At 69.8% G+C, this 56511-nt stretch carries 54 protein-coding genes and 5 pseudogenes (1 of these 59 running past the window's edge); 35 read left to right on the top strand and 24 right to left on the bottom strand.

Features of this window, described 5'->3' with window-relative positions; translation table 11 throughout:
• The first annotated feature begins 253 nt into the window (after positions 1-253).
• A complete protein-coding gene (locus tag ACZ4XJ_RS02935) occupies positions 254-847 on the top strand; it encodes a TetR/AcrR family transcriptional regulator (protein WP_468495073.1) in 594 nt (197 codons plus the stop codon).
• Positions 844-1671: pseudogene (locus ACZ4XJ_RS02930) on the top strand (alpha/beta fold hydrolase). The gene ACZ4XJ_RS02935 and the pseudogene ACZ4XJ_RS02930 overlap by 4 nt, the downstream one beginning before the upstream one ends.
• A 170-nt stretch (positions 1672-1841) precedes the next feature.
• Here the strand turns inward: ACZ4XJ_RS02930 and ACZ4XJ_RS02925 are convergent.
• From ACZ4XJ_RS02925 to ACZ4XJ_RS02910, 4 genes and pseudogenes are all read right to left on the bottom strand, one after another.
• Positions 1842-2532, bottom strand: a pseudogene (locus ACZ4XJ_RS02925) (transposase); the annotation flags it as partial.
• 75 nt (positions 2533-2607) lie between these two features.
• The gene (locus ACZ4XJ_RS02920) at positions 2608-3642 is read right to left on the bottom strand and encodes a hypothetical protein (protein ID WP_468495072.1); all 1035 of its coding nucleotides are present in this window, start codon (positions 3640-3642) and stop codon (positions 2608-2610) included.
• Entirely contained in the window at positions 3639-4763 is a 1125-nt protein-coding gene (locus ACZ4XJ_RS02915; protein WP_468495071.1) for a TRAFAC clade GTPase domain-containing protein, read from the bottom strand. The genes ACZ4XJ_RS02920 and ACZ4XJ_RS02915 overlap by 4 nt, the downstream gene beginning before the upstream one ends.
• Before the next feature lie 623 nt (positions 4764-5386).
• A complete protein-coding gene (locus ACZ4XJ_RS02910) occupies positions 5387-6451 on the bottom strand; it encodes an IS110 family RNA-guided transposase (RefSeq protein WP_468495070.1) in 1065 nt (354 codons plus the stop codon).
• Between the two features lie 782 nt (positions 6452-7233).
• On the opposite strand from ACZ4XJ_RS02910, the gene ACZ4XJ_RS02905 reads away from it, so the two are divergent.
• From ACZ4XJ_RS02905 to ACZ4XJ_RS02895, 3 genes are all read left to right on the top strand, one after another.
• A complete protein-coding gene (locus ACZ4XJ_RS02905) occupies positions 7234-7542 on the top strand; it encodes a hypothetical protein (protein WP_468495069.1) in 309 nt (102 codons plus the stop codon).
• A 312-nt stretch (positions 7543-7854) separates the two neighbouring features.
• Complete coding sequence (locus tag ACZ4XJ_RS02900; RefSeq protein WP_468495068.1) at positions 7855-8019, top strand: hypothetical protein; 165 nt, start codon at positions 7855-7857, stop codon at positions 8017-8019.
• A gap of 554 nt (positions 8020-8573) precedes the next feature.
• Positions 8574-11981 carry a CHAT domain-containing protein gene (locus ACZ4XJ_RS02895; RefSeq protein ID WP_468495067.1) on the top strand — a complete coding sequence of 1136 codons (3408 nt, stop codon included), beginning with the start codon at positions 8574-8576 and terminating at the stop codon, positions 11979-11981.
• A gap of 27 nt (positions 11982-12008) precedes the next feature.
• Here the strand turns inward: ACZ4XJ_RS02895 and ACZ4XJ_RS02890 are convergent, their stop codons facing one another.
• Positions 12009-12308 (bottom strand): hypothetical protein, encoded by a 300-nt coding sequence (locus ACZ4XJ_RS02890; RefSeq protein ID WP_468495066.1) that lies wholly within the window; start codon positions 12306-12308, stop codon positions 12009-12011.
• Complete coding sequence (locus ACZ4XJ_RS02885; RefSeq protein ID WP_468495065.1) at positions 12301-12891, bottom strand: hypothetical protein; 591 nt, start codon at positions 12889-12891, stop codon at positions 12301-12303. The genes ACZ4XJ_RS02890 and ACZ4XJ_RS02885 overlap by 8 nt, the downstream gene beginning before the upstream one ends.
• A gap of 218 nt (positions 12892-13109) precedes the next feature.
• On the opposite strand from ACZ4XJ_RS02885, the pseudogene ACZ4XJ_RS02880 reads away from it, so the two are divergent.
• The 3 genes and pseudogenes from ACZ4XJ_RS02880 to ACZ4XJ_RS02870 all read left to right on the top strand — a co-directional run.
• A pseudogene (locus ACZ4XJ_RS02880) lies at positions 13110-13328 on the top strand (hypothetical protein); the annotation flags it as partial.
• Between the two features lie 179 nt (positions 13329-13507).
• Positions 13508-15418 (top strand): esterase/lipase family protein, encoded by a 1911-nt coding sequence (locus ACZ4XJ_RS02875; protein WP_468495064.1) that lies wholly within the window; start codon positions 13508-13510, stop codon positions 15416-15418.
• Positions 15419-15426: 8 nt separating this feature from the next.
• The gene (locus ACZ4XJ_RS02870) at positions 15427-16782 is read left to right on the top strand and encodes a tetratricopeptide repeat protein (RefSeq protein ID WP_468495063.1); all 1356 of its coding nucleotides are present in this window, start codon (positions 15427-15429) and stop codon (positions 16780-16782) included.
• 8 nt (positions 16783-16790) lie between these two features.
• Here the strand turns inward: ACZ4XJ_RS02870 and ACZ4XJ_RS02865 are convergent.
• A protein-coding gene (locus tag ACZ4XJ_RS02865; RefSeq protein ID WP_468495062.1) for an IS5 family transposase occupies positions 16791-17608 on the bottom strand; the annotation gives its coding sequence in 2 pieces (ribosomal slippage) (positions 16791-17266 and positions 17266-17608; 819 coding nt in all).
• Between the two features lie 18 nt (positions 17609-17626).
• Positions 17627-17968: an STAS domain-containing protein gene (locus ACZ4XJ_RS02860; RefSeq protein WP_468495442.1), complete on the bottom strand. Its 342-nt coding sequence runs from the start codon at positions 17966-17968 to the stop codon at positions 17627-17629.
• A 221-nt stretch (positions 17969-18189) separates the two neighbouring features.
• On the opposite strand from ACZ4XJ_RS02860, the gene ACZ4XJ_RS02855 reads away from it, so the two are divergent.
• Positions 18190-18543, top strand: coding sequence for a hypothetical protein (locus ACZ4XJ_RS02855; RefSeq protein ID WP_362882742.1), 354 nt, complete (start codon positions 18190-18192; stop codon positions 18541-18543).
• Positions 18544-18561: 18 nt separating this feature from the next.
• Here ACZ4XJ_RS02855 and istB read toward each other — a convergent pair whose 3' ends face one another.
• Together istB and ACZ4XJ_RS02845 are read right to left on the bottom strand one after the other, a co-directional pair.
• Positions 18562-19335, bottom strand: coding sequence for an IS21-like element helper ATPase IstB (gene istB / locus ACZ4XJ_RS02850; protein ID WP_306092343.1), 774 nt, complete (start codon positions 19333-19335; stop codon positions 18562-18564).
• Positions 19332-20147: a Mu transposase domain-containing protein gene (locus ACZ4XJ_RS02845; RefSeq protein WP_468495061.1), complete on the bottom strand. Its 816-nt coding sequence runs from the start codon at positions 20145-20147 to the stop codon at positions 19332-19334. The genes istB and ACZ4XJ_RS02845 overlap by 4 nt, the downstream gene beginning before the upstream one ends.
• Before the next feature lie 76 nt (positions 20148-20223).
• Between ACZ4XJ_RS02845 and ACZ4XJ_RS02840 the strand changes: the two genes are divergently transcribed.
• Complete coding sequence (locus ACZ4XJ_RS02840; RefSeq protein ID WP_468495060.1) at positions 20224-20616, top strand: CPCC family cysteine-rich protein; 393 nt, start codon at positions 20224-20226, stop codon at positions 20614-20616.
• 5 nt (positions 20617-20621) lie between these two features.
• Here the strand turns inward: ACZ4XJ_RS02840 and ACZ4XJ_RS02835 are convergent, their stop codons facing one another.
• From ACZ4XJ_RS02835 to ACZ4XJ_RS02820, 4 genes are all read right to left on the bottom strand, one after another.
• A complete protein-coding gene (locus ACZ4XJ_RS02835; RefSeq protein ID WP_468495059.1) occupies positions 20622-22418 on the bottom strand; it encodes a tyrosine-type recombinase/integrase in 1797 nt (598 codons plus the stop codon).
• 32 nt (positions 22419-22450) lie between these two features.
• Positions 22451-23134 (bottom strand): tyrosine-type recombinase/integrase, encoded by a 684-nt coding sequence (locus ACZ4XJ_RS02830; protein ID WP_468495058.1) that lies wholly within the window; start codon positions 23132-23134, stop codon positions 22451-22453.
• Positions 23135-23210: 76 nt separating this feature from the next.
• Positions 23211-23453: a hypothetical protein gene (locus ACZ4XJ_RS02825; RefSeq protein WP_468495057.1), complete on the bottom strand. Its 243-nt coding sequence runs from the start codon at positions 23451-23453 to the stop codon at positions 23211-23213.
• A complete protein-coding gene (locus tag ACZ4XJ_RS02820; protein ID WP_468495056.1) occupies positions 23450-23752 on the bottom strand; it encodes a hypothetical protein in 303 nt (100 codons plus the stop codon). Before ACZ4XJ_RS02820 ends, ACZ4XJ_RS02825 begins: the two co-directional genes overlap by 4 nt.
• 608 nt (positions 23753-24360) lie before the next feature.
• Here ACZ4XJ_RS02820 and ACZ4XJ_RS02815 point away from each other — a divergent pair.
• From ACZ4XJ_RS02815 to ACZ4XJ_RS02795, 5 genes are all read left to right on the top strand, one after another.
• Entirely contained in the window at positions 24361-24645 is a 285-nt protein-coding gene (locus tag ACZ4XJ_RS02815; protein ID WP_468495055.1) for a hypothetical protein, read from the top strand.
• Positions 24614-25141, top strand: coding sequence for a DUF6879 family protein (locus ACZ4XJ_RS02810; RefSeq protein WP_468495054.1), 528 nt, complete (start codon positions 24614-24616; stop codon positions 25139-25141). The genes ACZ4XJ_RS02815 and ACZ4XJ_RS02810 overlap by 32 nt, the downstream gene beginning before the upstream one ends.
• Positions 25142-25168: 27 nt before the next feature.
• Entirely contained in the window at positions 25169-26020 is an 852-nt protein-coding gene (locus tag ACZ4XJ_RS02805; RefSeq protein ID WP_468495053.1) for a helix-turn-helix domain-containing protein, read from the top strand.
• Between the two features lie 99 nt (positions 26021-26119).
• A complete protein-coding gene (locus ACZ4XJ_RS02800; protein ID WP_468495052.1) occupies positions 26120-26293 on the top strand; it encodes a hypothetical protein in 174 nt (57 codons plus the stop codon).
• Positions 26290-26529 carry a hypothetical protein gene (locus tag ACZ4XJ_RS02795; RefSeq protein WP_468495051.1) on the top strand — a complete coding sequence of 80 codons (240 nt, stop codon included), beginning with the start codon at positions 26290-26292 and terminating at the stop codon, positions 26527-26529. The genes ACZ4XJ_RS02800 and ACZ4XJ_RS02795 overlap by 4 nt, the downstream gene beginning before the upstream one ends.
• 134 nt (positions 26530-26663) lie before the next feature.
• On the opposite strand, the gene ACZ4XJ_RS02790 is transcribed toward ACZ4XJ_RS02795, so the two are convergent.
• Complete coding sequence (locus tag ACZ4XJ_RS02790) at positions 26664-27185, bottom strand: hypothetical protein (protein ID WP_468495050.1); 522 nt, start codon at positions 27183-27185, stop codon at positions 26664-26666.
• Positions 27186-27816: 631 nt separating this feature from the next.
• Here ACZ4XJ_RS02790 and ACZ4XJ_RS02785 point away from each other — a divergent pair.
• The 3 genes and pseudogenes from ACZ4XJ_RS02785 (at position 27817) to ACZ4XJ_RS02775 (ending at position 31026) form a co-directional block, all read left to right on the top strand.
• Positions 27817-28152 (top strand): hypothetical protein, encoded by a 336-nt coding sequence (locus ACZ4XJ_RS02785; RefSeq protein ID WP_468495049.1) that lies wholly within the window; start codon positions 27817-27819, stop codon positions 28150-28152.
• Positions 28153-29348: 1196 nt separating this feature from the next.
• Positions 29349-30590 (top strand): IS110 family RNA-guided transposase, encoded by a 1242-nt coding sequence (locus ACZ4XJ_RS02780; protein WP_468495048.1) that lies wholly within the window; start codon positions 29349-29351, stop codon positions 30588-30590.
• 197 nt (positions 30591-30787) lie between these two features.
• Positions 30788-31026: pseudogene (locus ACZ4XJ_RS02775) on the top strand (hypothetical protein).
• Positions 31027-31055: 29 nt separating this feature from the next.
• On the opposite strand, the gene ACZ4XJ_RS02770 reads toward ACZ4XJ_RS02775, so the two are convergent.
• Complete coding sequence (locus ACZ4XJ_RS02770; RefSeq protein ID WP_468495047.1) at positions 31056-31274, bottom strand: hypothetical protein; 219 nt, start codon at positions 31272-31274, stop codon at positions 31056-31058.
• Between the two features lie 219 nt (positions 31275-31493).
• On the opposite strand from ACZ4XJ_RS02770, the gene ACZ4XJ_RS02765 reads away from it, so the two are divergent.
• Together ACZ4XJ_RS02765 and ACZ4XJ_RS02760 are read left to right on the top strand one after the other, a co-directional pair.
• Complete coding sequence (locus ACZ4XJ_RS02765) at positions 31494-32336, top strand: WD40 repeat domain-containing protein (RefSeq protein WP_468495046.1); 843 nt, start codon at positions 31494-31496, stop codon at positions 32334-32336.
• A gap of 1143 nt (positions 32337-33479) precedes the next feature.
• Complete coding sequence (locus ACZ4XJ_RS02760; RefSeq protein WP_468495045.1) at positions 33480-33809, top strand: STAS domain-containing protein; 330 nt, start codon at positions 33480-33482, stop codon at positions 33807-33809.
• A gap of 214 nt (positions 33810-34023) precedes the next feature.
• Here ACZ4XJ_RS02760 and ACZ4XJ_RS02755 read toward each other — a convergent pair whose 3' ends face one another.
• Positions 34024-34299, bottom strand: a complete 276-nt coding sequence (locus tag ACZ4XJ_RS02755) for an isoamylase early set domain-containing protein (RefSeq protein ID WP_384004241.1) — start codon at positions 34297-34299, stop codon at positions 34024-34026.
• A 204-nt stretch (positions 34300-34503) separates the two neighbouring features.
• Here ACZ4XJ_RS02755 and ACZ4XJ_RS02750 point away from each other — a divergent pair, with 204 nt between their 5' ends.
• The 4 genes from ACZ4XJ_RS02750 (at position 34504) to ACZ4XJ_RS02735 (ending at position 37807) form a co-directional block, all read left to right on the top strand.
• The gene (locus tag ACZ4XJ_RS02750) at positions 34504-34626 is read left to right on the top strand and encodes a hypothetical protein (RefSeq protein WP_468495044.1); all 123 of its coding nucleotides are present in this window, start codon (positions 34504-34506) and stop codon (positions 34624-34626) included.
• A gap of 266 nt (positions 34627-34892) precedes the next feature.
• A complete protein-coding gene (locus ACZ4XJ_RS02745; protein WP_468495441.1) occupies positions 34893-35729 on the top strand; it encodes a helix-turn-helix domain-containing protein in 837 nt (278 codons plus the stop codon).
• A gap of 207 nt (positions 35730-35936) precedes the next feature.
• Positions 35937-36371 (top strand): hypothetical protein, encoded by a 435-nt coding sequence (locus ACZ4XJ_RS02740; RefSeq protein WP_468495043.1) that lies wholly within the window; start codon positions 35937-35939, stop codon positions 36369-36371.
• An 842-nt stretch (positions 36372-37213) separates the two neighbouring features.
• Positions 37214-37807 (top strand): excalibur calcium-binding domain-containing protein, encoded by a 594-nt coding sequence (locus ACZ4XJ_RS02735; RefSeq protein ID WP_468495042.1) that lies wholly within the window; start codon positions 37214-37216, stop codon positions 37805-37807.
• A gap of 56 nt (positions 37808-37863) precedes the next feature.
• On the opposite strand, the gene ACZ4XJ_RS02730 is transcribed toward ACZ4XJ_RS02735, so the two are convergent.
• Together ACZ4XJ_RS02730 and ACZ4XJ_RS02725 are read right to left on the bottom strand one after the other, a co-directional pair.
• Positions 37864-38085: a cytochrome P450 gene (locus tag ACZ4XJ_RS02730; RefSeq protein WP_468495440.1), complete on the bottom strand. Its 222-nt coding sequence runs from the start codon at positions 38083-38085 to the stop codon at positions 37864-37866.
• Between the two features lie 46 nt (positions 38086-38131).
• Positions 38132-38764, bottom strand: a complete 633-nt coding sequence (locus tag ACZ4XJ_RS02725; protein ID WP_468495041.1) for a cytochrome P450 family protein — start codon at positions 38762-38764, stop codon at positions 38132-38134.
• A gap of 1030 nt (positions 38765-39794) precedes the next feature.
• Between ACZ4XJ_RS02725 and ACZ4XJ_RS02720 the strand changes: the two genes are divergently transcribed.
• From ACZ4XJ_RS02720 to ACZ4XJ_RS02705, 4 genes and pseudogenes are all read left to right on the top strand, one after another.
• Complete coding sequence (locus ACZ4XJ_RS02720) at positions 39795-40919, top strand: heparin lyase I family protein (RefSeq protein WP_468495040.1); 1125 nt, start codon at positions 39795-39797, stop codon at positions 40917-40919.
• A 474-nt stretch (positions 40920-41393) separates the two neighbouring features.
• Positions 41394-42245: pseudogene (locus ACZ4XJ_RS02715) on the top strand (peptide-N4-asparagine amidase); the annotation flags it as partial.
• A 27-nt stretch (positions 42246-42272) separates the two neighbouring features.
• On the top strand, positions 42273-43982 hold the full coding sequence (locus tag ACZ4XJ_RS02710) for a serine/threonine-protein kinase (RefSeq protein WP_468495039.1): 1710 nt from the start codon (positions 42273-42275) through the stop codon (positions 43980-43982).
• A gap of 158 nt (positions 43983-44140) precedes the next feature.
• Entirely contained in the window at positions 44141-44299 is a 159-nt protein-coding gene (locus ACZ4XJ_RS02705; protein WP_362876208.1) for a hypothetical protein, read from the top strand.
• On the opposite strand, the gene ACZ4XJ_RS02700 is transcribed toward ACZ4XJ_RS02705, so the two are convergent.
• Together ACZ4XJ_RS02700 and ACZ4XJ_RS02695 are read right to left on the bottom strand one after the other, a co-directional pair.
• Positions 44283-45002 carry a transglycosylase SLT domain-containing protein gene (locus tag ACZ4XJ_RS02700; RefSeq protein ID WP_362876209.1) on the bottom strand — a complete coding sequence of 240 codons (720 nt, stop codon included), beginning with the start codon at positions 45000-45002 and terminating at the stop codon, positions 44283-44285. The genes ACZ4XJ_RS02705 and ACZ4XJ_RS02700 overlap by 17 nt on opposite strands.
• A gap of 390 nt (positions 45003-45392) precedes the next feature.
• Positions 45393-46379 carry a dihydrodipicolinate synthase family protein gene (locus ACZ4XJ_RS02695; RefSeq protein WP_468495038.1) on the bottom strand — a complete coding sequence of 329 codons (987 nt, stop codon included), beginning with the start codon at positions 46377-46379 and terminating at the stop codon, positions 45393-45395.
• Between the two features lie 70 nt (positions 46380-46449).
• Between ACZ4XJ_RS02695 and ACZ4XJ_RS02690 the strand changes: the two genes are divergently transcribed.
• The 5 genes from ACZ4XJ_RS02690 to ACZ4XJ_RS02670 all read left to right on the top strand — a co-directional run bounded on the left by ACZ4XJ_RS02690 (position 46450) and on the right by ACZ4XJ_RS02670 (position 52182).
• A complete protein-coding gene (locus ACZ4XJ_RS02690) occupies positions 46450-47442 on the top strand; it encodes a LysR family transcriptional regulator (RefSeq protein ID WP_468495037.1) in 993 nt (330 codons plus the stop codon).
• A 130-nt stretch (positions 47443-47572) separates the two neighbouring features.
• Positions 47573-48658 carry an S-(hydroxymethyl)mycothiol dehydrogenase gene (locus ACZ4XJ_RS02685; RefSeq protein WP_468495036.1) on the top strand — a complete coding sequence of 362 codons (1086 nt, stop codon included), beginning with the start codon at positions 47573-47575 and terminating at the stop codon, positions 48656-48658.
• Between the two features lie 327 nt (positions 48659-48985).
• Positions 48986-50323 (top strand): alpha/beta fold hydrolase, encoded by a 1338-nt coding sequence (locus tag ACZ4XJ_RS02680; protein ID WP_468495035.1) that lies wholly within the window; start codon positions 48986-48988, stop codon positions 50321-50323.
• Positions 50324-50513: 190 nt separating this feature from the next.
• A complete protein-coding gene (locus ACZ4XJ_RS02675) occupies positions 50514-51278 on the top strand; it encodes a PIG-L deacetylase family protein (RefSeq protein ID WP_362876214.1) in 765 nt (254 codons plus the stop codon).
• Between the two features lie 70 nt (positions 51279-51348).
• Complete coding sequence (locus ACZ4XJ_RS02670; RefSeq protein ID WP_468495034.1) at positions 51349-52182, top strand: enoyl-CoA hydratase/isomerase family protein; 834 nt, start codon at positions 51349-51351, stop codon at positions 52180-52182.
• On the opposite strand, the gene ACZ4XJ_RS02665 is transcribed toward ACZ4XJ_RS02670, so the two are convergent.
• The 3 genes from ACZ4XJ_RS02665 to ACZ4XJ_RS02655 form a co-directional block, all read right to left on the bottom strand.
• Positions 52169-52966 carry a hypothetical protein gene (locus tag ACZ4XJ_RS02665; RefSeq protein ID WP_468495033.1) on the bottom strand — a complete coding sequence of 266 codons (798 nt, stop codon included), beginning with the start codon at positions 52964-52966 and terminating at the stop codon, positions 52169-52171. The two genes, ACZ4XJ_RS02670 and ACZ4XJ_RS02665, sit on opposite strands and share 14 nt — an antisense overlap.
• A gap of 169 nt (positions 52967-53135) precedes the next feature.
• A complete protein-coding gene (locus ACZ4XJ_RS02660; protein WP_468495032.1) occupies positions 53136-54032 on the bottom strand; it encodes an SDR family oxidoreductase in 897 nt (298 codons plus the stop codon).
• Between the two features lie 107 nt (positions 54033-54139).
• Complete coding sequence (locus tag ACZ4XJ_RS02655; protein ID WP_468495031.1) at positions 54140-55270, bottom strand: hypothetical protein; 1131 nt, start codon at positions 55268-55270, stop codon at positions 54140-54142.
• 212 nt (positions 55271-55482) lie between these two features.
• Here ACZ4XJ_RS02655 and ACZ4XJ_RS02650 point away from each other — a divergent pair, with 212 nt between their 5' ends.
• Positions 55483-56466: an NADPH:quinone oxidoreductase family protein gene (locus tag ACZ4XJ_RS02650; RefSeq protein WP_468495030.1), complete on the top strand. Its 984-nt coding sequence runs from the start codon at positions 55483-55485 to the stop codon at positions 56464-56466.
• Positions 56463-56511 carry the start of an acyl-CoA dehydrogenase family protein gene (locus ACZ4XJ_RS02645; RefSeq protein ID WP_362876220.1) on the top strand. Its footprint extends 1142 nt past the window's final position, so only the first 49 of its 1191 coding nucleotides appear in the window; the start codon lies at positions 56463-56465; its stop codon lies off the right edge, out of view. Before ACZ4XJ_RS02650 ends, ACZ4XJ_RS02645 begins: the two co-directional genes overlap by 4 nt.

Here is a 56511-nt window from a genome sequence, read left to right as displayed (position 1 = left end):
GGGGGTGCGGATTCCCGCCTGCGCTGTCAGTGGCCATTTCTGATTCCCCGCTGGCGGCCACCTAGCGGGGAGTATCTGGCCGCGATTGTCACAGATGGTGATCCGCATGGAATTCAAGCGGCAAGGCACGTCGAGCGCCAAGCGCACGGCGAACCATCCGCAAGAGCCGTACCGCCGTGAGCGATGCCTCCCACTTACCATTCCTAGGGCTCCTAGGTTAAAACTAGGGTCCCTAGGGTAATGAGTAGGGTGCATGGTGCGGGCAGGGCTGACGGCGGAACGGGTGACGATCGCGGGCGCCGAGTTGGCGGACGAGGTCGGACTCGACCAGGTGACCATGTCGCAGGTGGCGCGGCGGCTGGGCGTCAAGGATGCGAGCCTCTACACGCACGTCCGCGGCCTGGAGGATCTGCGCGGAAGGATCGCGCTGCTGGCGGCGGACGAGAAGACCATCCGTATCGCGGAGGCGACGTCGGGGCGGTCGGGCAAGGACGCGCTGGGCGCGTTCGCCAACGCCTGGCGGGAGTACGCCCATGAGCATCCGGGGCGCTACACGGCGACGCAGACCCCGATCCGGATCGACCCCGAGCTGGCCGCGAAGGCGCCCGGACCGCGGCGCGCGGTCGAGCTGACCTACGGCATGTTGCGCGGCTACGGACTGGCCGAGCCCGACCTGACCGACGCAGTCCGGTTGCTGCGCAGTACGTTCCACGGATTCGTCGCCTTGGAGGCCGCGGGCGCGTTCGCACACGAGCGTTCGCCCCAGCACTCCTGGAACCGCGCACTCGACGCCCTGCACACCCTCCTCGAGCACTGGCCCCCGTCCCGAGAAGGAGACTCCTCATGACCGCCCCGACCATCGGCAGCCTGCACGTGAACGGCGCGACCCTGCACTACGAAGTGCGCGGCCAGGGCCCGCTCCTGCTGCTGATCCCCGGAGGGGCGGGCGGCGCGGCATCCTTCGACGGCATCGCCGACGACCTGGCCGCCGAATACACCGTCGCGACCTACGACCCCCGCGGCATGTCCCGAAGCACGGTGGACGACCCCGACGCCGAGCAACGCGTGGCCGAGCACGCCGACGACGCGTTGCGGATAATGGACCTGCTGTCGCCCGGCCAGCCCGCCCGGGTGTTCGGCTCCAGCTCGGGCGCGATCACCGCCGTGCACCTGCTCACCGCCCACCCCGAGCGCCTCGTGGCGCACGAACCGCCGCTGGTGGAGGTCCTTCCGGACGCACCCGAACACCGCGCGCTCATCGCGCGCGTCCAGGAGATCTTTTGCTCTGAGGGGCTCATACCGGCGATGGCCGTGTTCGCCGCCGGCATGAAGTAGGACGGCGACACCATCGAGCCGGAGGCCGAAGTCAAGCTGCCACCGCAGGCGGCGGCCCGGGCCGAGCAGACGATGGCCAACCTGCCCTACTTCCTCGGGCGCATCGTGCCCAACTTCATGTCCTACGCTCCGGACATCCACCGATTGGAGGCACTGTCGGACCGATTGGTGCTCGCCTGCTGCCAGGAGTCACGTGGCGAGCTGCCCTACCGTCCGGCCGCCTTCCTGGCCGAGCATCTCGGCACGGAACTGCGGCGCTTCCCCGGCGGGCATACCGGTCTGACCACGCACCCCGCCGAGTTCGGCGAGCTCCTGCTGAAGGCATTCCGAGCCTAATCCCGTATCAGCACCCGGGTCGACGCCCACCCGATGGTGATCACGGAACGTCACATCCGCAACTGGCCGTACTTGGGGAGATCCTCGTGGCCGCTGTCACTGCGCCTTGGCAATCAGCACCACGATGATGTCCATCGTCTGCCAGGGCGCCAACTACTGACTTCGGTTTTTTAAGGTGAGGATGGTGCGTCGAGGGTGAGGCCGGTGCCGGATATGAAGCCGTCGAGGGTGTGGGGCTGGTATTGGAGGCGTTTGAGGCGGTTTGCGGACGAGTACTTCGAGACGGTCGAGGCTGCGCTTGACGTGTGCCCACACACCTTCGACAGGGTTCAGGTCGGGCGAGTAGGCGGGCAGCAGGAAGACCGTCAGCCACTCCCGCGCGGCCACGAGTCCCCGCATCGTGCGGGAAACGTGGATCTTCAGGCGGTCCCAGACCAGCACGATCGATGCCCTGACCAGCTGTGGGGCGCCGTCGACAGAGCGATGAAGTCCCACTCGCCCATACTGCGGCGTTGGCCCTTGCCCGCGGGATGGGTCCGCAGGCGATGACACAGCCGAGTCCGGGAACCGGGTCGCATCGCGATCAGGCCAGCCATCGGCAGCCGTCCCGAGCGGCGCCCGCTGACTATCACGACCGGGGTGACCCCTCGCCGCCCCCAAGTTCGTCCCAGGGGCGGCCGTCGGGTGAAGCCGGACTTCGTCCTCGAAGCAGACGTAGCCCCCGCAGGCCGCCCGGGCCCCCACCTCCGCCACACGCTCACGGCCTGCTCGTCGTTCGGCCACCCGCCGCGCGGGCACCCGCGCGGAGAACCCGAGCCAGTGCATCAACCGGATGGCGCCCGAGACGCTGTAGGAGACGTAGCCAACGCGCTGCCGGGCCGCTCCGTCGGGCTGCGCGGAACGGAGTGGAGCAGTCGGATTCCGCGCCTCAGCGGCTCAGTACCGGAGGATGGCCAGGACAACGGCGATCGCCAGGACCAGATTGAGCAGCATTGAGACGGCCAGCACTCGCCCGGTGTGGATGGGACCGTCGCGACCGCGGAAGGCCGACCCGTCTTCCTCGTCCTCACCGCCTTCAGTCAGGCCCCCGGCCTCACTCTCCGCTTGGTCGGTGCCGCCAATCGTGACCGCCGCCCCGCGGAACTGGGGGCCCACCGGATTGTCGTTGCCGAGTCCTGGCCGCCTGCCGCTGTGTGGGACTCCATCCTTCCGTGGCGGGGCCGACGCCCCGGTCGCGGCAATCCCTGGGGAGTCCCGCTCCCTCGACGGGGAGGAAACGCGTTCCACCAGCGAGATCACACGCAGGCGCGGTGTGCCCTCGGGGAAGCTGCCGGGGGTAACGACTGCCGTCGGCACGGGTTTAGGCGTCGAATACCGTTCCCCGTTCAGGTAGTAGTCGCAGATCGCCTCTCGGCACTGAGCATGTACGGCGGCGAAGAGGGCCTCGTCCAACGGGAAGAGCGGTTCGCTCCCGCCGACTATGCCTTCGAAGACCCGGATGGGCCGCCTGAACTTGTCCTTCGCCGAACTACCTGGCGGGACATCGGCCTCCACCTCGCTCCGGTCCAGCCGCGTCTCTCGGAAGACGCACCACAACTCCCGCTCGAGCGCACGAATCCGGGGCGGATTCGTCGGCTCCCGCTTACCGATCGACAGCCCCGCGACCGGCGGTCCGCTCTTGGGCTCGCCGTATCGGGCCTCGTCATCAAGGATTTCGTCGGAGCCGGCGCCACGGGGACGGGTGTCCGGCTCGCTGTCCCCCCTCGATCGTTGTGCGGGAAGCCGAGCCACGTACACCGTACTGGGATCGGCCTCGCACGACGCCCCCTCGCCGGAGAAGCCCGTGACCAGCGCCGCGCATTCGTCGATGGTGAGAAAGGACGGCGCGGCCACCAGAGCCTGGCCGGCGTCGCGGCGAAACCCGCGGGAGACCGCGTACGGCCACCAACCCGGCGGCACGTCGCCGCTCATACGCCCTCCTCGTAGGCCGGCCGGAGCACAGACTCGGGGAACTCCTCCTCGAACCGCCCCAACCGGCGCTCGATTGCGAAGGTGGCCTGCTTGATGGCTTTCCCCTCTCCGGAGAGTCGATCTATCGCCGCGGCCTCGGCGTCCAGTACCTCCTGCTGGGCCTGAAGGTTCCGGCTCGCCTTGTCGGCCATCATGTCGACGACGCTGTCCCCGAATCCGCCGAGGACATCCCGCACGAAGTTCCGGGCCGCTGGGACGGCCCCCGCTATGCGCTGAGCCCAACTGGTCCGGCGCGCCTCGGCGTTGACGTCGTATGCCAGCTCGAGCTCCCGGCGCTCCTTCTCCGCCCTGGCGATCTCGCGTGCGACAAAGTCGTAGACCGTTGCGAAGAGTGGGATCTCGACATTGAACGGCTGCGGTTCAACGCTGGGCTTGCGCTGCATTTCAGGGCTATCGAAGTCGATGTAGTCCATGCCGACGGAGCTGACCGGAATGAGGCGCACCGCTCCTGCCTGCGGGCCTATGCGCAACCGAAGGTTGATGAAGTTACCGAGGTCGGGAATGGCGAGCAGGCGCTGCCGGATCTTCGCCAGTCCGATCCCACGGCTCACTACGTAGTCCCACTTCGAAATGACAAAGTGGACGATGGCGTCCCTGCTCTCCAGTTCACCGAACCAGGGGATGAAGGTGTCCATCAGACCGGAGTCGGTTCCGTCCATATAGTCGACAAGCCGCTCCCCATCAAGGACGAAGAGAATGACCGTAGACTCATTTATCGCGTCCACCAGGCTCTGCCCGGTAGACCCTTGGGCGTTGTTGACCAGCTCACCAGCGTAGTCCACATACGACACGTCGAACAGATCGTAGGAGATGCCGTCCCCCCGAACGCGGACGGTGAACTGCCATTCGGTGAACTCGCTCAGGGCAGTCGCCGGGGGCCACTCGCCACGGACGAGGCGGGAATAGAGGTCGTTGAGCCCTTGTGCGCGCTGGAGCGGGAGGTTGACCGAGAAAGCGGTGCCCGGGCTCGGCTGGAACAGCCTCCGGTAGAGACTGGATACATACACTGTCTTGCCGGATCCGGTGGGTCCGACAAAGGTAACGCTGATCTTGTTTCCCATGACGCTCTCCCCCTCAAAAGTGGAGCAGGACGTTCCATCTGGCAGAGACGCGCTGTTCATCATGAACTCGGGGAGGGCTGGTGCGGCAATTCTGCCATCACGGAGTTCATCGGCACAACGAAAATAGCCGCACCCAGGACTTCGGCAAGGCGACAGGTCGTCCGGTTAGTCCCGTTCTGTGCGTGACATGCCGACCCAAACATGAAGCAGACGCGGGTTTCCAAGGTCATTAGCCTTGACGTCCCGTAACCTCGCTGGAAGACCGTTCCTGCCCACGCATCATCACCGATCCCGCCCACCCTTGACCAGTTCCGTGATCAGCCGAACGAATGTCCCGGCCTGCTGGATTCGATTCGTCAGCGGCTGGAGCGCGGCGATCGCCTCGGCGTTCGCCCGGAATGTCTTCGCTGTCGGCGAGGCGGGCCGTCGCGTGACGCTGCGGGTGCGCCGGATGCCACGGGCCCGAACTGCTGTCCTTCCTGGTCCACGGCGTCTCCGACTCCATTGACCGGGTCCGGGCCGCGTGACGGATGCTCAGATCGGCGTCAGCCGATGGTCAGCAGGCCAGCGAAGCGGGGAGCATCCAGGCATCGCGAGCTGGACTCTGAAGCTTCTATAGATCGTCAAGCTGTAGGAGACGGCCGGATCGCGTCGCTGAAACCGCTGGTGAGATGGCGGTAGACCTCTCGCGCGACGAAGCGCTTGAGGCACCTGAAGATGTCCTTCGTCTTGAGTCCTTCGAGGGTGCGTCGTGCGACGTAGTTGCGGGTCCGCGGGTCGTGCCGCACGCGGACCAGCACGATTGTGTGCAACGCACGGTTGGCCTGGCGGTCTCCACCACGGTTGAGCCGGTGGCGGTCTGTGCGCCCGGATGAGGCCGGCATGGGTGCGGCGGCGCACAGGTGGGTGAAGGAGGCTTCTGAGGCGAGCCTGTCGGGGTTGTCACCGGCGGTGACCAGCAGCTGCCCGGCGATTTCGGTCCCGACACCCGGCAGCGCGAGCAGGTCGGGTGCGGTGCGAGTGATTAGGCTTCGCAGTTCGGCATCTGCCAATGCTATCTCCTCGCTCAGGTGCCGGTAGCGCTTGGCCAGGCGCTTGAGGGCCACTTTGACGGCCGTGGCCGGGGCCGCCAGATCGGTTCCCGGACGGCTGGCCGCCAGCCGTCGGACCAGCTCGGTGGTGGTCAGTGAGCGCAGTGCTTCACGTACTTCAGCGGGCGCGGTGATGATCAGCAATTTGATCCGGTTGATGGTCTGGGTACGGGCCTTGACGGCGCTGGCGCGTACCACGCGCAGTTCACGGATTGCCTCGACGGCCCCATCGCGATGCTTCGGGGTGCCTGTGGCGCGGCCGGCGAGTACTGCGGTGGCGGCGGCGTAGGCATCGATGGGGTCGGACTTCCCGGCCGCGCGACGAGCACGACGGTCGGGTCGGTCTACCTCGATGACAGTGGTCTGGTTGGCATGGAGGTAGCGGGAGAGCTCGGCACCGAAAGAGCCTGTGCCCTCCATGCCCACGGCCAGTACTTGGCCGTGGGATTGCAGCCACTCCAGCAGGTCCCGGTAGCCCGCAGGCGTCGTGGGGAACGCCTCGGTGGCCAGGTGCCGGCCGATGGTGTCGATGACGGCGGCCTGGTGGAGGTCGGTGTGGGTGTCGATCCCGCCGATCACCTCGATGGGATGTGACATGGTGGCCGGGTTCCTTCCGTACGCGGCGAGCGGACTCGCGCGCACCGGACGGCAGACGGACACGACTGTGATGGGACCGCTTGGTTCAAGCTTCTATGAGGTCACGATCTCCGGCCGGTACGCGCATGGGCACCGCTCGGAGGGCCGACGATTCAGAGTGAGGACAGCCGAAGCGTCAATCGGGGATCGGGTCAGACCCTCGAGCGGTGCCTCCCCATCCGCGACATGGTGATCGGGTTGCATACTCGGTTCGTTCCGTTGGTCGATGGGAGCCTCCCCCTGAGTGGTGGACACGCTGACACTGGATCTGCCTGATCCGGAGGAAGCGAGAAGACCGCCGATGCCGATGAAGGCTATTCGGACGAGTTTAAGGCCGAAGCCGTGGCCCTGTACGAGTCCACACCCGGGACGGCCGCTGCGGAAGGACCTGGAGAGGCTCGCCGAGTAGCCGGTCGCCTACGCCCGCCCGGATGCGCCGGAGATGAAGGACAACCTGGTCCGCGCGGAACAGGAGGAGGAGCGCGCCGCCTGTACGGAGGCCACCCGAAGAGCGTGGACCGCATGGCGGGAGACTCTCGAGGAACCGGAGGTGCCGTGGCAGCCGCCACACGACCTGAGCACGAGAATCCGGGAAGAGTACGACGAGCTGCGCCGCTGCTGCGAGCTGTGCGAACAGGGTTAAAGGATGACCGGCGTCGGCACGCGCATGCCGGCCTGGATCCGAACTTCCCTGTGCACGCACGCCGGTTCGGCGACCGCCCGGCTGGCCAGGGCCGAGACCGATGCCGACGGTCGCGTCCCGGTACGCCGACCAGACTGCCGAGGCACTGGCGCGCGCGACCGCCGAGCTGGACGACTTGTTCGACCGGGCGGCCGAGGAACGGGCCGAGGACGCTGCCAACCTCACCGTTGCTCGATCGGTACGGACCGTCCACAGCCGGAGAAACGAGACGTACGTCCACCACTTGCTGAGCCGGGCAGCACAGTCGGACGGGGACGATCAGTCCTGGCTCGTCCTCGCCGCCTTGCGCGGGAGCCCTCTGCCGCCGAGCCGCTGCGGGCCTCCTTCCAAGATGTCGTCGAACAACTGACCGCACCGCTGGCCGCGAGCATGGTCGAACGGATCACCGAAGAGGTGGGGCGGCTCGACAAATCCCTGGCTGAGCTCAGGAAGGTCCTGAATGGGGTGGCCGTCGAGCAGGAGGACGCCGCCCGCGCTGAAGAAGCAACAGGAGGCACTGGCCCGGGAGAACCAGGAACCACGTTGCCAACTAGACGCCCTGGTAGACGATTTGACCGAGCAACTGAAGCTGTACCACGAGGCACAGTCGGCCGCCGCGCGCAAAGACACGGCCGCCGTTCTCTGCGGGCTGAGCCGGGCCACCGAGGAGGCCCGGTCATCCGTGACAGCGCTTGAAACGGCAGTCGGCGAACAGCTGACCCGGCTCCGCACCCCCTGGGCCGCCCTGCGCGCCCGCCAGTCCGCCACCGAACGGCTCGCGAGGGTCACCGTGGTGCTGCTCTCCCTGACACTTGCCCTCGGGGTCTTCGAACTCGTTCTGCGGTGACCGACTCTCACCTGAGGGCTACCGACAGTAACGCAGGGTCCCCTGTCGTCGCCAGCTCGACATCAAACCGGAGGGGGATTCGATCATGCGGACTCGAATTTGCATGTGGGCCTGGCGAGATGAGCACCATGCGTGTTCCACCACCACGCCGTGTGAACGCGCCTGTGCGCCCTCCCCACGCACCCGCCAACGATGAGATGCTCGGTTGATGCACACCAGTCGCTATCGCTCGAGGGACAACGGTGGGTGGGGACGCAAGGGTGCCGCGCTGACAGATGAGTAGAGGGACGTCGCCCTCCTGTCTGATCCTCGACCACGTCGTACAGCTCCAAGTCACCGACCGGCCGGTGAGGTCGCTCGCGAGGGACTGGACCTCTTCGCGGAGCACGGCGCGGTTCCCCGAGCGACTGGCCATGTCGCCAAGCAGCCATGGGCATATCGGCTTCATCGCGTGACCGAGGTATGGGGGCAGGGCATTGTCACAACCGGTGCAGTGGGTATTGGGAATCAAACTGCGACCCGCCGTCGCCCCGTCGGGTCTTAACGTAGAGATCGTGCTCTGTGACGCAAAGTCGCAGCACAAGGCGGAGGTTCCGGTACCGGACCTGGATGTCAGTTGGCACGACCATGAGGAAATCCGGTGGTATCTCGAGGAGTACCGCCAATTCCCCTCCGACCCCGCGCCGGTCATCGCGACGCGCTGCTCCGCCCGACTGGCGGAACTCGGCGAATCGCTCTTCCGTGCGCTGTTCGAGTTCTCTGAGGAAACGAGGACCTTGTGGAGGCAGGCCAAAGCACGGGTGCGAGATCTTCGCGTTGAGGTGGATGCCCGCCTGGGCGCCGTGATGTCCGTGCCGTTCGAACTGCTGCGGGAGCCACGGGAGGCGGCCCTGTCCCTAACGGCTCGCTCCTTCGTCCACGTGTGGACGCCCGGGAATGACGCCGCAGAAGGGCAGACGCCGATCCGTCAGGGGCCGATCAGGATCCTGCTCGCGATCTGCCGGCCGGACCATGACCGCGATGTGTCTTTCCGGTCGGTCGCCAGCCGGTTGCTCCGATCGGCTGAGCGGCGGCCAGATGTTCGGATTCAGGTCCTGCGTCCGCCGACGTACGAGCAACTGAAACGCACCCTGCAGGCGGCCAAGAACCGCGGGGAGCCCTTCCACATCGTCCACTTCGACGGGCACGGCTCGTTCAGCAACGAGGGCGGAGCAACACCACAGGGATTCGCCGTCTTCGAGGACCCCGGCTCGACGAACAACCGCAAGCTCATCTCCGGAGGACAACTGGGCGAACTGCTCACCAGAACGGGAGTCTTCGCCCTTATCCTGAACGCGTGCGGCTCGGACCGTGCCGATACGAACCGCGCCCGCGCCACCGACCCGGTGTCCGGCCCGGAGTCCGCCCCACAGCAACTGCACAGTTTCGGCTCCCTCGCACGCAACGCCCTGCGGTCGGGCCTCGGCGCGGTCGTGGCCATGCGCTACAACGTGTACGTCTCCGCAGCCGCCACCTTCGTCTCCGCACTGTACGAACATCTCGTAGAGGGAGCGGAGTTGGCCGAGGCGGTCACGTCGGCCCGGACGGGTCTGGCCGCGCCGACCGGTCCGGGGCCCCGCACGGGCGAGTGGCTGGTGCCCGTGGTGTACGAGCGCTGTCCAGTCCGGTTGTTCGACACGACGCGGCACGAAACCGGCGACGGCCGGAATGCACCGCCGGATTCGGTCGCCCACCCCTTGGACACACCGTTGCCCGCGCCACCGGACATCGGATGCGTGGGCCGCGACGACGTGATCATCACTCTGGATCGGACCTTTGACGGTGGCCGGCCGGTGCTGCTCCGCGGCCCGGTCGGCAGCGGGAAGACCACCACCGCGGCAGACTTCGCGCGCTGGTACCGCCGCACCGCAGGCGTGCTGGGCCCAGTGGTGTTCACCTCCCTTCGGACCACCGCCTGCGCCGGACTCGACGCCACACGGCGACGCCTGGACGGCCTGTCACCGATGCCACCCGGTGGCACGTCGCCGGCATCTGCCCTGTGGGTCTGGGACGACGTGGAATCGGCTGCCACCTGGACCAGCGCCGAACGTGCCCGCTTGGCGAGCCTCCTCGCCGAGCTGTCCGAAGGGGCGGTGCGGGTACTACTCACCGCCACGGACGAAGCGCCGTGGCTTCCAGAGTGGACCGAGCGCGTCGTCCTGGGGCCCCTGAGCGTCGCGGAGCGAACCGAGTTCGCGGCACTGGCTTTGGGATCGCACGCACCGCGCCTGCCGGAGTCGATCATCCGTTTCAGTCAGGGCAATCCCCTGGTGCTCCATGCCCTGTGCCGCCAACTGCCGGAGGCCGAACGGACCGAAGGGGTGGAGCGCTGGCTGGCCGCTCTGCACACCGGCACCGGCCGCCCACTCGAACCCCGTGAAGGCGCACCCACTCCCGTCGGCACCACTGCGAGCCTTCGCACGGCCTTCGACGAACAGGAGCAGCGCCTGCTCGGTCTCCTGCTGTTCTTCCGCGGCGGCGTCGCCGCTATCCATCTGGCCGCTCTGACCCGACGACTGGGACACACCGAAGCCGGCCGCTACGTGACCGTCCTGGACAAGGACTCCGCCGCCCGCCTCCTCACGGCAGTCGCCGCCCTGGGTTGGCTCACCCCCCAGGGCGCAGATTTCCACGCCATTCACCCGATGTTGCCCCTCGCCCTGCGGCCGCTCCTGGATGCCTGGGCCGACAGCCTGTCGGCGACGATACGCAGGGCCCTCACCGAGCACTACGACCGACATGGAAATGAGCTGTTCTGGGCTTACAACCAAGGCAGCCGCGAGATCCTCGACCTCATCGCACTGGACGAGGACAACCTGCTTCAGGCACGACGGTTCGCACTGGACCACGCGCTGGCCGACGAGGTCATGGGGCCCATGCAGGCGCTGCGCATGCTGTACCTGGAAACGGGTCGCCAGCAGCGCTGGCGCGACCTCGTCGAGGACTTGTCTCCCACGCTGCTCGACCCCGCCACCGGCGCCCCGCACTCGGACCTGCGATTCCGGGACAGCGCCCTCCATGCTGTGCTCGCGCAGTACCTGACCGAGGCGTCACGATCCGGCCGTGCGGCCGCGCAACCGGGCCGCGGGCCGCGGCCGGACACGCGCGGGCAAACCGAGACAGCGCCCGCACCCCCGGAAACCGCCACGCAGCACAATCCCCGCCAGGAGGTACAGCGCCTGCTCGGCGAGAAGACCGAGCCGAGCCTGCAGCGGGCGGTCGACCTCGCGCACCGGATCGACGACCGGACACTGGAGGCGACGGCACTCATCCAGCTCGGTCATTGGTACCGTGCCCGGCGCGAGCTGCGCTTCGAGCAACTGGCGGAGTCATGCTTCAGCAGAAGCGAGGACATCGCGCGTGCGACCGCCGACCGCCTCACCTGGGCGCGTGCCCTGGACGGCCTCGGCGTCCTCCACGTCGACCGTGCGAACCGGCTCACCAACGAGTACTTGCAGCGGCTCGTACAGGCCGGGAAGATCGACACGAGCCGCCCGGGCCGGATCACGGTATCCCTCCCGGCAGAGGCATGCGCGGAACTCGTGCAGGCGGCGACCTGCTACATTGACGCGCTGGAACGGCTCCCGGGGGACGACAGGAGAAGTGCCGCGCTCAGGGCGTCGCTGCATCACCAACTCGGCGGAGTTTTGCAGAAGCTCGGCGAAATCGGGCAGGCCGCGCGGCACTACCGTCAGGCTGTGGAGGCGCACGAACTCGCGGGCGACACCCTCCGCGCCGCGCAGAGCCGGATGGACTTCGCGAACTTCCTCGTGCACCGCGGAGGCCGAGTCGAGGACGCCCTGCTCTACGCCCAGAAGGCTCTGCATGACTTCCAGTTACTAGGGGAGCCGTGCCGTGAACAGGCCACGGCAGCTCAGAACCTGGTCGACGAGCTGACGCGGACGGCCGGAAAGGCTCCCTGATCCGCTCGAGTGCGCGCCCTTTCCCGCTCACCGAGCCGACGGTGGCGGCGAACCGCTGTCCCCTTCCGATCTCATGCGGCGAGCCTCGGCCAGTGCCTGGTCCTTGTCCATCGCGATCAGCTTGGCGGCCGGGACCTCCGAGACCTTGCAGTCGTCCTCGTGTTCGTACGAGCATTGGGCCATCAGCTGGTCATTGTTTATGAGCCACATGCGCATCTCGGCCTTGAAGGGACGGCCCTGAAACAGCAAGAGGCCGTCGCAGCCACAACAGCGTGTCCCGCCCCCCTCCGGAGGAGCCCCGAAGGAATCCAGGTGCGGATCAGACATGAGGACTCCGTTCTGTTGTCGCGCCCTGAGCCGCACGGGCAAGGGTTCTGCGTACGCGCTCCCCGCGCAGAATCCACTCGAACTCCGCCACACTGCCCAGTGCTGTGACGGCGGCTGCCGTCCAACGGCACACGGCATGTCCGAGTGACGCTTCCTCGGGTGGAGCCAGTACCAGGGTGGCGGCCGCCCCCAGCAACACGACTCCCACGTTGTACGCCGTGCTTCCCCGGCGGCTCAGGCGCCGCCACTGCTGAAAGTCTCGCTGTTGCTGCCGGCGCAGGGTGCTCTCGGCCGGGCGGGATCCGCCGGGCGGGTACCAGGCGTCAACATCGGCCGGAGAGTAGAAGTGCTGGCGCGCATGAAAGCCGTACTGCACGCTCGCGATGAATGCAACAAAGGCCAGGGTGAGCAGCAGCATCGCGGGGCCGGGCCAGCGGAATTTGTCGCCGTCCGCACCCAGGACCCCGATCGTGGCGATGCAGGCCCCGGCGAGCAGGGGGGCGGCGACGAAGTGCGCCGTCTCGGAAGTGCTTCCGTACCCGAGAGGTGTCGGCTTCGCCCAATCCGGCGCAGTGTCACTCAACACCGGTGCCCCTTTCACGAACGGTCGTGGGCACCAAGTGTCACGGTTACGGTGCGGTGTGTACAGAGGGTCTCAACTTGACTCTGTTGGGGATCTTGTTGGCAGCAAGCTCAGCTGCCGAGGGTTCACCAAGACCGTGTCCTATGTGGTGAGGCGTCGTTGATGTCGGTATGGGGCGGGGTACTTGGAGTTGGATTGTTCCGGACGGGCTGTGGGAGCTGATCGCCCGACCCGGCGTCGAGACCGGTAAGCGTCTAGGCCGACACCGTCGAAAGATCGAGCGCACCATTGCCTGGCTCTTCGGCTACCGCCGCCTCACCGTCCGATACGAACGGAAGGGAGATCACTTCCTCGCCTCCCTCGGCCTCACAGACGCCCTCACCTGCTACAAAAACCCGCGAAACTTGCCACGTGAGATGACTTTTAGATCAAGTTAGATGATCAAGTCCGGGCCCCAGCGAGGCGGGGGAAGGGGCCAGATCATGGGCCCGGCTCGAACTGCCGTACGGTCACGAATTTCCCTACTCGCCAGTCCGGCTTGCCGGAGGTTCGCCGCACCTCGCCCCCGCGGGGTAGGCTCGACGCCAACTTGTTTACAGGACAGTGTGGTTGAGGCATGACAACATCCAGCAGGATCGGCGTCGTATTCATTCACGGGTTTCTCTCCGGCGAGAAGACCTGGGACAGGTTCAGGGACAGAATCGGCGAAGATCCGAGCCTCGCCGCCGTAGATTCGCTGATGTTCTCCTACGCGACCCCAATGGTCTCCATCAACCCCTTACGGCGCATCCCCTCCTATGAGGACATTGCCGATGATCTGGACACCTACCTGGAGACAGTGGCAGAGAACTATGAGGCCATTGCGCTCGTAGGGCACAGCCAGGGCGGCCTGATCATCCAGCGACACCTTCACCGAGTCATCGGGAGGGGTGGCGCCGAGCAGCTGCAGCGGATCCGTCGGGTCATTCTGTTTGCCTGCCCGAACAATGGATCGCAGCTCGCCAGGAGCTGGATGCGCCGCCACCCCCAACGCAAGCAGTTGCACGTCCTTAACCGCGAGGTCATGGACGCCCAGAGCACAGTGATCAACCAGGTGGTCCATGCCGTCGACGTCCGCCCGCACTCCTGCCCGATCCCCTTCAAGGTGTACGCCGGAACGGAGGACAATATCGTCACGCTCGCCTCGGCGCAGGGCGTCTTTCGTGACGCCCGCGCCCTACCGGGTGACCACTTCACAATCATCAAGCCGGACAGTATCCAGCACCGCTCGCACCTCGCCCTGCGCAAGGACCTGATCGATACGTTCGGCCTGGGGCAGGCACCTGAATCATCCCCGCCGAAGCCGAACTCCCTACGCTCCGCGGCGAGGATGCTGGGCGGCTTGCTGCCGGACAACCTGGAGCCGGACGAGACGACCAGCACCGCTGCTGCACCGGCACTGTCCGCCTGGCGCCGCCATGTCCTGCTGGCGCAGGAGGAGCTGATCCACGTCGAGGAGCTGCTCGACCAGCTCACCGACGCGATCGACGGCCCCACATCGGCAGCCGCCATCGCCGTCCACGGCCACGGCGGGCTGGGCAAGACGGCCGTCACCTACGCCGCAGTAGAGCGCGCTGCAGCGGCCGGACGATTCACCCACGTCGTCTGGGCATCGGCACGTAATACCCGATTCATCGCCGACGACCCGAACTCCGCAGCGATCAACCACATCTACTGGCATGACCTGCTACAGATGATCGCGCGACAGCTGGGCTGCGACCTCCCACCCAGCCAGGCGCTGTGGGAAAGGGAGTTCACCTCTTTCCTCCAACATAACCTCGCCGGCGCCCGCATCCTGATCGTCATCGACAACTTGGAGTTCGTTGCCGCCGCCGACCGGGTCGTCGACCGGCTGCGCACCCTCGGCGTGAATGCCCCGCACCGGATCGTCGCCACCACGCGCCACCACTCGGAGCGCGGAAACCTGGATGTCCGCAATATCGCCGTTCATCCGCTGAGCGAGAGCCACACCTACGACCTCGTCCGCCTGGCGTCCCGGGGCGGTAACTCGGATCTGCAGAGCGCCAGCAACCGGGACTTGGCACCGATCTATCGCATCACCGACGGCAACCCATTCCTGGTCAAACTGATCGTGTCGCAGTACCTGGTCAGCGGGAAGTCGGTGTCCCGGATCATCAACGACCTCGCTGGCCTTCCCGAACAGGCCGCCCTCGCCGGCCAAGTCCGAGAATGGCTGTTCGAGCGCTCGCTAAACGAGCTCGCTCAGCGCTCAAGCCAGGACATGGCGGTCAACCTGCTGTTCGCCTTCTGCGCCAACGGCCGCGGCGGCGCCATGACCTACGAGGAGCTCCTGAGCGAGACGACCGCCCTCGACCCAGGGCTGGACACCGGCTCCTTCGACCGGCTCCTCGCCTCGGCCTGCCGCCTCAACCTGCTGCGCCCCTCTGACATGAACCGCAAGTACTCCATCCACAGCCTCCTCTACGAACACACCTGCCCACTCTCCTCACTGCGCCGGGACAGATGAGAGAGCAAGTGCTTCCCGAGCAGACGGCCTCACCCCGGTGGCGCGACCTGGTCAGCCGAACAGCGGCCTCGCGCGGGTATCCGACGAAGATCGAGAGGGCCCTGACCGACCCAGCCCAGTACTCCCACACGGAGAGGGTCCCCCAACTCGCCCAGCTCCTCGACGGCGCCCTGAAATTTCCTGACGGGATCGCGGCCGAGCAGCTCAGCGGGCTGATGGACCTTGCCTTCCGGGTCGTGCTGAAGGTCGGAGCTGGCAGCACCTACCGCGGATACGAGGAGTTCCTGGAGTACGCCCTCCGCCTCATACAAGTCCTGCAGGCGCGCGGCGCGCCTACAACCCAACTCCTGCTGTCGGCCGCACGCTTCCAGGCATGCCTGGCCAACGGCGACCCGGCCCGACGGAGCCTCATCGAACGGGCAGTCGAGGCCGCACAAGACACCCCGGACCACGTAATCGCGCGCCTGCACCTGGCACGCTTTCACATCGACATCAGCGACTACACCGGCGCCCGCCGACACGTCGCTGAGTGCCGCGCAGCGATTGGCGCCGAGCAAGACGGGCCTTTAGGGCTCGACCTCGAGACGACGGCGGGCATCACCTACTACTACATCGATCCGAATACTGCGCGGAGGCACTTCGAGGCCGCCGTCAACCTTGGCCACAGGTTCGGCGGACATCCGGCCGCTAATCAGCCGATGGCGACAGCTCTGCATTACCTGGGCAGACTCGCGGCCGACCGCAGGGAGTATCAGCTCGCACTGGAGTACTTGGTCCAGGGTGAACAGCGATCCGACGACTACCTGACTGGTCACGGCTTCTACCACCAGCGCCTCGCCGAGATCCTCACCGACCACGGGCCAGCCAGCGAAGCCAAATACCACCTGTGCAGGGCAGAGGAGACCTTCGCCCGAGTCGGCCAGGTGAGCACCGGCCTCACCCTCCTGCAGGGGTCCTGGGCACGGTGGTACCTGCGCCAGGACGACTTCGCAAGGGCCGAACGAAACCTGACGAGCGCGATCGAAGTCAGCCGGCGCGAAAGCGCTCCCCGCGTGGAGCTCATCCTCCAGGCCGAGTTGCTCCGGCTCCGCCTGCGCCAGCGCACCCTCGGCGGCGCCCTGCGAGTCCTCGCACGCGCCGGGACGCTCTACCTCTCCGGCGAGTCAATCAGCAGCCGACGGCACGTCCTGCAGCAGGCCCGGACCATCGCTGCCATGGCCTCCAGATTCCTGCGCCCCAGGCCGATCCCGCCCGACCAGCCGCCCGTCTCCTGCCCATGCGGAGCCGACCACACCACCCTGCACAACATGCAGCCGAATCCCACCGCAACGCCGCGAGAAGATGGAGCCGACCGCGGAACTTAGACCGTGTCCTATGCGGTGAGGCGGGCGAGCCGCTTGTGGCAGCAGATGGCGGCGGCCAGTCCGAGAAAGGCCAGGTAGTTGCGGGGGTGGCGTTCGTAGCGGTGGTTGAGTCGGCGGTAGCCGGTTAGCCAGGACATCGTCCGCTCGATCACCCATCTGTGGCGGCCAAGTCGTTCCGATGACTCGACGCCCTTGCGTGCGATACGGACTCCGATCCGCTTGCCGCGCAACCATTTCCGCAGGTGGGGAACATCGTAGGCCTTGTCGGCGTGGAGGCGTCGGGGTTTGAAGCGGCGGCCGCGGTAGGGGTCATGTCTCGTTTGGTGGCCCATGACCATGGGCTTCAGCGCGAGGCTGTCGTGGGTGTTGGCCGCGGTGACGCCGACGATGAGGGGCAGTCCGTTCGCGTCCGACAGGACGTGCATCTTGGAACCCGGCTTGCCGCGGTCCACGGGGCTCGGACCTGTGAGTTCGCCCCCCTTTTGGCCCGAACGTGGGCGGAGTCGAGGACGGCGCGCGACAAGTCGAGCAGGCCGGCGTCGTCGAGGCAGTGCAAAATCTCCTCGTGCAGCCGGCCCCACACTCCGGCCCGGGACCAGATCAGGAACCTGCGGTGGGCCGTGGACTTCGATATCCCGAAACAGGGCGGCAGCGACCGCCAGGCGCATCCGCTGACCAGGACGTAGATGATCGCCGCAAACAGCGTCTCATCAGGCGTATCCGGTGTTCCGCCGCCCTGCGGCCGCACCTTCGACGGCGGGATCAGCGGCTCCGCGATCTCCCACAGCCCGTCCGGAACAATCCAACTCCAAGTACCCCGCCCCATACCGACATCAACGACGCCTCACCACATAGGACACGGTCTAAAGCCCGCCAGGGCGTACCGCTCGCCGATGGCCGAGCCGGGCCCTGGGATGCCGGCGACCTGCGCCAGGGCCCGCTGGGGCTGGGGCTGCCAGCCGGTGACAAGAACCCGCAGGCCCAGACTCTCCGCACGCCGGTGCAGCTCCAGCAGGTGAAGCAGGCCGTCACGGTCCATGGACACCACGCCGTGCAGGTCGACCATGAGGTCCCGCTCGCCGCCGGTGGCGTGGTCCAGAGAGCGCTGAAGCGTGGCACCCGCCTCCTCGTCGAGCTTGCCTGTGGCACTGACCAGGACCGAATGACCGCAATGCTGGACGTCCACGTTGATCAAAGGGTTCTCCTCCCGCCCGTAGGCGCGCCTTGAGGACCCCATCCTGGCGCGGTGTTCCCCAAAGCGGATCAAGGCTCGCTGTCGGCGTACTCCTCTGAGTGCTCCGCCAAGTACAGACAAACGTGCACCGCTTGACGGTCGGCGTGATGGTTGGGATTGGCTGACCGAAGGCAGTGTCGGGGGTCTCTCGGGGGCCTGTCATGATCTCGGCCATGGACGAGATCACCAAGGTTCTGAGGCGGGAGTTCGACGCAGAGGAAGGGAGCTTCCTGCTGCGGCTGCGTGGAGATCTGGACTGGGATCGGACTGCCTTCACCTGCCTGGAGCGGGCGATGCGGGCCGCATGCGAGCGGTCCCAGTCTGACGAGAAACTCGATCGATGGGTCGCTGAGGGGTTCTATGAGGTCGCGACCTGGGTTCCGTCGTGGACGTCACATCCGAACTTTCCAAAGCCGGCGCCCGATGCCTACTTCGAGGACTGCATCGAGCGAATCGGGGATCTTGCCAACTGGTTCTTTCGGGGCTGGCACGACTACTCCGAGGGGCATGTCTGGACTGACCTGTGAAGACTCCCGGGAGCTTGGTCAGGCTGCGTCGTCCCGGTCGCGTTCGATGGCTGCGATCCGGTTCTTGAGTCGGTAGCTGGGTCCGTTGATGGAGATCACGTCGCAGTGGTGGAGGAGTCGGTCGAGGATGGCGGTGGCGAGGACTTCGTCGCCGAACACCTGTCCCCATTCACTGAAGGTCTTGTTCGAGGTCAGGATGATCGAGCCCTTTTCGTAGCGCTTTGAGATCACCTGGAAGACCAGGTTGGCCTCGGCACGTTCGAGGGGTTGGTAGCCCACTTCGTCGACGACGAGGACAGCAGGTCGGAGGTAGCTGCCGAGCTTGCTGGTCAGGCGCCCGGCAGCCTCGGCGGTCTTGAGGTTGCGGACCATGTCGTCGAGGCTGGTGAAGTAGATCGAGTATCCGGCCCTGCATGCCGCGACCGCGAGAGCGACGGCGATGTGTGTCTTGCCCACTCCCGGCGGCCCGAGCAGAGCCGCGTTGGCCTTGGCCTCGACGAAGGAGAGAGTCGCCAGGTCCTTGACCTTGCGCGGGTCGAGCTCGGGCTGGAACGAGAAGTCGTAGTCGTCCAGCGTCTTGTGGTGCGGCAGCTTCGAGATCCGCAGGCCGGTGCGGAAGCGGCGGTCGTCACGGACCGCGAGTTCTTCGGAGAGGACCAGGTCGATGAAGTCGAGGTAGCCCATCTTGGCCTCGTCAGCCCGCTGAGCGTACTGAGTCAGGGCCTCGGCCAGGTGGGGCAGTCCCAGCTTGCCGGCTGTGTTGCGGATGCGGGTGGAGACCAGCTCACTCAAGACGTTTCCCTCGTGCTCGGCTTGGTGGTGAAGGGGCGGGTGCCGGTCAGCTCGTCATAGACCGACAAAGGCCGGCGGCCGACCTCGACCTGGGTGACCGCGGCCCGGTTCAGCAAGGCCGCCAGCGGCCCGGAATCGGGGCCTGTGTTCTGCCGGCGGGGCAGCGGCAGGCTCCCGTCGCCGGCTGTGACGCGGCGGCCGGATCCCGTGGGCAGGCCGTCCCAGTGCTTCTCATCCACGACCCGGGCGCCCCGCCCGGGGGCCCGCGGATGTGTGGCCAGCAGCGTCTCGCCGCTGTGACCGGGGACGGTGGCATGCAGCATGATCTGGGACTTCGTGGCCCTGACCTCGACCAGCTGACGCGGACGAACCCTGCGGGCCGGCACCGAGTAGAGATTCGCATCGAAGGCGACCAGGCAGTCCTTGCCGACATAGCGAAGGTGTCGCTGTGTGACCACATAAGGCGTCTGCGGCAGCGGCCGCAGGGCCACGTGGTCGCGGACCGCCCGCAGGCCGATGACCTCGCCGTGGGTGCCGTGAACCTTCGCCCGCCGCATTGGAACCCAGGCGGTGAACGCGGCGTTCATTTCCTCGATGGAGGAGAAGGCGCGTCCGGCCAGAACGTGGTCGCGGACGATCAGTACCTGCCTCTCGACCCGGCCTTTCCCCGTGGGCCGGTAGGCGGCCAGCACGTCGGGATCGAAGTCGTAATGCCCGGCGAACGCGACGGCCTCGGGATGCAGAGGCACCGCCTCACCCGGTGCGACGTGCCAGCGGACCACCGTTTTCGTGCGGTCGTAGACGATCGACATCGGCACCCCTCTAATATGCGGGTCTCGATGTCAAGCACGGGATACCCGCTGGAGCTTCACGTAGGCATCCGGCAGGATGTCGGACGTGATCCTGAAGTATCCCTGCGTGTGCTGTGGCCACCTGACGATGAACGACGGGCCCGGCTCGTATCAGATCTGCCCGGTCTGTTTCTGGGAGGACGACGCCATCCAGCTGCGCTGGCCGGACTACTCAGGTGGCGCCAACAGGCCTTCCCTGATCGAGGCCCAGCAGAACTTCCAGGACTACGGAGCATGCGACGAACGGTCCATGGAACACGTCAGGTATCCCGAGGACGACGAGCCGCTGGACTCGAGCTGGCGCCCCATCGATACAGACCGCGATCGCTTCGAGCCCAAGGCCGTGCAGCTAGCCGCCTGGCCTGACGACCGCACTGTCCTTTACTGGTGGCGATATAGGAGCACCGGATTCTGGCGTCCCGCTCAGTGACGTCGTCACCCGGCCTGTTCGTCGAGTCGGTGAAGGAGCCCGTCGAAGATCTGCTCGCGGGCAACCTGCCCCTTCGCTGCCGCGTCGTCCCGCTGGCGTTCGAGCGTTGGACGGAACTCGATCGTGGTGACGAAGAACGTGCAGGACTCGCAGATCGACTCGAAGTGGCAGTCCATCTCGACCGGGCGAGCGCAGTACCCGTTCCCGAGCATGCGACGGTGCATTTCCCGGCGGAGCTTGGCCATCTCCGAGCCCTCGGCATCGGCCGGCAGGCAGCGCGGGGCGTCGTAGAGCGCCTCCACCTTCTCCGAGACGGCGAAGTACTCGTCCGCCACGGTCCGGTCGGCGATCCGAGCATAAACGCGTGTCATGGACAACGAACGATGTCCAAGAAGCGCGGCGATGGCCTCCAGGGACATACCCCGGTTGATCGCCTGGGTGGCCAGAGTATGCCGCAGCTGGTGTGGCGTGACCCGGCCGAGGCCGGCTCGCTCGGCGGTCCTGCGGACGGCGGCTTCGATGCGGGAGGCGTTGACCGCACGACCGTGATCGGTGAACAGTAGGTTCGAACGAAGGCCCTCGGGCCGGTGTGATAGCCAGTCGTCCAGCAGCGTCTTCAGCTGCGGGTGCAGGGGGACGTAGCGGTCGGTGTGCATCTTGCCGACCGGAATGCGGAGCCAATAGGCGGACCCGATCTGGACGACTGCGTCGATGGTGAGTCCGAGCATCTCGCCGCGGCGCATTCCGGTTCGGGCCAGGATCTCTATGGCCAGCCGGACGAACGGATCGGGATCACGTCGGGCGGCGGCCAGCAGCTTGGCAGCTGCGGCGTCGTCGAGGAAGCGCGGTAGTGGCTCGTCCGCGATCGGGAAGTCGCTGTCGAACACCAGCTGGCGGGGCGGCCGGTCGACGGCGTCCCACTCGTCCAGGCGGCGGAAGAATCCTCGGAGCTTGCTCAGCCGGTCGCGGACGGTGTGCCGGTGGAGCGGCCCACCGCGGGCGGCAGGCCGCTCCAGCAGCCACTGCCGGTAGCGTTCGACGTGCTGCCGCTTGAGCTCGGCAACACATGTCACGGTCGTGTCCTCGGCGGCCACCAGCAGGGCGAACTCCCGCAGCGTCAGCTCGGCGTTCTTCACCGTGCCCGGCCGCAGCGTTCCCGCGATCTGTTCGAGGTAGTTCTGCATCGTGGACGCCATTGTGGGTGCAACGCGTGACCACTCGGCGGCACGGATGCCGGCTCGATCCGGGTGACGTCGGCGCGGGAGCTCGTTGGACAGCTCGCAGTGGAAGAGCGTCGCCTCGAGGTTGAACAGAGAGGTCGACAGGGCCTTGACCCCGCGATTGGGAATGCGACGGGCCGCCTCCAGCAGCAGATCACGGCCCTGGTCCCAGTCACTCTGCTGCAGCTCGTGCGGTTGCTTGCCGAAGAGAGCCACGAAGTGGCCCAGCAGATTGAACTGGGACATGGCCAGATAGTCGCGGAAGCCGAGTGTCCGGGCTGTCTCCATGAACCGCAGGTGTAGTTCCGGCTCCGTCCTGGCCAGCACGATGCCCAGCCGTGGGCGCCGCGCGACCAGGTAGTCCGCCCCGGGCTGCAGACGTCCGGTGACTGAGAGCCAGCTGATGAATCGGTGCGTCTCATGGTTGAAGGCGAGTTGACGCTCGAGCGGAAGGCGGCAGAACTCCTCCAGATCGGGCACTGCGACAAGCAGGGCACGAGCACCCCAGCGGACCTTGTGGTCGGTGTTCATGCCCTGTGCAGCCCGGTGAGCGAGGTAGAACTCGACCAGGTCCGGACGCACGATCGGCAATGCTGCGGCTCGGGCCCGGCGCATCAGACGTCCGCCGTGTCGGCATCGATGGCGGCGCTTGCCTCGAGGTACTGCTCGGCGAGCCAGCTGTTCGCGAGGTGGATGTAGAGCCGGGTGGATTCGATGGAGCGGTGTCCGGCCTGGGCCTGTACCGCTTCCAGGGCCATGCCCGCCTCCCGCAGCCGGGTCAGGCACGTATGGCGGAGCTGGTGGCAGGTCAGCCTTGGCAGTCCGGTCCGCTTCCGGACCCCGTCGAGGATCTCGTCCAGACCATCGGAGGAGAGCGGCCGACCGCGGGTCGGTCCGCGAAGTACGACGAACAGCCGGTCGTGGTCGACTGCAGGACGCTCCTGCTCAAGGTAGTCGCCGACCGAGGCGAAGAACTGTGCGGATATCGGTATCAGCCGCTGGTGCCCGCCTTTGCCCTCGCTGATGAAGACGCGACGCTCGCCCGGCGACAGGTCGCTCAGCCGCAGGCCGAGCACCTCACAGCGGCGCAGTCCGCCCAGCAGCATCGCGAGAACCATGGCCCGGTCCCGCCTGGTGTTCAGCGCACCAAGCACCTCTTCGACCTCGCGCGGCCCGAGGACGCGCGGGAGGGTACGCGGCGTGCGCAACAGCGGCGACCCTCGATTGCCGCTCCGGCGGCGGTTGGCCAGCCCGGTCGGCACCGGGTTGCGTTCGATGGAGAGGTCATCGCGGGTCATCAGGTAGCCGAATAGCCCGGAGACGCTGGCCAGCCGACGCTTGATTGTCCGCGCTGAAAGCCCCGCTTCACCGTCCTCAAGTCGGACGACCTTCGTCCCTCGTCGCGGCTAGCAGTTGGATGCCGCGTTCGGCCAAGGCACGCTTGACGTCCGGGCGGATGCGGGCTGGTGGACAGGCGGCGGTGATGCGGGCCTGGGCCGGGATGCAGTCCAGCAGGGCGGAGAGTCGGGCAAGGGCGACGGGGGCATGCGCGTGGGAGCCGATCGCGTTCTCGATATCGATCAGCACCACCGCGGCGTCTGGGTGGCGGGCGGTCATCGGCTGGCTCCTTCGCGCTGGGCGGTCGGCGCGCCGCACCGCACCTCGTCCCACTCCTGCAGAGCCTCGCGCACCGCGGCGGCGATGTCGGGACGCGTGTCCTTGCGGTCGACAAGCCAGCGCAGGTAGGGCTCGGCTCCCTGGAGCAAGCCGGATCGGGGGTGCTCCTGGACCAGACCGCGGTGGGTGCCAGGGGCGGAGAGGTGGTTCCAGGCGTCGAAGCAGGGGCTGTCAGCGACGGGGACGTGGCCATCGACGAAGGAGTAGCCGCGATTCGTGCAGCGCCAGGTTGTGCCCACGGCGCACGGTCGACAGGCCACGGTCCCCACCATGGCGGGGACCGTGGCGCTGCCATTTCGCGTGCAATGCGAACACGTCGCCGGTGAGCGGGATGTTCTTGCGGCACAGGCAGCAGCTGATGCGGAACACGACGGACACGGCGGAACTCCCAAAAGGCTGGCGGGCGGGCACGGCGTCAGCCTGGCAACCGGCCGCCCCCCGGACCCGCAGCCATGCCGACCGCACCGTCGCCGCCTGTCCGCCACAGTGCAACGCGACCTTGCAACACCCGCTGCAACAGACCCCGCTGCAGCCCTGACCTGCGAAAACTCCTGTGAGTTGTTGGCGGCACGCTCGCTCCGGTGCAGGTCAGGGACGCGCAGAGGAAAGGAGTTGGCGGATCGTGAGGGTGAGTTGGCGGGTATCGCCACCGCCGTCACCGAGCACAAGGGCATTGCAGCAGGTGAGCGCGCTGGTCATCGATCGCGCACCAGGATCCGCCTTCAACCGTGCTCACCCGCCACCTATAAATCGCGGTCGCAATGATCTGTCGCAGTCAAGGCTGGTCGCTACTGTCTTCCGGGGTCTTGACCGCTGTACCGCAGGCGCGGGACCGTCGTCTGCAACTGTGCGCAACCGGCTCGCTCAGGAGGCGATCATGGCGCTACTTTTCTTCGGAACGGATCCCAACTCGGGTGGAGGGAACTGCCCGGCGGTCTGGGTGGACACTGACGCCCCGGTGGGACCGGAACTGGTGCTGCAGGGCAAGGTCGCCGACGCGGTGACACGGACCGCCTGCGGCCACGACAGTCCGCCGGCGGACGACGAGGCGATCATCCGTATCCCGGTCAGCATGGTGGACCAGATCAGGAAGGCGTGCGATGCCGCAGAAGCTGCCCACGCCCAGCTTTGACGCGCTCCTCGACTCCGCCCGCCAGCACGCCCTTCACCTTGAGCTCCGCGACATCTACGCGGTGGGGGAGGAGCGCGAGGTCTACGACGCGTTCCTGCGGGATGGCAGCGTGCCCGCCGACGACTCGGCGTACTGGAGTGGCTGGCTGCCCCTCGTCGAGCGCACCGTCGCCCGAGGGGTGAAGGTGCGCCGGGCCCGGATCGTGTCCGAACCTGTCACCGACTATGTCCGCTTCGAGCACGCCATCACCGACGCCAACCTCCGCGCCGGCGAAGGGGTCCGCTGGCTCGGCCGCCGCCGCGCATCGACCCTCGCGCTGCCCGGCAACGACTTCTGGCTCATCGACGACCAGGTCGTGCGCTGGAACGTCTTCTCCGGCGACGGCGAGGCCCTGGAGCCCGACCACACCGAGGACCCGCAGGCCATCAAGCTCTGCGCCGAGGCGTTCCGGTCGGTGTGGGACCTGGCCACCCCGCACGCCGACTACCGCATCTGACCGACGCACCAAAGGGTCCGCCACCTCATGACGACCGTGTCCCCGTCCTCGGCCGCGCAGGCCGCCCGCGTCGCGCTCGCCCGGCGCTTGGTGGGACTGCGCAAGGACGCCGGGCTCCGGGCGTTCGAGGTGGCGGCCCTGTGCGGCTGGCACAAGTCGAAGGCGTCCCGCATCGAGAACTGCCGCACCCTGCCCTCGGACGCCGACATCCGCGCCTGGTGCCGGGCGTGCGACGCCGACGAGCACTCCGAGGACCTCATCGCCGCATCCCGCACGGCCGACGAGATGTACCAGGAGTGGAGACGCCTCCACCGCGTCGGCATCAAAGCCTTCCAGGAGTCCGTGGTCCCGCTCTACCAGCGCACCCGCGTCTTCCGCGTCTACTGCTCCAACGTCGTCCCCGGCCTGCTCCAGACCCACCCCTACGCCACCGCCCTGCTCTCCGCCATCAGCACCTTCCAGGGCACCCCCAACGACGCCGTCGACGCCGCGACCGCCCGCCTGGCCCGCTCCCGCGTCATCTACGAAGGCGACCACCGCTTCGTGCTCCTCGCCGAGGAAACCGTCCTGCGCTACCAGATCGGCAGCCCCGAAGTGATGGCCGGACAGCTGGGGAAGCTCCTCGAGTTGATGTCCCTGCCCTCCGTCGCCCTCGGGATCATCCCGATCACCGCGCCGCGCGTCATCTGGCCGCTGGAGACATTCATGGTCTTCGACCACGAACGCGTCCTCGTCGAGACCCTCTCCGCCGAGATCGCCATCACCCGCCCCTCCGAGATCGCCGTCTACACCAAGGCGTTCGGCGAACTCCAGCAGCTGGCCGTCTTCGGCCCGCCGGCCCGCGCCCTGATCCGGGCAGCGATCGAAGCACTCGGGTGACCGGCAGCAACTTCGTGCAACTTTCTTGAGGGCACACCCGCTACCTCCCTAGCGTCGAAGTGCCGGTACCCGGCGGCCCACGACGCGAGCGAGGCCAACATGCGCACACCCCCCGACGCCCCGAACCCCCACCAGCCCGTGCCGCCCAAGCAGCCTTTCGGCACTCCCTCCCCGGCGCTGCTCGCCCGCGCGGACCGCGGACTCGCCCGCTTCCTCGACCAGTGCGAGACCCCGGACGACACCGACGCGGCCCCGGACGGAGACACGGCGTGAAGCAGCCGGAGAAGGCCGCCACCCTCGGCTTCGGGCACGAGGAACACCCGCTCCTGGGCCGCCGCGTCCGCGACATCGCCTCCGGCACCGAGGGCGAACTGATGGCCGTCGTCCTCGAGGAAGTCGCCACCCATCGCGGTCCGTGCTGGACCCGGCGCGCGTACATCCGCCCCGCCGGGGGCGGCACCGAGCTACCCACCGCCATCGGAAACATCGAGGCCGCCGGAGCCACCTGAGACCACCGGCCGTGAACCCCGGAAGCGCCCCGACCTGATGCGTCGGGGCGCTTCTCGTTGGCGCCGCCGACCTGCGGCCCGGGACGCTTCGACGGCATCTCTGCGCACCGAAGGGGCATCCCCGTCGGAAAACGTCAGTGGTTGGCAGACGGGTCGGTGTACGTGCGGTCGAACCAGTCGATGAACTGGTGGACTGTGCCGATCTTGGCGACGCGGTCATGCAGGGCCTTCTGGTCGTGTCCACTCAGGAACCACCCAAGGGTGACCGGCGCGTCACAACCGCAGCCGCACGTCCGTGCCGCGTGCGGAGACTCGAAGTACGTCACCGGATTGCGGACCGGCTCGATCGGCTGCGGCTTCCCCACGTACGCGTCGTAGACCGGGTGTCCGGCCTTCAGGAAGTTGCCCTCGATCGCCCGTCGACCGCCAGCCACTGGAAAGAGGTGGTCGATCTCGATCGCCTGGCGCACGGTGCCTTGCGAGGACAGCAGGGCGTACTGCTCGCGGTCGGCCCGTTCCCCGAGAACCCAGCATCCCCGGTTGGCGCGGAACAGGGCTTCGTCATCCATGTTCGGGTCCCAGCCGACGTGGTCACGGCCCAGCTGGTCCTCCTTCGGGTTGACGTAGCGCATTGCCCCGAGCGTGATGTGGATCACGCATACCCCCAATAGGTCGATAGTCCAGGCGCCTTGCCCTGCGACTATCGGAATCCTGATGCATTCGCGCGATACTTGCAACCCCTGGGCCCCTATGACTATCGGTCAGGGCTCGGTGGGATATGCGCTGATATTCGCGGGTCGCGTGGTGCGTAGAACGCGTGCAGCTGGTCGCAGCCGCAGTTCTTGGCGAGCCGACATTCGACGCCGCGGGAGCCACCTGAGACCACCGGCCGTGACCCCCGGAGCGCCCCGACCTAATGGCGATGGGCGTTTCGCGTTGTGCGGCGCCGAGGCTACTGCGGGTAGTAGCGCGTACGGGCGCGATGGCGGCTGCGCCGCGTCCGACGGCGCTGGCGCGCCGCAGCAGGGTTCGCGGTCGGGGACGGGCGGCGGGCATCCGGTTGTCGGCCTCGCAGGCCGCCGCGGTGGCGACCGTGGAGGCTGCCTGACCCCGTTCGGGCGCAGGCCTGGTGCCGAGGGCGCGGCGGCCGCCGGCCGGGGCGGGCGGATCACTCGCGGACCTAGACGCCATCGCGGAGGAATTGGCCGCCTGCTTCTGACGGACGCCGGTGTTCCGCGATCGGGGCGCGGGCACAACGCCCCGTATGGAGACAAAGGCGGCGGGGGAGTGAGCCGGGGCGGCATCTGGGCCTCGGTCAGTGGGGTGCTGTGCCTCGGCACCTGGGGAAGCCTGGTGTGGCTCGTGATGGACCCGGATCTGCAGAACGCCCAGGAGGCGAGGGGAACGGGGTGGATGGTGGGGACCGCCGTCCTGCCCGTGCTGATCTCCCTCATCCTGGGCCTCATAGCGTTCCAGGTGTTCCAGGAGGGGGCCTGGTCCGCGGGCGGCGGCAGCGACGGCGTCGGACTCGGCAGCCCGGGCTGCGGCGGCGGGGACGGCGCCGGGGGAGGGGACGGCGGGGGAGGTGGTGGCTCCTGCGGAGGTGGCGGAGGTGGCATCTGACGGCCGCCGCCCCGCCGCAACCGCGCGTTCTGCGGCGAGACAGGCGCGCGCCGCGTTGTCTCGCACGCGGACGGTGCGGACGGCTGGTCGGGATTTCCCGGGCCGATCACATTCATCATCACCACCCCGAGCCGCGGTGACGGCGGGGGCCCAATACGCCTGCGTGACGTGCGCGTACGAGGGGGCCCCGGCGGTGAACTCCGGGCGGTGCAGGCTCCGGCCCCACGGGAACGGTGGGAAGTGACTCCGCCAGATGTTCGAACGGGCGGGTCGTCGGGCGGTCCTCGGCGCGGGCGCGCCGGTTACCGGTTACCGGAATCTGCGTGCGCGGGTTCGCGCTGCTCAGGGCGGGCGGGGAGTCGCTCCCCTCGACCTGTAACCGGTAATCGGTAACCGCGATCACCTCTCGCGTGCGCGCTCGGGCGCGGCTACGCGTTGGGCTCGGATTCGTAGGGCATGATCGGGTGCGGAACCGGTGGCGTGTCCGGTCGTTGATGGGCTGGGATCCACACCGCTCCGAAAGACGCCATCCGTTCCCCCCACGTCTGCCGGAGCGGGCCCCGGGTCGACACCTGACGCCCTCCGCCCTCTCTGATCTACGCCGGAGGGTGGATGTCGTCGCGCGCGTCCAGCGTCAGCGTCAGGTGTCAGGATCCAGTTTCCGGCTCCGACACCTAATGGGGCCTGAAGCCGACGGATCGCTACCCGTTACCCGATCCTGCGAGACCTCGAAAAAGAGCGCGGCCGCCGGCTTCACCTCGACGGTGATCAGCTGACGTCCGGTGAGCCAACATCCAGGGGCCTTGAGTCCCAAGCGGCGCTGGCCCCGGGCATCGGCCAACCGCCGCCGGGGAACGCGACCGTGAGGGCGCCAGGCGCCGGGGTCACTCCTGAACGACACCTGAGGCCCTGACCTCCACAAAGAGACCGGCGGGCCCCGGCGTCCGGCGCCCTCATGGCCGCTGCCGCGCGGATGGTCGAATGTCCGTGGTCCGAGCCCGCCGCAGGGTGCACCTCTCACCTCACCGGGACGCCTTTGAGCTCTGGAACAGACCGAGGCCCCTGCGGTCAGCTGGGGTCACGAACGACTAATCGGATAACGGGCCCAGAGCCCTTCCATTAGGGAGTCGCATGCCTCCGCGCAGGTCTTTGACCAGTGACTATGAACATCGGACGGAAGAACAAGGAGGACGCCCGTGAAGGTGTTTTGCGGGATCGACTGGGCCAGCGACCACCACGACGTCGCCGTGGTTGACGGCGACGGCAAGCTCCTCGGCCGGGCCCGGATCGGCGACGACGCGGCTGGCCTGCAGCAGCTACTCGACCTCCTGGCCGACCACGGCGACAGCCCCACCGAGCGGATACCGGTGGCGATCGAGACCTCCCGCGGCCTCCTGGTCGCCGCTCTGCGCGCGACCGGCCGTCCCGTCTACGCCGTCAATCCGATGGCCGCCGCCCGCTACCGCGAGCGCCACAGCGTCTCGCGCAAGAAGTCCGACCACCTCGACGCGATGGTGCTGGCCAACATCCTGCGCACCGACGCCGACGCCCACCGCCAGTTGCCGGCCGACAGCGAGCTCGTCCAGGCCATAGCAGTCCTGGCACGTGCCCAGCAGGATGCCGTCTGGGATCGCACCCAGGCCGGCAACAAGCTCCGCTCCCACCTGCGCGAGTACTTCCCCGGCTACCTCGCCGCCGTCCAGCCGGTCACCGGCGGCCTCAATGCGCCGCTGGCACGAACCCTGCTCGCCGCCGCTCCCACCCCTGGCCAGGCCGCCCGCCTCACCCGCACCCAGCTGAAGGCCGTCCTCAAGCGCGCCGGCCGCCAGCGCGGGATCGAGGCCGAGGCCGAGCGTCTGCACGCCGCCCTGCGCGTTCCGCAGATGAGCCAGCTCCAGCTGGTCGAGACCGCGATGGGCCGCCAGGCCTTGGCCCTGCTGGGCAAGTTCGAGGCCGCCTGCAACGCCGCGGACGACCTTGCCGAAGCCTCCGTCGAGCTTTTCGAACGGCATCCCGATGCCGTGGTCATCACCAGCTTCCCCGGCCTGGGCGCGCTCAGCGGCGCCCGGGTGCTCGCCGAGATCGGCGACGACCGCACCCGCTTCGCCGATGCCAAGGCCCTCAAGGCATACGCCGGATCAGCGCCCGTCACCCGCGCTTCCGGCAAGAGCCACGCGGTCATGGTCCGCCGGGTCAAGAATCAGCGGCTCGCCGCGGTCGGCTACGTCTGGGCGTTCGCCTCCCTCACCGCCTCGCCCGGCGCCAGGGCCCACTACGACCGACGGCGCAAGGCCGGCGACCGCCACAGCTCAGCCCAGCGCAACCTCTACAACCGGCTCCTCGGCTGCCTCCACCATTGCCTCACCACCGGTAGGCCCTACAGCGAGAGCACCGCCTTCCCCGCCCCGCCCAAGTTCGAACTGGCCATCGCTGCTTGACCCGCAAACCCCATCGGATGTCTCTTTGTACGCGTCAGCCGGACGAAGAGGCTGATCCGGTGGGACCGGCCGGGGCGGCCCGCCCGGCGGCGGACCCGTCCCCCATCCTCGCCCGCCAGAGGTCGTTCAGGAACCAGTCCTGGCCCCGTGTTGGCAACGGGCCCCACGGGAACGGTCCGTGGTGGGAGCGTGGCGGGATGGAATGTGAGAGGGAGCCGCGGGTGTACGGGTGGGAGCCGGGGGAGCCGGCGGGGCCGACGGCTGGGCACGAGTACGTCGAACTGGTCGGCGGCCCGCTCGATGGTCAGCTGCTCGACGTGGGACGACTGCGGATCAGGCGGGAGGCGCGCTCCTGATCGCCGATCTCGGCCTGTACGGGCCCGGCGGCCGCGCCGACTACGCCCCCGACCGCTATACCGCGGACAGCCCGCCGTGATCCCAGGATCGGCGTGTGCTGTTCGGGGGTCATTGGATGAGGGTTCGCAGGGCGGCTGTGCCGGCGCCGGCGGTGGTGAGTCCGGCGATCACGGCGGTGGCGGGGTGGGTGCCGGTGAGGGCGGTGAGGCCGCCGACGATGAGCCCGAGCACGAGTGCGGTCAGGAGGACCACGGCCGTGCGCAGGGGGAGGAAGGCTCCGTTGTCGGCCGGGGGCGGGGCGGGCTGGTCGTTCTGGTGGGTTGTCATGCTTCGACCCTGGAGCCGTTCGAGGCGTGGGCCGGCATGAGGCGAACACAGCGGATGACAGTCGATCAGGGAGTGTGCACCGCGGTACACCTGGCCTGTTCCGCGGAACAAGGCTGCTCCCGGCTCGGGCTGTTCCGGGGTGTTCACGGAAGTTCCCCACTGTTCCGCCGGTAGGCGTTGACGCTGCTGGACAGGCCGGCAGGGAGGATATCGGGCGTGATGGACAGCACCGACGCGGGACATGGTGCGGACACTTTCAAGGCCGGCCTCGCCGAGCAGGCACGGCACCTGCGCCAGCTGAAGGTGGAACGCGGCGACCCCTCGCTACGCCGGATCGCGTTACGGGCGGCGCGGATCGGCGGCGGGACGCAGTTGCCGATCGCCACGCAGAGCACGACCTTCGCCGGCACACGCTTTGTCAGCGTCGACAAGATCATCCTGTTGGTTCGGACCCTGATGTCGTGGGACGCGGACGGCGAGGAGATCCCTGCCCCGGCCCGCACCGACCCCGTGCTCGAGGAATGGCGCGGCCGGTGGCGCGCGACAGCGGAGCTGCGTCCGGGCCGCCGAAACGGCGCCGCCTCGGACGCCACGCTCCTGGAGCAGGATCCGACTCCGGTCGACGAGCCGCCGGTGGGTTCCACGGCGGCAGGCGTGCCCCGCCAGGGAGGTCCGCCTGCGGGGCCGGGATCATCGCTGGCGGTCAGGGCACTCCTGCACGCGGCCGGGGTGGACGTGCTGGAGTTGCCGCCCCTTCGGACCGGTGCGGTGTTCGCGGTGGCGTTCTCACCCGACGGATCGCTGTTGGCGACCGCCATCGCCCAGCCCAGCGGTAGCACGGTGCGGTTGTGGGACCCGGTCACCCGCACTGCTGTCGGCGAACCCTTGGTCACCCGCAACAATGCGGCGTTCGCGGTGGCGTTCTCACCAGATGGAACCCTCCTCGCGGCCGCCAGCCTCGACAAGAGGCTCTTCGAATTCGAAGATGAAGCCGAGTTCGAGAGGGCCGGCGACGATCTCGGCGTTGTGCAGCTGTGGGTGGTTCCCGGCTGTGCCCTGTAAGTGCCCGCAACTGATGCAAGCGGTCCGTGAAGGATCTGCGGGAGGAAGCGGCGGCGGTGGGCGCGCGAGAAGCGTGCGGACGACTGGCCGGCCGGCTCCCGGGACGGAACTGACGCCGGACCGGGCGCGGGCTGCGGCCGGGCGTGGATAGGCTTGTGGGTAGTCCGTGCCGACATGGGTGTGCGGGTCAGGTCCGGTGCCCAGAGTGCTCTGGGGCAGTACGACCGGTCCGACGTCGGCCCTGGTACACCACGGTGTATCAGGGCCTTGTCGTTCGGCTGCGGGTGGTTCACCTTCACCCGCGCGTGTCCCGGCCCGGCAGTCCGGGCGGGCGGGCGCGGGGAGTCCGGGCAGGGCGGCACTCTCGACGCATCGGGCGAGTGCCGCCCGCACTTCCACGGTACGCCCGCCAAGCCCGGTGGAGCTGGCTCCCCCCTACACCCGGTCCGGCCACCATTCAATAGCCCCCGCACGGCTTTGAGCTGCGAAGACATCGGCAGCCTTTTATTGAATGGGCCCGCGTGCGGTGATCAGGTGAGGACGTCGCCCGGCGCGGGTTGCGCAGCTAACCCCCGCCCGTCGCCCTCGGCTGTCCGGCCGGTCCGGGACGTACGACGTCCCCACCCCCACCGCATGCAGACCTTGGCATGCCCGACGAAGAGAACGTTCGTGTCCTCGCTCGCCCTGGCCGTCCTGCTGCTCCCGGTCCTCGTCACGCTGCTCCCGGCGGGCGGCATCGGCTACGTCACACACCGCCACCCCGCCCTCGCCGTGCCGACCACGGCGGCCAGGATGGCCGTCGCCTGGTCGTCGCCTGCCTCGGTCTCATCGCCGCGCGGTGACCCGACACGGTCGGGCTCTGGCTGGGAGCGTCTGTCGCTGCTCCTTCGATCGGCAGCCGGGCAACCTCGCCCGCCTGCCGAATGCCGGGTTGGGCAAGCCTTCCATCCGCAAGGGTGTGCATACCGGGGGATGAGAGGTCAGCGGGCGCCCGGCACGCATCCGAGACCGCCGGGTGGAGCTTCCGGGGCGCTCTGTGTTGTGGATCATGAGCGGGGTACGCCTGGTGGGAGAAGGTCGTGGGTACCTTGGCCGTGGGGAACGGGCGCGGTTCCGCGTCAGTGAGCAAGGCTGGGAGTTGCGGTGGATCAGCGGGTGCAAGTACTGCCCGGCGTGGACGGTGTCCGCGTGATCGTGTGCGGGGGCGAGTTCGACCAGGACACCCTGGGCCCCTTGGAGGAGGCCGGTACGGCGGCCGTGGATGATCCGGGGGTACGACGGATCGTTCTGGACGTCACGGCGGTGACCTTCGCGGACTCCTCGATGCTCAACCTGATGCTGCTCCTGCTGCGCAGTGGCCGTCTGGTCCTGGCCGGTCCGGTACCCGATCGACTGGGCATGCTGCTGGACCTCACCGAGGTCCGGGCCCTGTTCACCACGACGGACGGCACCGAAGCGGCCCGCGGGCTGTGATGCATTCCCGGGCGGCGACCAGGGACGCGTAACGGCTCGGCGTAGGAGGTGTCGGGTGACCCGGCCCATCGGGTCTCGGAGGGGTCGGCGGCCCCGTCGCCGGGCGAGGTGGCGGGGCCGCCACACGGCGCCGGCTCGGGATGGAACGGGCCGGCGGGCACGTGTCGTCGTTCTCAACGTGCGCGGTGGTCATGCGTCACGCGGGTTGGGCTGTTCAGGTGTGCAGGCGGCTGTTGGGGCCGTCCTGTGTCTCGGCGTGCTCGTCGTTGAACCAGTAGTCGCCGGCGGCGAGGTAGCGGAAGGAGTGGGTGCTCGCGGCGGGCAGGGCGACGGTGACGGCCCGGTTGCCGTCCGTGCGGGGGGTGAGGGTGTGGACGCCGGGCTGCCAGTCGTTGAAGTCGCCGACCACGCTGACCGGCCCGGGCGGGGTGTCGGCGGGCAGGACGAAGGTGACCTCGGTGCGGTCCTTGCGCGGGGTGCGCTCCAACATGGCGATCGGCTCCTGACGGACGGGGGTGGACGGGTCGGCTCATCTCCGGCATCCGGACCACAACCCGCACGCCGACGCGTTCGCACCGAGTCCGTCACCCCTCACGACAATCCGTGGTTGAAAAAGTGCGGGAAGTGATGACCCGTGTCAGTTTGGCGGGATACGGAGAAAATCCGTACCCCAACGCATCAAGGAGTGACGGTCATGGGCGGCAAGCAGGACAAGCGCCAGGAACCGGGCAAGGGCCGTGAGGAGCAGCGCCCGCAGCGACCCGGTCAGGACCCGACACGCCCGGTGCCGGGAGCGGGTGTGCAGGGGTTGCGGTGATCGGCTGAGGCTGGCGGCGCGGCCGGATGCGGTGTACTGCTCAACGGAGGGTCGTGTCAGGCAGTGGCGGCGGGTGAACCGTCGGTTGCGGAAGCGGGTGGCGGCGGAGATCAGCGCCGCCGACCGGGTCGAGTGCCCGGAGTGCGGCGAGCGGTGGGTGGCCGGGGTGGATCGGCGTTCGAACGCCGTCTACTGCTCGCGGCGGTGCTTGATGAGGGCCTGGAGGGTCCGGAAGGAATCGTTCGGCGAACGGTCACAGTGACCGCATCGCTAACGGCTATGTCGCCTGGAAGCGGTCCGGCTGCTCGCCCACTACTCCGCCCCGGCCACTGTCGAAACCGCGCTGGAGCGCGTCAAGGCTGAGGGCCGCCGCAGGGAGAGGGGTCAGGGAGCTGGTCGCACGGGCGCGCGGTGGCCTGCTGCACAACTACACGGTCAAGGAGATCGCCGCCTACTTCCGCACGGTCGAGCGCGGCCGGGCAGACCTTCGCCAGATTGCGGAGGCCACCGGCATCCCGATCAGTGACACCCGTCGGATCCTGCACGAGTTCGCAGTCGCGGGCTTGCTGCAGCCGGACGGCGAGCACGTCCACCGCCTCTACGAACTCGCCGACGGCGGTCGGGCAGGCATCACCGATATTTTCATCGAAACCGAGGCCGCCGCCGGCGACCGGCGTCATGGCCGGGAAAGGCGAGTTGGCTTCGAGGACTCGGGTGGGGACGCACACGGTGACGCAAGGACTCGTGATGGAAGCGGCATCCTTCGGCGCTGCGATGGGACGATGGGCTTTTTGATGGGCGGCCTGCGGTATGTCTTTCTCGACGGTGATGAGGAAAACGTCACCGGCCAAGAACAGCATTGTGTACGGCCTCGTCGCGATGTTGGGCTCATTGACCTTCGTGGTGATGAGCCTGATGTTCATGCCGTTCGACTTCACGCAAAACCAGGTCATATGGGGGATGGGCTGGGCTTTGCGGCTGCGGTTGTGGTGTGGCCGCTCCTGACGATGGAGTTCGTGCCGATGGCGGTGGCCTCATACAGTGCATGGTGGATGCCGCATGAGGAGAGGACCGGCACCGCCAGGACATCCTGTACGTACTGACCCACGTTCAGCTGATGCGCCGCAGCCGATACGCATGGCAACTGCTGCTGTCCAGCTCGCGCTCAGGGCTGCGTCAACGCCGCCTCCATGCTTGCCTCACCACCGCGCCGGCGACGGACCGGTGAGCACCATGGACGACCTGAGGCAACCCGGAGATCGACTCCCAAGATCTAGAGTGCAAGCCACCCGCATTCCCCAGGAGGCCCTGTGCAGGACAACCGAGACCCCCGCGCCGGCAGGACCGGCGCCGTCATCGTGTGCGGCTTCGTGTTCCTGGTCGCCGGACTCCTGGCCGCAGCCTCCCTCGCCGACAGCAGCGGCAGCGGTTCCACGGCCTCTGCCGCTGTGGCCTCCAGCCCGTACCCGACACCCGTCTACAGCCACGCGGCACCCTCGTCGGCTGCTCCCCTCCAACTCCCTGGAACCAGCCCCAGACCGACGCCGACGGTGTCGATTGGTTTCGTGGATCGGGTCCTCGCCCGGCATGCGTGGGACGAGTTGAGTGCCGCTGACCAGGAGGGGAACTGCCGGGCCTACCGCCAGAACGGCGCGCTGGCATACGGAGTCGCCCTCATGAGGACCGGCAAGACGAAGGAAGAAGCCGCGGCCTTGGTCGAACTCGTCGCTGGCAAGTGCACCTGAGACGGCTCCATCCTGTCGCTCGCAGCGCGAGCGGCGCCGGCGCCTTGAGCGCCTTTTCGCCGATCGTGCACTGACCGCTCCGTGGACGCTGTGCCCGACGACCACCGACGTCGCCACCGCCCGGGAGTGGCTGGAGTCGTGGACCGACGTCTCCGGCGTCGAGGGCCTGGTGATCAAAAGCCTCACGGGCCGGTGCACGCCCGGATCCCGAGGCTGGACCAAGGTCAAAAGGCGCGACACCACCGAGGCGATCATTGCTGCTATCACCGGCACCCTCGCCCGCCGCAACTCCTGGTTCGGGCTCCTCGGAGGTGTTGTGCCGGTAAGGCGCGGAGTGGACCGCGACGAAGCTCCGCTGGGGCCTGGCGGTGGATGAGCTGGAGCGGGATCGGTTGCTGGACATCGCGGCCGGCTGTGGCGGCACCGACGTGGAGTTCACCCCGGCCCCGTAGGTCTGGTCGAGGGCCGCTTTCCTGCCGGGTGGGAGGGCGGCCCTCCGTTATGTCCGGAGCTTGTGCTGTGCCGCCATCCGTCCTGGATGTCGGTGCGGGTGCTGTGACTGGCCGCCTGGTGGTCGTGGCGTGCGTGTGGCCCGTGTCCGAGGACACGGGCCACACATGCACTTCTGTGATCTGTGTCACGATAGTGGGGTGATCCGCTGCGAACGGGACCCCGTGAAGTCGTCCGGGGGACGGAACCTAGGCGATGAACCGGGCGCCCGGCAGCGTGCGGAAGATCGCTGCGGCTAGCGCCACGAGGGGCGGGTGGCGAGCCGCCATGTGTCCGGGTGGTGCGGCGCGGTCTTCTCCCACACCATTGCTTTCCCACTCCGGGGAGGCCTGATGAACCCTTACGACACTTCGGAGCCGCCGCCAGGCCGATCCGGTGCCAACCGGCTGGTCCGTGCCGTCGCGTTGATCCTCGTGCCGCCGCTGGCAGCCGTCTGGCTGTGGCGCTCGCCCCGTCTCCGGGTCGCGACGAAGGCCGTCCTGACCGGCTGGTGCCTTCTCGCTACGCTTCTATGGATCGGCTTCCTCGTCGGGCCGACCCCGGAGAAGAGCCCTTCTGAGTCCGTGGAGCCCACGTCCACTCCGAGCCCCCCGCCGACCCCCAGCGTGAACGTGACGACAGAACTCACCTCAACGCCGTCGCCGAGACCCTTGGCCACCCCCAGCCAGGCCGCGACAGCTCCCCAGGCGCCGGGGACGCCGGCCCTCTCGACGGAACCTCCCACGCCGGTAGACCCGGTCGCGCCCGCCGAGCCGAACGGGGCCACCACATCGGCCGAACCAACCGCCGAGGATTCGAGCGCGCACTACCGAAGGTGTGCGGACGCTCGCGCGGCCGGTGCCGCGCCGCTGTACCGCGGGGAGCCAGGATACCGATCTGAGCTCGACCGGGACGGTGACGGCGTGGCCTGCGAACCCTGGTTGTGAATCCGGCATGGGCCGTCGGGACGCCTGTTCCCCGGACGGGTCGTACTCGGCGTCGGTCATGAGCTCCCCCGGCTGGCCGGACCTGACGGCTTCGGTGATGTGTCGTGGGGCTCCGCCCACAGCCGGCGCTCCACATCCGAGTGTCCGGCCAAGGCATGGAGGGTCAAGGCGAGCAGCGAAGCCGTGGTCTCCACGCCCGCCGCCAGCACCGACAGAACCTGATCACGCACCTCGCGGTCATCAAGCGGACGCCCGTCATCGTCGGCGGCCATGACCAGGGACAGCAGATCGTCCCCCGGCGCCTGCCCGCCCGGTACTGCCCGATCACCTCACCAACGGCCCCTCCAGACGGGCCTGCGCCTGCTGGAAGCGGCGGTTGGCCGGCAGCGGGAGACGGTGCAGCAGCGGCCAGGGCACCAGCATCCTCCGGAACACGCCCTCCAACAACACCGGCAGCGCCGCAGCCATGACATCGGCCGCCCGGCGGCCGGCCGGGGCCGCGATCAGCGTCCGCGCCACCAGCCGGGCCGCCAGCCCGTACGTGCCCGCCTCCGCATCCAGCCGCTCACCCTCACACCGCCGGCCGACCGTCTCCGTGACGCACTCGCTCATCACCGGGGCGTAGCCGGCCACCTGCTTCCGGCTGAACGCGGGCCGCATCACCGGCTGCTGACGCCGGTGATCAGCATTGCTGCACGTGATCACACCATTGCCGACCAGGACCCGCGCCGTGTCCATGAACGGACCGCCCTTGTCGAACACCTGCGACACCAGCACCTCACGAGCCGCCTCGCCGCCGTTGACCAGAGACACCTGGCGCCCCGCGAGCTGCAGCCGCACCACCGCCGGCCCTTCCCGCTGGGATGCCAGGAAGACGAGGGGATCACGCACCAACCGGATCACATGGCCCAGCCCAGGAACACCGCCCGCAGCCTGCTGAACCTTGTGAACTGCCACCACGCCCACCCCTCCGCCATCCGTCCACAGAGCCGAACCGCAACTGCCCACCCCACCCCACCCCGCACAAGAAACACAGAACCGGTGACCCGGCTCCTCGCCAACGGAAACATCGCCATTCCCTACGGGCGCGGGCACTGCCACCGTGCCCGCGCCCGCGCCCGAAGGCCGAATGCGGGTGCCGCAGTAGCCTCGCGCACCTTCCCCGGCCTCCGCGCCACCCTCCGCCCGTACAGCCCCGCTTGACCTACCTGGAGAGCTGAAAGGGACACCGCACCGAGATGCACATGTACGACTGTCCGGGAACCCTCCCCGACGGATGGGCTGCGAGGAGTGCAAGGGCTGGGAGGTCCGCACGTTCAAGGACATCCGAGCCGAGTTCGCGGGCACCCCCGCGGCCGTTCCCGTCCCACGGTCTGCCACCAGCACGCCGGATCCGCCCCGTCCCCCTCCACCATGGCTACCACCGCGAGAGCCTACCCACGAGGGCGGCCAGACGGGTGCGGGAGAAGGGTCTACCGGGTGGCGGTGAGGGTGGTCCAGCTGTGCCGCTTCGACGGGCGAGGGGTCTGGTGCCGCTCCCACGTGTTGGGTGCCGTCAGCGCCGGGGTGGGCGGGGGCATGTTGGGTGCCCCCGCCGCCGTTCAAACGACATTGATGGCGGCCGTGTCCCCGAGCACGTGCATGGTCTGCGTGGTCTTCGAGGGGAGGAGATCGTGCTTCATATCGGGCACAGGGAGGGACGAGAGGGTGCCCTGCCGGCTCCGACCGCTCGGGCGCCTGGCCCCGGGGAGCGCTATCGGCGCTCTGGTGGCGGCGCGTTCGGCGCTCCCGAACACTACCGTGCGCCGGGCCGTCGACCCTTGCACGGCCCCGTCGCAGGGGGAAGAGTCCGTGCCCAGCACCGAGAGCGTCGGACCGATCCACGAAGCGTCTCCGAAGGAGCTCGAGTATGAACCGATCGCATGCCAGGCCCTGGTTGTCGGCCCTCGTGTCAGCCGTGGCCGCCGTGGGGGTGGCGTTGGCGCCCGTGCAGACGGCGCAGGCCGACCCGGCCGGTGTACAGCGCACCCTCGACTGGGAGCAGTCCACAGACCGCACCCTCCCCGCCGCGGCGCCCCCGAACCTCAACAAGCACTGGGCGACGTCGTACGGCGCGACCAACGTCACTGCCCCCGTTCGGGACGGCTCCCACGCCGCCCGATTCGAACTCCGTAAATCCGACCCCGTCGTCTCCAGCAGCAAACGCGCCGAAGTGTCCCAGCGTGACGAGCAACCCGTGGGCGCCGAGCGCTGGTATGGCTTCAGCATCAACCTGCCGTCGACTTGGGTGGCTGATACCTCCGCTGAGATTGTCAGCCAGTGGCACCAGTGCGACTCGGGCTGCCCTGGAGGCTCCCCTCCCCTGGCCCTGCTCACCGACGAGGGCCGCTGGAAGATCGACTTCCGGGGCGAGATGATCGACCTGGGCCCGTACACCACGGGAGTCTGGGTCGACTGGGTCTTCCACGTCACCTGGCGTACGGACAGCACCGGCCTGCTTCAGGTATGGAGGAATGGTGAGCGGGTCCTACACCGCACAGGGGCGACGCACGGTGGGGGTCCGCGCTCGCCGTACTTCAAGTTCGGTATCTACAACTGGGATTGGAACACCGGCGCCCCCTCCAACACTACCGAGCGCGTCATGTACTACGACGCCGTGCGTCTGGGTGACGAACGTGCCACCCACCGGGACGTCTCGCCGCAGCGAACCTGCACACGGCCGGTCACCCCGGCAGCCGCCTCCGCCTCCACCTCCGAGCCCGCCAACCCGCCGGCTCACGCGGTCGACGGCGATCTGGGGACACGCTGGTCCGGCCAAGGCTTCGGGGCAGCACTCGTCATCGACACCGGCGCGGTCCGACAGGTGTGCGGCGCAACCACGGCATGGCACCGCGGGAACCTCAGGTGGAACGACTACACGGTGCACGTCTCGCCGGACGGAGTCTCGTACACCAAGGCATGGGAAGGCCGCAGCTCCGGGACGACCCTGTCACCCGAGACCGTTCTCTTCGGCCAAGGGGCCCTGGATGCGCGCTACGTGAAGATCTCGTTCTGGGCGAATCCGGAGAACGACTGGGCAAGCATCACGGAGGCCCGACCTTTGGGGCTGTAGGAAGCCCCATGAGGTGCGTCGGTACTGCCCGTCAGCTGGCCTGAGATTGCCGTTTCCGGTGCGGCGCCGCCCGGCAATCGTCATGCTCGTCTGTCATCACAGACCCATTTGGTGGCGAGAATCTCGAACCCAGCCGGAACCAGATGATGCTGCTATTGGCAGGAGTCCTCGCCGCCGTCATCGGTGCGGGCCTGGTCAACCTGGCATACGACCAGGCTCACACCGAAAGCCGAAGTGTCTCCCTCTGGGAAAACGCAGAGCGCAAGACGGCGGAAGCAGGCTCAGGCAAGCCCGTCGAGTTCACCCTCCCCATACCCCGGGGGTACGAGCGAGCCGAGCTGTCCAAGGACGCGCCCCTTGGTTCTGACGCACCGTCGGATTCCGGGCACTCCCGGGCACCTGGCGGTGCGCAAGATCGGGGAATCCACGGGGTGACCTGGGGCTACTCCAGGCATACCAAGTGTGCTGATATCCCGAAGGATTGCTGTGAAACCGGAGGTCAGACGTGCTCCTATACTGACACCCAAACCCTTCCTCTGGTACGTCACCCCCGGCCCGCGCGCCTTCGACGTGCAGCCGATCCGCTACGACCTCACCCCCTACGCCGCCCTCCTCAACGACGGCCGACCGCACCGCGTCGAGGTGTCCGTCACCGGCGTACCGGTCGGGCAGAGCGGCTGGAGCACCCCGACCAACCTGCTGCTCTGGCAGGACCACGGCCGTCGCGTCGTCACCGGCGCGCTCACCCGCCACGAGGAGGGCACCCCGGCGAACTCCTCCCGCTGGACCCCCGCCCCGCCCGGCGGCGAACACCGTCTCGACACCTCGGGCGGCCACCGGCTCACCGTCGCCGGATATCTGGACACCTCCCACGGCCGGGTCGCGACCACCGTCACCCGGGCCGTCCGCACCACCTCCGCGCACCGCTGGACCGAGGGCGGGAGCCGGGACGCGCTGACCGCCTCGTGGACCGACGAGGAGAGCGTGACCCGCGGCCCGACGACCACCCGCACCGACCGGACGTACACGATGGACGGCGCCACCACCCTCGGCGCCGGCGACCGGCTGCGCACCGTCCTCACGCTCGGCGACCGCGCCGATTCGGTCACCCTGCGCGGCGGCCGCGAGGTCGACCGGTCGGCGCTCGACGACCGCTACACGGGCGACGCCACGTACACGGCGAACGTTCCGCGCGATCAGCGGCACGCGGTGGGCACCACGACCGTCCGGCACCGCCTGTACGGGTCCGGAAGCGGGGACGGATGTTACGACCGGACGGTGTCCACCGCGCAGGGCACGCTCACGGTGGACCGCCGCCACTGCTGACGACGGGGCCCCCTACGATGACGCCCCATGGAGACGAGTGGGGCCGGTAGACGGCTCGTGGACGGCCGCTTCGAGCTGATCGGCCCGCTGGGCGCCGGCGGGATGGGCACGGTGTGGCGCGCCCGCGACATCGCACTGCACCGTGACGTCGCACTCAAGGAGGTGCGCCCGCCGGACCCGGCCATGGCCGCCGCCCAGCCCGACCTCACCGTCCAACTGCGCGAACGGGCCGTCCGCGAGGCCCGCGCCCTCGCCCGCCTCGCCCACCCGAACGTGGTGACCATCCACCACATCGTCGAACCCGCGCCGGGCTCGGAGGGCCACCCCTGGATCGTCATGGAGCTGGTCAAGGGCGGCTCCCTGCACGACCGCCTCGCCGCCGGCCCGATGCCCGTCCCCGACGTGCTGCGACTCGGCCTCGACGTCCTCGCGGCGCTCCGGGCCGCCCACGCCGAGGGGGTGCTGCACCGCGACGTGAAACCGGCCAACGTGCTGCTGCGGCCCGACGGCTCGGCCGTCCTGACCGACTTCGGCATCGCCGCCCTGCACGGCTCGACCGCCCTCACCTCGACGGGCGTCCTGATCGGTTCCCCGGAGTACATCGCCCCCGAACGCGTGCGCGGCGAGGAGGGGCTGGCCGCCTCCGACCTCTGGTCGCTCGGCATGCTCCTGTACGTCGCCGCCGAGGGGGCCCACCCGCTGCGCCGTGCCACCAGCCTGGCCACCGTCGTCGCGGTCCTGGACGAGCCGATCCCCGCCCCCGCCCGGTCCGGCCCGCTGGGTCCCGTACTGGAGGCGCTGCTCGTACGGGACCCGGCGGTGCGGCCCGACGGCGCCGCCCTCGAAGCGCTGCTCCGCGGCGCGCAGGCCGGCGGCCCCGGCCCGGTCCCGTCGGCCGCCCTCGGCCGGTACGGGCCGCCCGCCGCCGGCGGTCCGGTGCCGCTGCCCGCGACGCCCCCGGCCGGCGCGCCCAACCCGTACGCGACGCCGGTGGGGTTCGCGCAGTCCGCGTTCGGCCCGGGGCCCGGGACCACCGCGGTGTCGGACGGGGCCGGCGCCGCCCGGCCGGCCCCGTCCCGGCTCGTGCCGGCCGTACTCCTGACGGCGGTCCTGGCCGGCACGGCGTTCGGTGCGTTCCAACTGCTCCCCGACGGCGACTCGGACGGCGGCAACGAGGCCAAGGGCAGCAACCCGACCGCCTCCACCCCCGCCACGCCCCTGCCCTCTGCCGTCGCCGCCACAGGCACCCCGAGGGCGGGGACGTCCAGGACGCCGGGCACGGGCACGAAGGTCGGGGGGAGCCTGCTCACCCCGGACGGTGTCCGCGCGGCCCTGGCCGCGCTGAAGGAGAAGACCGGCACCACCACCTTCGTCGACCTGAAGGTCTACGAGGAGTACGTGATCGCCGCGGTGCCCACCGCCCCCGGCGCCAGGACCGTCGACGCCTGGCAGTACCGGGACGGCGCGGCCAGGCGCACCGGCCCCCAGGGCACGGTGAAGGACGGCGAGCCGCTCATCGACATGGCGGCCGTCAACTGGGACGTCCTGCCGGGGCTGTTGGAGCAGGCGCAACGCGACCTGAAGGTCGACAGGCCGACCTCGCGCTACGTCATCGTCGACCCCTGGATGATGGACAAGGAGCCCTGCATGCGGCCCTACCTCAGCGACGAGTACGGTCAGGGCGGCTACGTCCTCGCCGGGATCGACGGCAAGGTCAGGAAGATCGTGCCCTCCTGACATCGTGTACCCGTCCGCGCCCCCTGGAGGCGGCCCGCGACACCCCGGCCGTCCGCGGCCTCCTCGCCGCGGAACGCCGGCGTGCCCGTACCGCCCTGCGCGCCACCGAAGGGATCGCCGAGCCGGCGGACCCCGGGCTGCGGCCCGTCGTCACGACCTTGACGGAGCTGATGGGCCACCAGTTGACGGCCGTGGAACGAGCCGGCGCGCACGCCCTGCGCAAGGACGTCGGCTACGACCTGGTGGCCCCGCCGCGCACCCTGGGGCGCGCGCTGCCGCGACGTCGTGCCACCGGGCCCGTCAGTACGCGCCGTTGACGTTGTCGATCGAGCCGTAGCGGGCCGCCGCGTAGTTGCAGGCGGCCGTGATGTTGGCGACCGGGTCGTACGAGTCGTGCGGGGTGCCTGGCACGTGATAGGCGCGGAAGGTCGGATCGATGACCTGGAGCAGCCCCTTGGAGGGAATGCCGGCCGCGGCGTTGGAGTCCCAGTTGTTGATCGCCCGGGGATTGCCCGAGGATTCACGCATCACATTGCGGTGGATTCCGTTGTAGCTGCCGGGAATTCCGTGCTGGGCCATCACGTCCAGGGACTCCCGGATCCAGCCGTCGAGGTTGTCCGGGTAGGACGTGGCGGCCTTCACGTTGCTCGCCGCGCCGGCCTTCGCGGCCTTCTCCGGGGCCGCCTTCGCGACGCCGGAGGCGAGCTTCAGGGTGAGCCCCGGGCGGATCACCGAGGGGTCGCCGCCGACGGCGGCGCGGTTGGCCGCGTACAGCTGCTCCCAGCCACCGCTGAGGGAATGCCGCGCCGCGATCTTGGAAAGGGTGTCGCCGGCGACGACGGAATAGGTGGCGGGCGCGGCCACGGAACGCACGGCGGGCGCCGCGGCGGTCTCCGCCGCACCGGCCGTGGTGGCGCTGATCAGCGGGAGGGCGAGAGCGGCCGTCCCGGTGCCGGCGAATGCCAGGCGGCGGGCGAGCGGGTTCTGCTTCGGCCTGCGGTGCTTACCCTTTGCGGGCATGGCGCTATTCCTCACGTGGGGGTACGGGAGCGCCCCGGCGGCGGCCGTATTCGGCAGTTGGCCGCTGGGAGTGAGGGTGACCGTAGGCGAGTGCGCGGGGCCGCAACAAGATGCGAATGTCCGGGAGAGATCGACTCCCCGGTTTCCGTGGGTAAATGACCATGAAAGGAAGTTCGGGTCAGGGTGGATTTCCTTTCGGGGAAAAGGGAATCCAGCCTTTCGAAGAAATGATGTTGACGGGGCCCGTGTGGTCGACATCACGGTTTCGGGGACCCCGCGCCATTTCGGTCAATTACGAACCCGATGCCCCCGATTCGGGCTACCGGGCCCTTGGCGGCGAATCGCCCATACCGGGACCCAGTGGTGTGCCGGCGGGCCGAAGTCGGCCGCTCAGGAGGCCGGGAGTTCCGCGAGCGCCTTCAGGGCGGCCCCGACCGAGGCGTCCGACGCCGGCAGCAGCGGGAGTCGTACGTCCGGCGACGGGATCCGGCCCTGGGCGTGCAGCACGCCCTTGAGGACCACCGGGTTCGGCTCCGCGAAGACGGTCGCCGAGAGCCGCGCCAGCGCGTGGCCCAGGGCCCGGGCGCGCCGGACGTCGCCGGCCTCCCAGGCCGAGGCGAGCTCCACGAACCGCCCCGTCGCCAGGTGCGCCGAGGCCAGGATCCCGCCGGCCGCCCCGAGGGCGAGCATCGGCGACAGGTACGCGTCGTCCCCCGCCAGCGCCGCGAAACCGGCCGGCAGCCCACCCAACAGCTCCACCGTGTCCTGGTCGATCCCGCCGGCCGCGTACTTCACCCCGACCACCCCCGGCAGGGAGCCCAGCGCGAGCAGCGTCGCCGCGTCCAACTCCCGTCCCGTGCGGTACGGGACGTGGTAGACGATCAACGGTACGGGGCTCGCCTCCACCAGACGCGCGAAGTGCGCCAGCACCCCCGCCGCCGAGGGCCGCACGAACGGCGGCACCGTCACCAGGGCCGCCCCGACCTCCGGCCACCGCGCCAGCCGCACCAGCGCGGCTTCCGCCGCCCGGGTGGCGGAGGCCCCGGCGCCCACCGTCAGCAGCGCGCCGCGCTCCTGACAGACACGGGCGCAGACCCCGGTGACGAGGTCCCGCTCGGCCTCGTCGAGGGCGGCGCTCTCGGCGGTGGTGCCGAGAGCGACGATGCCGGCCGACCCGGCGTCGAGCGCCTCGTGCGCCAGGGCCTCCAGCGCCTCCACGGCGACGTCCCCGGAAGGGGTGAACGGCGTGACGAGCGGAACGTGGATCCCGCCGAGCGCGGGAGTACGCGCCGCGCCGCGGGCGGGTTCGTGGGCGATCCCCGGGGAAGCGTGCTGATCGGTGGCCTGAGAGAAGTCCTGCACGGTGTCCTGGTCCATGGACCGAGCCTGACCGGTCCCGAGCGCCGAATCCAGTTCGCCTTCCTTACCGGAACCGTAAGCTGAGCCGATGCTCGACGTACGCCGCCTGCGCCTGCTGCGCGAACTCGCCCTGCGCGGCACCATCGCCGCCGTCGCCGAGGCCCTGGCCTTCAGCCCATCGGCCGTGTCCCAGCAACTCGGCGTCCTGGAACGCGAGGCGGGGCTCCCCCTGCTGGAGCGCACCGGGCGCGGGGTCCGCCTCACCCCCGCCGCGCAGAACCTGGTCCGTCACGCCGAGGCCGTCCTCGAACGGCTGGAACGGGCCGACGCGGAACTGGCCGACGCCCGCACCGGCCTGGCCGGAGCCCTGCGCATCGGGGCCTTCCCCACCGCCACCCGGGCCATCGTCCCGGCGGCCCTCGCCGACCTGGCCCGGCGCCACCCGGGGCTGGAGCCCATGCTCAGCGAGACCGACCCGGCGGCCGTCGCGCACGCGCTGCGGGCCGGCGAACTGGACGTGGCCCTGGTCCACTCGTACGACTTCGTCCCCGACCCGGAGGAACCGGGGCTGAGCACCCGGCCGTTGTACCGGGAGGCCATGTACCTGGCGGCGCCCGCAGCGGGGCCGGACGGCACGCGTACGGGCGGGGGAGTCGGTCGCGGTCGCGGGGCGGGCCCCGACCCCGACCCCGGTCCCGGCGCCCCGCCCGGCCAGGACGAGGCCCTGCGGGCTCAGCGGGACGCCCCCTGGATCACCGCCACGCCCGGGACCCTCTGCCACGCGATGACCGTACGGGCCTGCCAGGCCGCCGGGTTCAGCCCGCGCGTCCGGCACCGGGTCGACGAGTTCGCCACCGTCCTGGCCCTGGTCGCCGCGGGCCTCGGAGTCGCCGTGGTGCCGCAGCTCGGCACCCCGGGACCCGATGTGCCGGGCGTCTCCCTCACCCGGCTGCGCATGGAACGCCGTACCCGGCTCGCCTTCCGCAGCGGGGCCGGCGCGCATCCCGCCGTGGCCGCGTTCGCCGCTTCGCTGCGGTCCGCCCTGCCGCCCGATCTCGCCGGTCGGGGGGCCGGAGCGTGACACGGGTCCCGCACCGCCCGCGGCCCGTGTACGTTCGTTGATCCGGAGGTTCCGGAGATCCGGCGGTCCAGCGACCCTGAGACCACCCGCTCTCCGGAACCAGGAGCGACCAAGAGGACTGGGGTACGACGTGACGCATCGTGTACGAGGGGTCATCGCGCGCGGCAAGGGCGCACCGGTTGAGGTGACCACGATCCTCGTGCCCGACCCGGGGCCCGGGGAGGCCCTGGTCAAGATCCAGGCCTGCGGGGTCTGTCACACCGATCTGCACTACCGGGAGGGCGGGATCAACGACGAGTTCCCGTTCCTCCTCGGCCACGAGGCCGCCGGCGTCGTCGAGTCCGTCGGCGCGGGCGTCACCTCCGTGGCCCCCGGCGACTTCGTCGTCCTCAACTGGCGTGCGGTGTGCGGCAATTGTCGGGCGTGCCGACGGGGCCGCCCCTGGTACTGCTTCGCCACGCACAACGCCGCCCAGTCGATGACGCTGGAGGACGGCACCCCGCTGTCCCCGGCGTTGGGCATCGGCGCCTTCGCCGAGAAGACCCTCGTCGCCGCCGGTCAGTGCACCAAGGTGGACCCGGCCGCCTCGCCCGCCGCCGCCGGCCTGCTGGGCTGCGGGGTGATGGCGGGCCTCGGCGCCGCCCTGAACACCGGCAACGTCGGGCGCGGGGACTCGGTCGCCGTCATCGGCTGCGGCGGAGTCGGCAACGCGGCGGTCGCCGGAGCCCGGCTCGCGGGGGCCTCCCGGATCATCGCCGTCGACCTCGACGACCGGAAGTTGGAGTGGGCGCGCGGCCTCGGAGCCACCCACACGGTCAACGGCGGTACGCAGGACGTCGTCAAGGCGATCCAGGAGCTGACCGGCGGAAACGGCGCGGACGTCGTCATCGAGGCGGTCGGCCGCCCGGAAACCTACCGGCAGGCCTTCTACGCCCGCGACCTCGCCGGGACCGTCGTCCTGGTCGGGGTCCCGACACCCGAGATGAAGCTCGAACTCCCCCTGCTGGACGTCTTCGGGCGCGGTGGCGCGCTCAAGTCCTCCTGGTACGGGGACTGCCTGCCCGAGCGGGACTTCCCCCTCCTGATCGACCTCTACCTCCAGGGCCGGCTCGACCTCGACGCCTTCGTCTCCGAGACCATCGCGCTCGACGGGGTCGAGGAGGCGTTCGGCCGAATGGAGCGGGGCGAGGTCCTCCGCTCGGTGGTCCAGTTCTGACGGCGCGACGGCGTGACGGCGTGACCGAGTGACCGAGTGACTGGGTGGCCGCCTGACGGCGTGACGGCGTGACGCCATCGCGATGTGACGGTGTGACGACATGACCGTGTGTGCCGTAGTGATCGTGTGACCCGCGCAACGCTCGCCCCGGCCGTCGCCGGGGCGGGTCGGCCGTTCGTCCCACCATTCCCGCCGCCCGGCGGGTCCCCGGGGCCACGGCCTACACTCGGCCCGACCGCCGAACTCCCCGTCCCGCCCCGCCCCCCGCCGCGATCCGGCCGGAGGCGCGGGCGCGCGGGATCCGTACCCACACCCCAGGGGCCGTCCGTGACCGTCGCCCGCAGCTACCGCCAGCCCGGTGTCGTCCTCACCGACCACCGGTTCACCGTCCCCCTCGACCACGCCCGCCCCGACGGCGAGCGGATCGAGCTGTACGGCCGTGAGGTCGTGGCCACCGGCCAGGACCCGGAACGCCTGCCCTGGCTGTTGTACCTGGAGGGTGGTCCCGGCTTCGGGGCGCGACGCTTCATCGGCCGCCAAGCCTGGCTGGAGCGGGCGCTCAGCGGCTACCGGGTGCTGTTCCTCGACCAGCGCGGAACGGGCCGCTCCACGCCCCTGACCCGGCAGACCCTGCCCGTACGGGGCAACCCCGCCGAGCAGGCCGAGTACCTCGCACACTTCCGGTCCGACGCGATCGTCCGCGACGCCGAGGCCGTCCGCGCCCACCTGACGGGAGGCGCCCCCTGGACCGTCCTCGGCCAGAGCTTCGGCGGATTCTGCGTCACGCACTACCTCTCCACCGCCCCCGAGGGACTCACCGCCGCCCTCGTCACCGGCGGGCTCCCGTCACTCGACGCGACCGCGGACCAGGTGTACGAAGCCGCCTACCCGCGCATCGAGCGCAAGAACCTCGCCCACTACGCCCGCTACCCCATGGACGCCGAGCGCGCCCGGCGCATCGCCGCCCACCTCGCCGAGCGGCCCGCCCTCCTCCCCGGCGGCTACCGGCTGACCGTCGAGGCGTTCCAGTCCCTCGGGATGCTCCTCGGCTCCGGCGACGGCAGCCACCAGTTGCACTACCTCCTGGAGGACGCCTTCGTCCCCACGATCGGCGGGCCCGCCCTCTCCGACGCCTTCCTGGAGAACGTCCACGCCCACCTCTCCTTCGCGGGGCACCCCCTCTACGCGCTGCTGCACGAGGCGATCTACGCGCAGGACCCGACGGCGCCCACCGACTGGGCGGCCGAACGGGTCCGCGCCCACCACCCCCGGTTCGACGCCGCCAAGACCCTCGCCGGCGACGAACCCCTCCTGTTCACGGGGGAGACCATCCACCCGTGGCACTTCACCTCGGACCCGGCCCTCGCCCCGCTGCGCGAAACCGCCGAACTCCTGGCCGCCCGCACCGGCTGGCAGCCGCTCTACGACGCCGGCCGCCTCGCCGCCAACGAGGTGCCGGTCGCCGCCGCCGTCTACCACGACGACATGTACGTCGACACCGACCACTCCCTGCGCACCGCCCGCGCCATCAGGGGCCTGAAGACCTGGGTCACGGACGAGTACGAACACGACGGCGTCCGCGCGGGCGGCCCCCGCGTCCTGGACCGACTGCTCTCCCTGCTCGACGACCAGGCCGTCTCTCCCCGCACCTCGCCGAGCGGGTGAAGACGGCGGCGAGGTGGATCCGGCCGGGGGATGCGGGCGGCTCCGTCGTACCGACCGAGCCCCCGTCGGCGCTCATGCCACCGACCCCGTGCGCGCCGGCGCCGCGGGGCGGCGGCCACGAAGAGCAAGGCCGGGGCGTCGCGCCGGCCTCCACCTGCCCCCGGGGCTGCCGTGCGCCTATTCTGCGGGCATGAGCGAACGAGCTGATCAGCAGGCCCCCTTGCAGCCCATGCCCACCGACTGGCGGCGCGCCCTCGCGGTGGTGGCGCATCCCGACGACCTGGAGTACGGCTGCTCGGCGGCGATCGCGGACTGGACGGACGGCGGCCGCGAGGTCGTCTACGTGCTGGCCACGCGCGGCGAGGCGGGCATCGACACGATCGCCCCGGCCGAGTGCGCCCCGCTGCGCGAGGCCGAGCAGCGCGCGAGCGCGGCCGCCGTCGGGGTTTCCACGGTGGAGTTCCTCGACCACCACGACGGGGTCGTGGAGTACGGCCTGGACCTGCGCCGGGACATCGCGGCGGCCATCCGACGCCACCGTCCCGAGCTGGTGATCACCCTCAACCACCGGGACACCTGGGGCGGCGCCGAAGGCGGCGGCTTCTGGAACACGCCCGACCACCGCGCCGTCGGCCGGGCCACCCTGGACGCAGCCGCCGACGCGGGCAACCGGTGGATCTTCCCGGAGTTGATCTCCGAGCAGGGCCTGGAGCCGTGGAACGGGGTCCGCTGGGTCGCCGTCTCCGGATCCGTCACGCCGACGCACGCCTCCGACGCCGGCCCCGGCCTGGAGCGGGCCATCAAGTCCCTGCTGGAACACAAGGCGTACATCGAGGTGCTGACGGACCAGGACCCCGAGGAGTACGTCCGCTCCTTCCTGACGGGCAACGTCGAGCAGGCCGCGACCCGCTTCGGCGGCCGGCCGGCGGTGCCGTTCGAGGTCTTCCCCCGCTGATCCGGTCGCCCTAGTCTGACGATGCGTCAGATGTTGGGCGGAGGCTTCGACGGGGCGGGGGCGGGACACCGTGATCGACACCATCACCACGGAGATCGGCGAGGACGCGGAACGCATCCGCCTGGACGTCGAGGGACCGGTCGCGGTCCTCACCCTGTGCCGCCCCGACAAGCTGAACGGCTGGAGCTGGGAGTCCACCCGCCAGTTGGGCCTCCTCGCGGATCGGATCCGCTTCGACCCGGCGGTGCGCGCCGTCCTGCTCCGGGCCGAGGGGCGGGCCTTCTGCGCGGGCATCGACGTGACCGCCCCCGGCGGGGCGATCACGGGCGGGTCCGCCGCCGAGCGGACCCGCAACTACTACGAGGGCATCCGCTGGGTGCACGAACGCTTCGCGGTCCTGGCCCGGCTCCCGCAGCCGGTCGTCGCCGCCGTCCAGGGCTACTGCCTCGGCTTCGGCTTCGAGCTGGCCCTGATGGCGGACATCCGGGTGGCCGCCGACGACGCCGTCTTCGCCCTTCCCGAAGCGCGCCTGGGCATCGCCGTGGACGCCGGGGGAGACCTGCGCATCGCCCGTGAGGCGGGCGCGGGCTGGGCCAAGTACCTGGCCCTGACCGGCCGCAGGATCGACGCCGGCACCGCGGAGCGCCTCAACCTGGTCCAACTGGTCGTCCCCGAAGCCGAACTGGACGCCACCTCCCGCGCGCTGACGGCCGAGATCGCCGCCAACGCCCCGCTCGCGGTCCAGGGCATCAAGCGGGCCGTCGACGCCTACGCGGACGCGGCGCTGCCCGCCGCCCTCGACCGGGTCGCGATGACCGCCGCCCTCACCCTCACCTCCGACGACTGCCGCGAGGGTTACGGAGCCGGCGCCGCCCGCCGCCCCCCGGAGTTCAGGGGAGCGTGAGGACCGGCCGGGTGGAGAACGCCCCGCCCAGGTCCCCGCCGTCCGGTCCGTACGAGAGCTCGGCCATCCACGGGTTCCGGCATGCCGTGGCCAGCGGCAACCACTCCAGCAGGCTCCCGTACCCGCCGCAGGCGGCGGACCCGCCGTCACCGCCGTGGAAGGCCCCGCGGTCGGCACTCAACTCGCCGCCGTAACTGTCGTAGGCGATGTGCAGGCCGAACGCGTTCGGCTCGTGCCGCAGGGTGCCGGTCCCGTACGAGGGCTCGTCGAGCGGGCACGCGTCGCCCCAGCGGAACAGGGTGCCCGCGCCGGCCCCGCAGGCGTGCTCCCACTCGTCGGCGCTCGGCAACCGCAGCCCGTCCGCCGCCAGGGCCGCCGGTATCTCGTCCGGAACCTCCGACACCTCTTCGTCCTCCACCGCCATCAGGACGGCGTCCAGCGCCACCGTCCGCACGGGGCTCAGTTCCCGGGCGAGATGGGCCTTCAGGTCGGGTCCGAAGCCGAATCCGGCGCTAACGGACTGGGCGTAGTCGGCCAATTGGGCGGGTGTCGGCCGCCAGGCGTCCAGGTCGAAGCCGAGGCGGACGCTGCCGCCGGGTATCAGGGCGAACGCCCGGCCGCCCCGCTCGATCCGTACCCGGTGCAGCGGGCCGCCGAGGTGCTCGACGGTGTCGACCAGGACCACCCGGCCGTCCACGAGCGCGGCCGCCTCCTCGGCGAGGCGGCGGGCGGCGGCGAGGTCGAGCGAGAGCCACCGGTCGAAGGTCAGGTCCGCGAGGGTCATGCCGCCAGTCTGCCGGCGGCCACTGCCACCGGCTCCGGGGCCGGCCCGCGCGGACGTCGGCCCGCGCGTACGCGTCGGTCCCGCGCACGTCGGTCCCGCGCACGCCGGTCCTGTACGCGCCGGTCCCGCGCACGTCGGTCCCGTACGCGCCGCCCGGAGCCGCCCCCGGTCAGTGGCCGAAGGGCGGCCGCCCCAACTGCTCCCGCAGCGGTACGACCTCGGGGCTCACCAGGCTCCGGCGCTGCCAGTTGGCGCCGTCGACCACGAGGGTGTGGCCGGTGACGAAACGGGCGTAGGGGGAGGCCAGGAAGGTGGCAGCCCAGCCCAGTTCGCGGGGGACGCCCACGCGCAGGGCGGGCTGCCGGGCGTCCTTGGCGCCGGGGGCGGCCCGCTCCAGGCCGCCGCGAATGTCCTCGGACATGTCGGCGTGCGGGAACATCCCGGGGACGAGCCCGTTGATCTGGATGCCGTACGGGCCCCACTCGACGGCCAGGGTCTCCACCAGGTTCTTCACCCCGGCCTTCGCCGCCGCGCTGGGGGCGAAACCGGGGCCGCCCGTCCAGGCGTACGAGGCGCCGATGTTGACGATCGAACCGGAGGTACCGGCCGCGAGGTGACGGCGGCCGAACTCGCGGGTCATGAACCAGGTGCCGGTCAGCGTGGTGTCGACGACGGCCCGCCAGGCGTTGGGGGAGAGGTCCTCCGCCGGGCAGGGGAAGTTGGCGGCTGCGTTGTTGACCAGTACGTCGGGCAGGGCGAGCGCCGCTTCGGCCGCGTCGAAGACGTCCGCGACCCGCTCGGGGTCGCGGATGTCGCAGACGGCGGCCGTCACCCGGCCCGCCCCGGGAACGGCGGCCAGTTCCGCGCGGGCCGCCTCCAACTGGCCGGCGCGACGGCCCGCGATGACCAGATCGGCGCCGAGCCGGGCGAACTCGGCGGCGATGGCCCTGCCCAACCCCGACCCGCCGCCCGTCACGAGGACGACCTGCCCCCCGTAGGTGCCGGGGGGCAGCGCGGCGGATCCGGGCGGGGGAGGCGCGGGCAGGCCGCGCGCTGGGGTGTCCATGCGCCCATCGATAGCGTGCGGACGCTCGGATCACCATGCCCGTGACGGCTCGGACCGCTCCGGACCCGGCCCGGTCGTGAACGCCCCCGACCCGTCACGGCCCCGGCTCAGCCCTTCGCGTACTCCTGCTTGCTCGCGCAGGTCCACACGAGCAACCGGCCGCCGGCCGGCGACCATTCGGCCCCGCCCACCCGGTCGTCGCCCGACACGGAGGTCGCCTCGCCGTGCGCCCCGGCCGTCGGCGTGGGCAGGGCCCTCACCGGGCCGTTGCCGGTCCGGTAGGTGGCCTGGGTGGGCTTGGGGTACCCGAAGTCCTCCCAGGAGTACGCCATGCCCACCACCACCCGGCCGGTCGGGCTGATCGCGTGCGCGATCAGCTCGCTCTGTCCGGGCAGATCGGGGGACGGCGCCGGGGCGGCCGTGTACGGCGCCCGCCACAGGTGGCCGACGTCGCGCCGGATGTCGCGCCAGCCCTCCGATTCGTGGCCCACCACCGTGCCCGCGTTGTCGATGCCCGTCGGTTCCGTGGTGCGCGAGTAGTCGCCCTCGCTCGCGGGCACCAACCCCCGCGCCGGCCCGCCACCGGCGGGCCACACCACCGGGTAGGAACGGTGGACGAACCCGTCCTGCGTCTCGTAGTGCACGAGGGCCGAACCCAGGATGTCCCCGCGCTTGTTGATGCCGTTGACCTCGGTGATCCGGGCCTGGGGATCGCTGCCAGGCGGCAGTTCCAGGGTACGGACGGGCTGCCCGTTCACCCACTCTCGGGCGACCGTGCCGTCCAGCCCGGCCACGTGGCCCGTGTCGCTGACGAAGGCCTTGCCCTCGTAGGGGGACGGGGCCGGGGCGCTCAGCAGTCGTACGGCCGCCGCGCCCTGCCGGTAGGTGAACAGCACGCGGTTTTCGCTGCCCGCCTGCTTCAGGGTGCCGGCCATCAGCCCCTTGGCGTTCACGGACCGGACCTCGCCCGAGGTGTACCCGGCGGGCAGCGGTACCGCGTGGACGCGGGCGCCCCGCCAGTACGCGGGCTGCTGCCGCGAGGTGCCGACCGCCAGGTCCCCCTTGCCCAGCGCGTTCACGCGATCGACGAACGAACCGCCCGGGGCGCCGACGGGTAGGGCCTCCAGGCGCAGGACGTCCGGCGTGCAGGGCGGCGGTGCGGCGGCGGCCGGACCGGCCGCCGTGATCAGTCCGGCCAGAGCGACTGCGGCCGCCGCCGCTGCCGTGGTGTGCTTCATTCGGTTCCCCCCGGGTCCGGTGACCTACCCCGCCATGTCACGACGGGTACGGGTCACATGCTGTCCGGAGAGACGCGCGGCGATGGCCGCAAGGATGCCCTCCGCTCGCGGGTCGTCCGGATTTCGCCCTGGACGGGCTGGTTCCCAAGAACGCAAGCGACCGCTTAGTATGCCGCCGAGCATGGTTCCTCGACGGCGGCTGGAGGCCCCGGATGCAGGCATGGCGCGTACACACCCACGGAGAGCCCCGCGAGGCCCTGCGCCTCGAAGAGGTCCCCGAACCCGTACCCGGGGAGGGTGAGGTGAGGCTCAAGGTACTCGCCGCCAACATCAACTTCCCCGACGCGCTGCTGGTGCGGGGGCAGTACCAGATCCGGCCGCCGCTGCCCTTCACCCCCGGCGTGGAGATCTGCGGCGAAACCAACGACGGCAGGCGGGTCATCGCCAACCCGAGCCTGCCCCACGGCGGCTTCGCCGAGTACGTCACCGCCCCCGCCCGGGCCCTGCTCCCGGCCCCCGACAGCCTCGACGACGCCGAGGCGGCGGCCCTGCACATCGGCTACCAGACCGGCTGGTTCGGCCTCCACCGCCGCGCCCGCCTGCGCGGCGGCGAGACGCTCCTGGTGCACGCCGCCGCCGGCGGGGTCGGCAGCGCCGCCGTCCAACTCGGCAAGGCCGCCGGCGCCACCGTCATCGGCGTCGTCGGCGGCAAGGACAAGGAGCGCGTCGCCGAGGAACTCGGCTGCGACCTCGTCATCGACCGCACGCAGGAGGACGCCGCCGGGATCGCCGCCCGGGTCAAGGAGTTCACCGGCGGGCACGGCGCCGACGTCGTCTACGACCCGGTCGGCGGCGACGCCTACACCGCCTCCACCAAGTGCGTCGCCTTCGAGGGCCGCATCGTGATCGTCGGCTTCGCCGGCGGCACCGTGCCCACCCCCGCCCTCAACCACGCCCTCGTCAAGAACTACGCCGTCCTCGGCCTGCACTGGGGCCTGTACGCGACGAAGGACCCCGCGGCCGTCCTCGCCTGCCACGGCGAACTCACCCGCCTCGCCGCCGAAGGCGCCATCAAGCCCCTGATCAGCGAACGCGTCCCGCTCACCGGGGTCGCCGACGCCGTACAGCGGCTCGCCGACGGCGCCACGACCGGCCGGCTGGTCGTCGTACCGGCCCTCGACGGAGGCACCCGATGACCCTCACCGCCACCGAACTCGCCGCCCGCGCGCGGGACCTGCTCG

It is taken from the genome of Streptomyces sp. NPDC029836 (assembly GCF_055574495.1).
This window is presented reverse-complemented; position numbering and strand designations above follow the sequence as displayed.

Excerpts from the sequence above, each read along its gene's own strand:
- ACZ4XJ_RS02770 (WP_468495047.1), bottom strand. The coding sequence starts at position 31,274 with ATGACAACCCACCAGAACGACCAGCCCGCCCCGCCCCCGGCCGACAAC.
- ACZ4XJ_RS02810 (WP_468495054.1), top strand. The coding sequence starts at position 24,614 with ATGCCGCAGAAGCTGCCCACGCCCAGCTTTGACGCGCTCCTCGACTCC.
- ACZ4XJ_RS02665 (WP_468495033.1), bottom strand. The coding sequence starts at position 52,966 with ATGACCCTCGCGGACCTGACCTTCGACCGGTGGCTCTCGCTCGACCTC.
- ACZ4XJ_RS02905 (WP_468495069.1), top strand. The coding sequence starts at position 7,234 with ATGCCGACGGTCGCGTCCCGGTACGCCGACCAGACTGCCGAGGCACTG.
- ACZ4XJ_RS02750 (WP_468495044.1), top strand. The coding sequence starts at position 34,504 with ATGGGCGGCAAGCAGGACAAGCGCCAGGAACCGGGCAAGGGCCGTGAG.
- ACZ4XJ_RS02825 (WP_468495057.1), bottom strand. The coding sequence starts at position 23,453 with ATGACCGCCCGCCACCCAGACGCCGCGGTGGTGCTGATCGATATCGAG.
- ACZ4XJ_RS02655 (WP_468495031.1), bottom strand. The coding sequence starts at position 55,270 with ATGAAGCACACCACGGCAGCGGCGGCGGCCGCAGTCGCTCTGGCCGGA.
- ACZ4XJ_RS02855 (WP_362882742.1), top strand. The coding sequence starts at position 18,190 with ATGGACGAGATCACCAAGGTTCTGAGGCGGGAGTTCGACGCAGAGGAA.
- ACZ4XJ_RS02735 (WP_468495042.1), top strand. The coding sequence starts at position 37,214 with ATGAACCCTTACGACACTTCGGAGCCGCCGCCAGGCCGATCCGGTGCC.
- ACZ4XJ_RS02675 (WP_362876214.1), top strand. The coding sequence starts at position 50,514 with ATGAGCGAACGAGCTGATCAGCAGGCCCCCTTGCAGCCCATGCCCACC.
- ACZ4XJ_RS02765 (WP_468495046.1), top strand. The coding sequence starts at position 31,494 with ATGGACAGCACCGACGCGGGACATGGTGCGGACACTTTCAAGGCCGGC.
- ACZ4XJ_RS02800 (WP_468495052.1), top strand. The coding sequence starts at position 26,120 with ATGCGCACACCCCCCGACGCCCCGAACCCCCACCAGCCCGTGCCGCCC.
- ACZ4XJ_RS02690 (WP_468495037.1), top strand. The coding sequence starts at position 46,450 with ATGCTCGACGTACGCCGCCTGCGCCTGCTGCGCGAACTCGCCCTGCGC.
- ACZ4XJ_RS02875 (WP_468495064.1), top strand. The coding sequence starts at position 13,508 with ATGACAACATCCAGCAGGATCGGCGTCGTATTCATTCACGGGTTTCTC.
- ACZ4XJ_RS02700 (WP_362876209.1), bottom strand. The coding sequence starts at position 45,002 with ATGCCCGCAAAGGGTAAGCACCGCAGGCCGAAGCAGAACCCGCTCGCC.
- ACZ4XJ_RS02890 (WP_468495066.1), bottom strand. The coding sequence starts at position 12,308 with ATGTCTGATCCGCACCTGGATTCCTTCGGGGCTCCTCCGGAGGGGGGC.
- ACZ4XJ_RS02935 (WP_468495073.1), top strand. The coding sequence starts at position 254 with ATGGTGCGGGCAGGGCTGACGGCGGAACGGGTGACGATCGCGGGCGCC.
- ACZ4XJ_RS02660 (WP_468495032.1), bottom strand. The coding sequence starts at position 54,032 with ATGGACACCCCAGCGCGCGGCCTGCCCGCGCCTCCCCCGCCCGGATCC.
- ACZ4XJ_RS02845 (WP_468495061.1), bottom strand. The coding sequence starts at position 20,147 with ATGTCGATCGTCTACGACCGCACGAAAACGGTGGTCCGCTGGCACGTC.
- ACZ4XJ_RS02830 (WP_468495058.1), bottom strand. The coding sequence starts at position 23,134 with ATGACCCGCGATGACCTCTCCATCGAACGCAACCCGGTGCCGACCGGG.
- ACZ4XJ_RS02910 (WP_468495070.1), bottom strand. The coding sequence starts at position 6,451 with ATGTCACATCCCATCGAGGTGATCGGCGGGATCGACACCCACACCGAC.
- ACZ4XJ_RS02915 (WP_468495071.1), bottom strand. The coding sequence starts at position 4,763 with ATGGGAAACAAGATCAGCGTTACCTTTGTCGGACCCACCGGATCCGGC.
- ACZ4XJ_RS02805 (WP_468495053.1), top strand. The coding sequence starts at position 25,169 with ATGACGACCGTGTCCCCGTCCTCGGCCGCGCAGGCCGCCCGCGTCGCG.
- ACZ4XJ_RS02920 (WP_468495072.1), bottom strand. The coding sequence starts at position 3,642 with ATGAGCGGCGACGTGCCGCCGGGTTGGTGGCCGTACGCGGTCTCCCGC.
- ACZ4XJ_RS02840 (WP_468495060.1), top strand. The coding sequence starts at position 20,224 with ATGTCGGACGTGATCCTGAAGTATCCCTGCGTGTGCTGTGGCCACCTG.
- ACZ4XJ_RS02755 (WP_384004241.1), bottom strand. The coding sequence starts at position 34,299 with ATGTTGGAGCGCACCCCGCGCAAGGACCGCACCGAGGTCACCTTCGTC.
- ACZ4XJ_RS02650 (WP_468495030.1), top strand. The coding sequence starts at position 55,483 with ATGCAGGCATGGCGCGTACACACCCACGGAGAGCCCCGCGAGGCCCTG.
- ACZ4XJ_RS02695 (WP_468495038.1), bottom strand. The coding sequence starts at position 46,379 with ATGGACCAGGACACCGTGCAGGACTTCTCTCAGGCCACCGATCAGCAC.
- ACZ4XJ_RS02710 (WP_468495039.1), top strand. The coding sequence starts at position 42,273 with ATGGAGACGAGTGGGGCCGGTAGACGGCTCGTGGACGGCCGCTTCGAG.